Source organism: Streptococcus mitis SK1080 (assembly GCF_000220085.1).
Lineage (GTDB): Bacteria > Bacillota > Bacilli > Lactobacillales > Streptococcaceae > Streptococcus > Streptococcus mitis_K.
In genome coordinates this window covers 1-42,500 of record NZ_AFQV01000020.1, presented here as the reverse complement: position 1 = coordinate 42,500, position 42,500 = coordinate 1, and the positions used below count along the sequence as shown (strand labels likewise).

The window sequence follows — 42,500 nt, the reverse complement described above, 5'->3', positions numbered from 1 at the left end:
GACTCGAGGAACAGTTGAGTTTCGTAGTGTATGTACTCAACCTCTAGATAGAACCTTCGCTTCAGCAGCTTTTCACTTAGGATTGTTGGTTAATTTAGATAAGTTAGAAGCTTACTTAGAAACAGCACCTTTCTTTAAAGAATTTGGGCGAAATTATAAGTTTTTAAGACGGCAATTTTCTAAGAAAAAGCTTACAGATGAGGAAGAAGCTGGGATTATTGAATTTTCCAAAGACTTACTCCTGCTAGCTGAGGAAGGACTGGAGATGAGAAATAAGCAAGAAACGATTTATTTAGAGCCTTTGAAGAAAGAATTGGTCCTATAATTTCTCTTATAAAGGGAGAATTTTCTGAAAAATCATGATATAATGGAAGAGACTATAGATAAAGGATAGAGAGTAATGACATTAGTTTATCAATCAACGCGTGATGCCAACAATACAGTAACTGCCAGCCAAGCTATTTTGCAAGGTTTGGCGACGGACGGTGGTTTGTTTACACCTGTCACTTATCCAAAGGTAGATTTGGACTTTGACAAATTGAAAGATGCTTCTTACCAGGAAGTTGCTAAGCTAGTTTTGTCAGTATTTTTAGATGACTTTACAGCTGAGGAGTTGGACTACTGTATCAACAATGCCTATGATAGCAAGTTTGATACTCCAGCTATCGCACCATTAGTGAAATTAGACGGCCAATACAACTTGGAACTGTTCCATGGTTCAACGATTGCCTTTAAGGATATGGCCTTGTCTATTTTGCCGTACTTTATGACAACAGCTGCTAAGAAGCATGGTTTGGAGAACAAGATTGTCATCTTAACAGCGACATCTGGTGATACTGGGAAAGCTGCTATGGCAGGGTTTGCGGATGTTCCTGGTACTGAGATTATCGTCTTTTATCCAAAGGATGGTGTCAGCAAGGTACAAGAGTTGCAAATGACCACTCAGACTGGCGACAATACTCATGTTATCGCCATTGATGGTAACTTTGACGATGCGCAAACAAATGTGAAGCACATGTTTAACGACGTGGCTCTTCGTGAAAAATTGGCTACCAACAAGTTGCAATTTTCATCTGCTAACTCTATGAACATTGGTCGTTTGGTGCCACAGATTGTCTACTATGTGTATGCTTACGCTCAGTTGGTCAAGACTGGTGAGATTGTGGCTGGTGATAAGGTCAATTTCACAGTACCAACAGGAAACTTTGGAAATATTTTGGCTGCCTTTTATGCCAAACAAATCGGTCTCCCAGTTGGTAAATTGATCTGTGCTTCAAATGACAACAATGTTTTGACAGACTTCTTTAAAACTCGTGTCTATGATAAGAAACGTGAGTTTAAAGTAACAACTAGTCCATCTATGGATATCTTGGTATCTTCAAATTTGGAGCGTCTCATTTTCCATCTTTTGGGGAATGATGCTGAAAAGACAGCTGAACTTATGAATGCCTTGAACACGCAAGGACAATATGAGTTGACAGACTTTGATGCAGAGATTCTTGAACTATTTGCAGCTGAATATGCGACTGAGGAAGAAACAGCAGCAGAAATCAAGCGTGTTTATGAGTCAGATTCTTATATCGAGGATCCACATACGGCGGTTGCCTCAGCAGTTTATAGAAAATACCAAGCGGCTACTGGCGATGTGACTAAGACGGTGATTGCTTCAACAGCTAGTCCATACAAGTTCCCAGTAGTTGCAGTAGAAGCGGTAACAGGGAAAGTTGGCTTGACTGACTTTGAAGCCTTGGCTCAATTACATGAAATCTCAGGCGTTGCAGTGCCACCAGCAGTTGATGGCCTTGAAACAGCTCCTGTTCGTCACAAGACAACAGTGGCAGCTGCTGATATGCAAGCAGCGGTTGAGGCTTATCTAGGACTTTAAGACGGAAGGAGTAAACTCGGTTGGGAAACCAACTGAGTTTCTTTTCATCAGGAGGAAGAATTGTTTAAGAAAAATAAAGACATTCTTAATATTGCACTACCAGCTATGGGCGAAAACTTTTTGCAGATGCTCATGGGGATGGTGGACAGTTATCTGGTCGCTCACTTGGGCTTGATAGCTATTTCGGGTGTATCAGTAGCTGGCAATATTATTACGATTTATCAGGCGATTTTCATCGCTCTGGGAGCTGCTATTTCCAGTGTTATTTCAAAAAGTTTGGGGCAGAAGGATCAGTCTAAGCTAGCCTATCATGTGACTGAGGCCTTGAAGATTACCTTACTATTAAGTTTCCTTTTAGGATCTTTGTCTATCTTCTTTGGGAAAGAGATGATAGGACTTTTGGGGACGGAGAGAGATGTAGCTGAGAGTGGTGGACTCTACCTATCTTTGGTAGGAGGATCGATTGTTCTTTTGGGCTTGATGACCAGTCTGGGTGCCTTGATTCGTGCAACGCATAATCCACGTCTGCCTCTCTATGTTAGTTTTTTATCCAATGCCTTGAATATTCTTTTTTCAAGTCTAGCTATTTTTGTACTGGATATGGGGATAGCGGGTGTTGCTTGGGGGACTATTCTGTCTCGTTTGGTTGGTCTTGTGATTTTGTGGTCACAATTAAAACTGCCTTATGCGAAGCCAACTTTTTGTTTAGATAAGGAACTGTTGACCTTGGCTTTACCAGCAGCTGGAGAGCGACTGATAATGCGGGCTGGAGATGTCGTGATCATTGCCTTGGTTGTTTCTTTTGGAACGGAGGCGGTGGCTGGAAATGCAGTCGGAGAAGTCTTGACCCAGTTTAACTATATGCCTGCCTTTGGCGTAGCTACGGCAACGGTCATGATGGTGGCCCGAGCAGTTGGGGAGGATAATTGGAAAAAAGTAGCTAATTTGAGCAAGCGAACTTTTTGGCTTTCTCTGGTCCTCATGTTGCCCTTGACGCTTAGTGTCTATGCCTTGGGCATACCACTGACTCATCTCTATACGACTGATTCTCTAGCGGTGGAGGCTAGTGTTCTAGTGACATTTTTTTCACTACTTGGTACTCCTATGACGATAGGAACAGTCATCTATACAGCAGTCTGGCAGGGTTTGGGCAATGCTCGGCTTCCCTTTTATGCGACAAGTATAGGAATGTGGTGTATCCGCATTGGAACAGGATATCTGATGGGGATTGTGCTTGGTTGGGGCTTGCCCGGTATTTGGGCCGGAACCCTTTTGGATAATGGTTTTCGTTGGTTATTTCTACGTTACCGTTACCAGCATTATATGAGCTTGAAAGGATAGGAAATGCAAAAAACAGCTTTTATTTGGGATTTAGACGGGACTTTATTGGACTCTTACGAAGCGATTTTGTCAGGGATTGAGGAAACTTTTGCTCAATTTTCTATTCCTTATGATAAGGAGCAGGTGAGAGAGTTTATTCTCAAGTATTCTGTTCAGGATTTGCTTGTGCAGGTGGCAGAAGAGAAAAAACTGGATGCGGAAGTGCTGAATCAAGTGCGCGCCCAAAGTCTGGCTGAGAAGAATGCTCAGGTAGTTTTGATGCCAGGTGCGCGTGAGGTGTTGAATTGGGCAGACCAAGTAGGGATTCAGCAATTTGTTTACACTCATAAGGGAGACAATGCTTTTACCATTCTAAGAGACTTGGGGTTGGAATCCTATTTTACGGAGATTATAACCAGTCAGAGTGGCTTTGCGCGTAAACCTAGTTCAGAAGCGGCTACCTATCTGATAGACAAGTATCAGTTGGATTCTGAGAAGACCTATTATATAGGGGATCGGACCCTGGATGTGGAATTTGCCCAGAATAGTGGGATTCAAAGTATCAACTTTTTAGAGTCGTCTTATGAAGGCAATCACAGGATTCAAGAGTTAGCAGATGTTACTCGTATTTTTGAGGATTAGGAGTGAGAAGATTGTGTCAGTTTTGTGACAGAGACCTAACAAACTATTTCAAGTAACCGAGTTTGTTACAAGGAATAGACAGTTCTGTTAAATAGGGCCGAGAGGGCTTTTTTTCTACATTTTTTGTGTTATGATAGACAGGTACTCATTTGAAAGGAATTTGAAAGAATGAAGAAAAGAATATTATTAGCCTCAACAGTAGCCTTGTCATTTGCCCCAGTATTGGCAACTCAAGCAGAAGAAGTCCTTTGGACTGCACGTAGTGTTGAGCAAATCCAAAACGATTTGACTAAAACGGACAACAAAACAAGTTATACCGTTCAGTACGGTGATACCTTGAGCACCATTGCAGAAGCCCTGGGTGTAGATGTTACAGTTCTTGCGAATTTGAATAAAATCACTAATATGGACTTGATTTTCCCAGAAACTGTTTTGACAACGACTGTCAATGAAGCAGAAGAAGTAACAGAAGTTGAAATCCAAACTCCTCAAGCGGACTCTAGTGAAGAAGTGACAACTGCGACAGCAGATTTGACAACCAATCAAGTAACCGTAGATGATCAAACTGTTCAAGTTGCAGATCTTTCTCAACCAATTGCAGAAGCTCCAAAAGCGGTAGAAACTACAAGTACAAAAGAAGTAGCAACAAGTTCAGAAGTTACAGAGACAGTGACTGCTACAGAAGAAGTGGCACAATCTACGGGCACTTCTGTCCCAGAGGAGCAAACAGTCGAAACAAGTAGTGCAGTTGCAGAAGCAGCTCCTCAGGCAATGACTTTAGCTGAGAAGCAGGAAACACAAGCAAGCCCTCAGACTGAGTCAACAGTGGAAACAACTACAACTCCAGTAGAAGAAAAAGAAGTCTCATTAAATGAAGCTACACCAACAGTTTCTACTTATCAACCAGAAGAGACGAAAACAGTTTCAACAACTTACGCGGCTCCAGCTGCGCCCGATTATGCTGGACTTGCAGTAGCGAAATCTGAAAATGCAGGTCTCCAACCACAAACGGCTGCCTTTAAAGAAGAAATTGCTAACTTGTTTGGCATCACATCCTTTAGTGGTTACCGTCCAGGGGACAGTGGAGATCATGGAAAAGGTTTGGCTATCGATTTTATGGTACCAGAAAGCTCAGAACTAGGGGATAAGATTGCGGAATACGCTATTCAAAACATGGCTAGCCGCGGCATTAGTTACATCATCTGGAAACAACGTTTCTATGCACCATTCGATAGCAAATATGGGCCAGCTAATACTTGGAACCCAATGCCAGACCGTGGTAGCGTGACAGAAAATCACTATGATCATGTTCACGTTTCAATGAATGGATAAACTAGACTTTGTAATATCATTTTGACGAATGAGATTTAGCTTTCATGATAGGAAGCGAGTCTCGTTCGTTTTTTCTTTGTCATACTCTTCGAAAATCTCTTCAAACTACGTCAGTTTTATCTGCAACCTCAAAGCTGTGCTTTGAGCAACCTACGGCTAGCTTCCTAGTTTGCTCTTTGATTTTTATTGAGTATCAATATGGATGGAAAATGGAAGTTACCATTTTGTAATGATTGAAGCAACATTCTTGCAATCTATTTTACTTTGTATTATACTTGATTAATCAACTATTGATGAATCAATAGAAAAGAGAAAGAAATGATAGAGATTCAAGATTTACTGTATCAACTCCGCTTGTCTGAGCAAGCGAGTACGCAATTATTTGAAAAAAGACTTGGGATTAGTTTGACAAGGTTTCAGATGTTGCTGTTTTTGCTGGAGAATTCTCCCTGTAATCAAATGGCGGTTCAGGAGCGTTTGAAAATTGATCAGGCTGCTTTGACTCGGCATTTCAAGATTTTGGAAAAGGAAGGTTTGGTGGAGCGTCATCGTAATCCTGAAAATCAGCGAGAAGTGTTGGTGGAGGCTACGAAGTATGCCAAGGAGCAGTTAGTGATGAATCCGCCTCTGCAACATATCAAGGTTAAGCAAGAGATGGAAAGTATCTTAACAGAGTCTGAAAGAACAGAATTCAGCCGTTTATTAAATAAATTGGTTTTGGGGATTGAAAATATAGAAATTTAGGGAGAAATAGATGTCAATTATTACAATCATTTTAGCAACGATTGTTACTTTGGAGCATTTTTACATTTTTTATTTGGAAAGTATTGCAACGCAATCAGATGCGACTAGTCGTGTCTTTAACATGGAAAAGAAAGAATTGGCTCGTCCGTCAGTAAGTTCATTGTTTAAAAATCAAGGGATTTATAATGCTCTGCTAGGAGTCTTTCTCCTGTATGGGATTTATTTTTCACAGAATTTAGAAATTGTGACTATTTTTGTTTTATTTGTGATTGGTGCTGCGGCTTATGGCTCTCTCACAGCAGATAAGAAAATTATTTTGAAGCAAGGTGGACCAGCTATTTTGGCCTTGATGAGTATTTTTCTCTTTAAATAAACTCATACTCTTCGAAAATCTCTTCAAACCATGTCAGCGTCGCCTTGCCGTACTCAAGTACAGCCTGTGGCTAGCTTCCTAGTTTGCTCTTTGATTTTCATTGAGTATCAGAGACCAATCCTAGTCTCTCTAGTCCTTTTCGCTCCAGAATAAGGGAAATATGTTATACTTGTTTTTAAGAAAAAAGTCTCATTGAATTTGTTTTGAGGAGTTAGAAATGAAAGTATTAGTGACAGGTTTTGAGCCCTTTGGAGGGGAAAAGGTCAATCCAGCCTTGGAGGCCATTAAAGGTTTACCAGCTGAAATCCATGGTGCTGAGATCCGTTGCTTAGAAGTGCCAACAGTCTTTCACAAATCGGCCCAAGTATTGGAAGAAGAAATGAGTCGTTATCAACCTGACTTTATCCTTTGTATTGGCCAAGCAGGTGGAAGATCTAGTTTGACGCCTGAACGAGTGGCTATTAATCAAGACGATGCACGCATCCCGGATAACGAAGGTAATCAACCGATTGACCTTCCCATTCGCCCAGATGGTTCTTCGGCCTACTTTAGCAGTCTGCCGATTAAAGCGATGGTTCAAGCTATAAAAAAAGAGGGATTGCCGGCCTCTGTTTCCAATACAGCAGGTACTTTTGTCTGCAATCATTTGATGTATCAGGCCCTCTATTTGGCAGAAAAGAAATTTCCCCATGTTAAGGCAGGTTTTATGCATATTCCTTATATGATGGAACAGGTGGTGAATCGACCGACTACCCCAGCTATGAGTTTAGTGGATATTAGGCGAGGGCTAGAAGCGGCAATCGGCGCCATGATAGAACATGGAGATCAAGACCTCAAGTTGGTAGGCGGAGAAACTCATTGATAGAAAAAAGCTTGAGGGAAAACCTTCAAGCTTTTGGACGTTTTCGAGCCAGTACTGCTCGGTAAAAAATCATTTTATTGATTTGAATGTAGGGTAGGAGTGAGAAACTAGCAATTCCAAAGGTAATCCAATTGAGGAAGTACCAAGGAAGGAGTTGTAAGTCTAGGACAAAGCGCTGAAACTTGTAACCTTTCATTAAGAAACGGCTGGTTTTAAGGATTTGTCCTGGTTTGGCTTGTCCTAAATCTAGGGTGTCACAGAGGAGAAATTCTACCTGCGAATAGGCATAGTATTGTGGAATATAGAGACTATTTCCGACAATCATCAAGAGGATACTTGCTAGAAAGTAGAGACCAAATGTCATGAGGAAACGTTCCGTTTCAACTGACGCGAGATCCAGATTGGGAAACTCAGGGTGAAGGGCAACGAATTTCTTTGCAAGAAAGCTACTGTAAAAGAGGAAGTAAATCCCAAGCAAGCTAGGAATACTCCATAAGAAGAGATAGAAGCGTTTGAGAAGGAGAGTCAAAAAGGTTTGTGAAAAGTGTTCTTCGTTAAAGAGAGTGAGACTATTTTTGATGGATAGTTCTGTATCGGGATTCTTGATGAGTTTTAGCGTTGTATAGACGGAACTGGTCAGGAGAATCGTTCCGATAAAGGAGACTAATAGTGGAAAAAGGTAGGCTTGGAATACATGACCAAGAACGCTTAAAAAGGATTGCTCTAAAATAGACTCGTTGATACGCTCTAAGGGATTGAGGAAGCCAGATAGGATGAGCAGTATGCTAGGTAAGAGATAGACGAGAAAGAGGCGGGGATTTTCAGCTTGGAATTGTCTAGCCTGCAGACGAATGGTTTTTAAATCAATTTTTGGGTATTTCATTCTCTCATTATACACCATAGTTCGTGACAGTTCCAGCTTTTTTTGATAAAATCATACAGTATGCCCTTGGGCACAAAGTATGAACTGGGACTGTCTTTCCCAGCTTCGGAGGTAAAAAATGTCAGATTCACCAATCAAATATCGTTTGATTAAGAAAGAAAAACATACAGGAGCTCGTCTGGGGGAAATCATCACTCCCCACGGTACCTTCCCAACACCTATGTTTATGCCAGTTGGGACACAAGCCACTGTCAAAACTCAGTCGCCTGAAGAATTGAAGGAGATGGGTTCGGGAATTATCCTGTCAAACACCTATCATCTCTGGCTTCGTCCTGGAGATGAACTCATCGCACGTGCAGGTGGTCTCCACAAGTTCATGAATTGGGACCAGCCTATCTTGACAGATAGTGGTGGTTTTCAGGTTTATTCCTTAGCAGATAGCCGTAATATCACAGAAGAAGGGGTAACTTTTAAAAACCATCTCAATGGTTCTAAGATGTTTCTATCACCAGAAAAAGCTATCTCTATTCAGAATAATCTGGGCTCAGACATCATGATGTCCTTTGACGAATGTCCCCAGTTTTATCAACCTTACGACTACGTTAAGAAATCAATCGAGCGTACCAGCCGTTGGGCTGAGCGTGGTTTGAAGGCTCATCGTCGTCCACATGACCAAGGATTATTTGGGATTGTGCAGGGAGCAGGATTTGAAGACTTGCGTCGCCAATCAGCGAATGATCTTGTCAGTATGGATTTCCCAGGCTACTCTATCGGTGGTTTGGCAGTGGGAGAAACCCACGAAGAGATGAATGCCGTCTTGGACTTCACAACCCAACTGCTGCCTGAAAACAAACCTCGCTATCTGATGGGTGTGGGAGCACCAGATAGCTTGATCGATGGAGTGATTCGTGGGGTGGATATGTTTGACTGTGTCTTGCCGACTCGTATTGCTCGTAACGGAACTTGTATGACCAGTCAGGGGCGTTTGGTTGTCAAGAATGCCCAGTTTGCTGAGGACTTTACGCCACTGGATCCTGAGTGTGATTGCTACACATGTAAGAACTACACACGCGCCTACCTTCGTCACCTGCTCAAAGCTGATGAAACCTTCGGTATCCGCTTAACTAGCTACCATAATCTTTACTTCTTGCTTAACCTGATGAAGCAAGTGCGACAAGCTATTATGGATGATAATCTCTTAGAATTTCGTGAGTATTTTGTTGAAAAATATGGCTATAATAAGTCAGGCCGTAATTTCTAAAATGGAATGGATATAAGCTAAAAATCCTAAGTTTTCTCTTGGGATTTTTCTTCTTTTTTTGATAGAATAAAGTGTATAATGAAAGGGAGAATAAACTCGTATGCGCATTAAATGGTTTTCCTTGATTAGAATTACAGGTTTACTACTGGTACTCTTGTATCATTTCTTTCAGACGATCTTTCCTGGAGGATTTTTCGGGGTAGATGTCTTTTTCACATTTTCAGGTTTCTTGATTACGGCTCTACTTATCGAAGAGTTTTCTAAAAATCATGAGATTGACTTGGTTGGATTTTTTAGGAGACGCTTTTATCGGATTGTGCCACCTGTGGTTTTGATGGTCTTGGTAACCATGCCCTTTACTTTCTTGGTTCGCCAAGACTATGTTGCTGGAATTGGCGGTCAAATTGCGGGTGTTTTAGGCTTTATGACCAACTTCTATGAACTTCTAACAGGAGGGAGTTATGAATCTCAGTTCATTCCTCATTTGTTTGTTCATAATTGGAGTTTGGCTGTGGAGGTTCATTACTATATTCTTTGGGGGTTGGCAGTTTGGTTCTTATCCAAACAGGCTAAATCAAATGGTCAGTTGAGGGGAATGGTCTTTCTCTTGTCTGTTGCTGCCTTCTTGATCAGCTTCTTCTCCATGTTTATTGGTAGTTTTCTAGTAACCTCTTATTCTTCTGTTTACTTCTCCAGTTTAACTCATGTTTATCCATTCTTTTTAGGAAGTATTTTAGCAACTATCGTAGGCGTTCGTCAGACAACTTCTTTAGTTAAGCAGTTGGATAAAATCTGGGATTTACGAAAGACCCTATTGGTTTTTTCAGGAGGTTTTGGCTTCTTACTCATTTTGACCTTCTTTGTCAAATTTACCTATCTTTTTGCCTATCTTATCGGCTTTTTACTTGCCAGTCTTGCAGCTCTTGCTATGATATTGGCGGCGCGTGTCTTGCATGAAAAGACTCCTCATATACAGGAGCCAAAGATGATTAGCTTTTTAGCGGATACTAGCTATGCGGTTTATCTCTTCCATTGGCCTTTCTATATCATTTTCTCACAGTTGACCTCAAATCTTCTTGCTGTCTTACTGACTTTGCTCTTTTCTTATGGATTTGCCAGTCTTTCATTTTATGTGTTGGAACCTTGGATTGCAGGAAAGGACACACATATTATACAAACTCTTCGTCCCCTGCCTTATATTCACGCAATTCTTGCAACAAGTACAGGAATCTTGGCCTTCATTGTCCTCTTAGTGACTTTGTTGGCACCACAAGTGGGAGCGTTTGAGACAGACTTAACTGTCAATGGTTTGAAGCAAGCTGCAACAAATATTAGCCAGACAAAAGTGATGACAGAACGGGCAGATGCAAACAGTTTGGGAATTGCTGATGGTACTATGTTAATTGGTGACTCAGTGGCTCTAAGAGCTAATACAGCCCTGCAGACAGCCCTTCCTGGAGCACAGATTAACGCGCAGGTCAGCAGAACAACCAAGACCGCCAACGAAATCATGCTCAACAATAGCCAGAATAAATTTTTACCTAAGATGGTGATCATTGCAACAGGGGTAAATAATCCTGAAAATTACAAGGAAGATTGGGATAGTATCGTGAAAAATCTTCCTAAGGGGCACCATATGGTTTTGGTGACTCCTTATGAAGGAGATAAGACAAAAGAGACCTATGCAATCGTTGAGAAGGCGGCTGCCTATATGAGAGAATTGGCAGAGAAGACTCCTTATATCACCATTGCTGATTGGAATCAAGTTGCTAAGGAACATCCAGAGATCTGGACAGGAACAGACCAAGTCCATTTCGGAAGTGACACTAGCAAAATTGAAGCCGGAGCTAAATTGTATGCAGATACCATTGCTGCAGCCTTGCAAACAGCTCAAGACAAACCAGTCAAATCAAAATAACTTGTATTAAAAAGAGAAGAGTTGGAGAAATCCAGCTCTTTTAAAATATCTCTAGAAAATAGGTCTATACCATTTACAAATGAATCAGAAAGGTTTATAATGTAATTGACATAATAAATATCAAAAGTAATCTTTTAAGGAGGTCATTATTATGCCTAATTACGTTAAAGCGGATCAGTTTTTCTATCCATTTGGCATTCGTCGCGGTGGGTACTTAGAACTTGTTGATGGCAAATTTGGGAAACATGTGGATCAAATTCCTGAAGGAGCAGAGGTTCTTGACTATACTGGTTATAGCATTGCACCAGGTCTTGTGGATACTCATATTCATGGATATGCAGGTGTAGATGTGATGGACAACAACATTGAAGGTACATTGCATACTATGAGTGAAGGACTTCTTAGTACCGGTGTTACCAGTTTCTTGCCCACAACTTTAACAGCCACTTATGAGCAATTGCTTGCAGTCACTGAAAATCTTGGAAACCATTATAAAGAAGCAACGGGTGCTAAGATTCGTGGGATTTATTATGAAGGTCCATATTTCACAGAAACTTTTAAGGGGGCACAAAATCCAACTTATATGAGAGACCCGGGTGTCGAGGAGTTTCATTCTTGGCAGGATGCTGCAAAAGGGATGCTAAATAAAATCGCTATTGCACCAGAACGTGATGGGGTGGAAGATTTTGTACGTACTATTACAGGTGAAGGTGTGACAGTTGCACTTGGACACTCAGATGCGACATTTGAACAAGCTAAGAAGGCAGTTGATGCTGGAGCTAGTGTATGGGTACATGCCTATAATGGGATGCGTGGTTTAACACACCGCGAACTAGGTATGGTAGGAGCTATGTATGAGCTTCCACATACTTACGCAGAATTGATTTGTGATGGTTATCACGTAGATCCAAAAGCTTGTGAGATTTTACTTAAGCAAAAGGGGACAGAAAACATCGCTCTTATTACGGACTGTATGACAGCTGGTGGGCTTGAAGACGGTGACTATATGTTGGGAGAATTCCCTGTTGTAGTAGCAAATGGAACTGCACGTCTCAAATCTACTGGTAATTTGGCAGGTTCTATCCTCAAACTTAAAGATGGTATGAGAAATGTAGTCGAGTGGGGTATTGCAAATCCACACGAAGCGGTCATGATGGCTAGCCTTAACCCAGCAAAATCTGTTCACATTGATGATGTCTGTGGTCAAATCCGCGAAGGCTATGACGCGGACTTTATCGTATTAGATAAAGATTTGGAATTGGTAGCAACCTATCTAGATGGTGTGAAACGTTATCAAGCATAAGAGAGAAAGCAGAAGTTAGAGATTAGCTTCTGCTTTTTTATCTATATTGCTTTACCAGTAAATAAAAAAGTTAAAAAAATCACAAAAAAGCTTGAGCAAACAAATGAAAAGGTTTACAATTGTATTATAAATAATACAAATAAAAAACGGAGGAGTGCTTTATGAAAGCCTATACTTATGTTAAACCAGGACTTGCTTCTTTTGTTGACGTTGACAAACCAGTGATTCGTAAGCCAACAGACGCTATTGTGCGTATCGTAAAAACCACTATTTGTGGAACAGACCTCCATATTATCAAAGGGGATGTTCCTGCTTGCCAAAGTGGTACCATTCTTGGTCACGAAGGGATTGGGATTGTGGAAGAAGTTGGAGAAGGAGTTTCGAACTTCAAAAAAGGCGACAAGGTCTTGATTTCTTGTGTCTGTGCCTGTGGTAAATGCTACTACTGTAAAAAAGGAATTTATGCTCACTGTGAAGACGAAGGGGGCTGGATTTTTGGTCACTTGATTGATGGTATGCAGGCTGAATATCTACGTGTCCCTCATGCAGATAATACTCTTTACCACACTCCAGAAGACTTGTCAGATGAAGCCTTGGTTATGCTATCAGACATTCTGCCTACTGGATATGAAATTGGTGTCTTAAAAGGGAAAGTAGAACCTGGTTGCAGCGTAGCCATTATTGGTTCAGGTCCAGTTGGATTGGCTGCTCTTTTGACGGCTCAATTCTACTCACCAGCTAAATTGATTATGGTGGACTTAGACGATAACCGCTTGGAAACTGCTCTATCATTTGGTGCGACTCATAAGGTTAATTCTTCAGACCCTGAAAAAGCCATTAAAGAAATTTACGATTTGACAGATGGTCGTGGTGTGGATGTTGCTATCGAAGCTGTTGGTATTCCTGCAACATTTGATTTCTGTCAAAAGATTATCGGTATAGACGGAACAGTTGCCAACTGTGGTGTACATGGTAAACCAGTTGAATTCGATTTAGACAAACTTTGGATTCGCAACATCAATGTAACAACTGGTTTGGTATCTACAAATACAACTCCACAATTGTTGAAAGCTCTTGAAAGTCATAAGATTGAACCAGAAAAATTGGTAACTCACTATTTCAAACTCAGTGAAATTGAAAAAGCCTATGAAGTTTTCAGTAAGGCAGCAGACCACCATGCAATCAAAGTCATTATTGAAAACGATATCTCAGAAGCTTAAGTAGTGAAAACATTTTGGAACATAAGCAAATAGAAATTCAGTCATCATAGGATGGCTGGATTTTTTATCGAAAAATTAAGAAATGAGCATATTTCTTTCCTTGTCTAGCGGAATTAGTTATAATATACGGTACAAAGGAATGAATGAATATGTATCGTGTTATAGAAATGTACGGAGATTTTGAACCGTGGTGGTTCTTAGAAGGTTGGGAAGAAGATATTGTAGCAAGTAAGAAATTTGACCAGTATTATGATGCTCTCAAATACTACAAGACTTGCTGGTTTAGATTGGAACAAGAATCCCCTCTTTATAAAAGTAGAAGCGACTTGATGACCATTTTTTGGGATCCAGAAGACCAACGCTGGTGCGATGAATGTGATGAGTATTTACAACAATACCATTCTTTGGCTCTTTTGCAGGACGAGCAGGTTATTCCAGATGAAAAACTACGCCCAGGCTATGAAAAACAAACTGGTCAGGAAAGGCATCGTTCTTGCCGTATGAAATTAAAATAGAGAAAAAGTAACTTTTTTGGAGTTGCTTTTTTTATTTTCCCAAATCTTTGCGAATAGTATAGGTGAGGAGGTAAGTATGGTTCAAGAAATTGCACAAGAAATCATTCGTTCGGCTCGGAAAAAAGGGGCGCAAGACATTTATTTTGTCCCCAAGTTAGACGTTTATGAGCTTCATATGAGGGTGGGAGACGAGCGCTGTAAAATTGGTTGTTATGATTTTGAAAAGTTTGCGGCTGTCATCAGTCACTTTAAGTTTGTAGCGGGTATGAATGTGGGAGAAAAGCGACGTAGTCAGCTAGGTTCCTGCGATTATACCTATGACGATAAGATGGCGTCCCTGCGTTTATCTACTGTAGGCGATTATCGAGGGCATGAGAGTTTAGTGATTCGTTTGTTGCATGATGAGGAGCAGGATTTGCATTTTTGGTTTCAGGATATTGACGAATTGGGTAAGCAGTACAGACAACGGGGACTTTATCTCTTTGCTGGCCCAGTCGGCAGTGGCAAGACAACCTTAATGCATGAATTAGCTAAGTCCCTTTTTAAGGGGCAACAGGTTATGTCTATTGAAGATCCAGTCGAAATCAAGCAGGACGACATGCTCCAGTTGCAGTTGAACGAAGCAATCGGGTTGACATATGAAAATCTCATCAAACTTTCCCTACGTCATCGACCAGATCTCTTGATTATCGGAGAAATTCGAGACAGCGAAACGGCGCGTGCAGTGGTCAGAGCCAGTTTGACAGGGGCGACAGTCTTTTCAACCATTCATGCCAAGAGTATCCGAGGTGTTTATGAGCGCTTGCTGGAGTTGGGTGTGAGTGAGGAGGAATTAGCAGTCGTTCTGCAAGGAGTCTGCTACCAGAGATTAATCGGGGGAGGAGGAATCGTTGACTTTGCAAACAAAGACTATCAAGAACACCAGCCAACTAGCTGGAATGAACAGATTGACCAGCTTCTTGAAGATGGACATATCACAAGTCTTCAGGCTGAAACGGAAAAAATTAGCTACAGCTAAGCAAAAAAATATCATCACCTTGTTTAACAATCTCTTTTCCAGTGGTTTTCATCTGGTGGAGACAATCTCTTTTTTAGATAGGAGTGCCTTGTTGGACAAGCAGTGTGTGACACAAATGCGCACGGGCTTGTCTCAGGGGAAATCATTCTCAGAAATGATGGAAAGTTTGGGCTTTTCAAGTGCCATTGTCACTCAGTTATCCCTAGCGGAAGTCCATGGAAATCTCCACCTGAGTTTGGGAAAGATAGAAGAGTATCTAGACAATCTAGCCAAGGTCAAGAAAAAATTAATTGAAGTAGCGACCTATCCCTTGATTTTGCTGGGTTTTCTTCTCTTAATCATGCTGGGGCTACGGAACTACCTACTACCACAACTGGATAGTAGTAATATTGCCACCCAAATTATTGGCAATCTGCCACAAATTTTTCTAGGAATGGTAGGGTTTGTTTCAGTAGGTGTCCTTTTAGCACTCACTTTTTATAAAAGAAGTTCTAAGATGCGCGTCTTTTCTATCCTAGCACGCATTCCTTTTCTTGGAATCTTTGTGCAGACTTATCTGACAGCTTATTATGCGCGTGAATGGGGGAATATGATTTCGCAGGGAATGGAGCTGACGCAGATTTTTCACATGATGCAGGAACAAGGTTCCCAGCTCTTTAAAGAAATCGGTCAAGACCTAGCTCAATCCCTACAAAATGGTCAGGGATTTTCCCAGACTATAGGGACCTATCCTTTCTTTAGGAAGGAATTGAGTCTCATTATCGAGTATGGGGAAGTCAAGTCCAAGCTGGGTAGTGAGTTGGAAATCTATGCTGAAAAAACTTGGGAAGCCTTTTTTACCCGAGTCAACCGTACCATGAATTTGGTGCAGCCACTGGTTTTTATCTTTGTGGCTCTGATTATCGTTTTACTTTATGCGGCAATGCTCATGCCCATGTATCAAAATATGGAGGTAAATTTTTAACATGAAAAAAATGATGACATTTTTGAAAAAAGCTAAGGTTAAAGCTTTCACTCTGGTAGAGATGTTGGTGGTCTTGCTCATCATCAGCGTGCTTCTATTACTCTTTGTACCTAATCTGACCAAGCAAAAAGAAGCAGTCAATGACAAAGGAAAAGCTGCTGTTGTTAAGGTGGTGGAAAGCCAGGCAGAGCTTTATAGCTTGGATAAAAATGAAGATGCTAGTCTAAGTAAGTTACAAGCAGATGGGCGAATCACAGAAGAGCAAGCTAAAGCTTATAAAGAATATCATGCAAAACAAAATAAGACTCAAACCGTTGCAGATTAAGGCCTTTACCATGCTGGAAAGCCTCTTGGTTTTGGGTCTTGTGAGTATCCTTGCTTTGGGCTTGTCAGGCTCTGTCCAGTCTATTTTTGCGGCGGTAGAGGAGCAGATTTTCTTTATGGAGTTTGAAGAACTCTATCGGGAAACCCAAAAACGCAGTGTAGCTAGTCAGCAAAAGACTAGTCTGAACTTAGATGGGCAGACGATTAGCAATGGCAGTCAAAAGTTGACAGTCCCTAAAGGGATTCAGTCACCATCGGGACAAAGTATTACATTTGACCGAGCTGGGGGCAATTCGTCCCTGGCTAAGGTTGAATTTCAGACCAGTAAAGGAGCGATTCGTTATCAATTATATCTAGGAAATGGAAAAATTAAACGCATTAAGGAAACAAAAAATTAGGGCAGTAATTTTACTGGAAGCAGTAGTCGCTCTAGCTATCTTTGCCAGTATTGCGACCCTCCTTTTGGGACAAATTCAGAAAAATAGACAAGAAGAAGCAAAAATCTTGCAAAAGGAAGAAGTCTTGAGGGTAGCTAAGATGGCCTTGCAGACAGGTCAAAATCAGGTAAACATAAATGGAGTTGAGATTCAGGTGTTTTCTAGTGAAAAGGGATTGGAGGTTTATCATGGTTCAGAACAGTTGTTGGCTATCAAAGAGCCATAAGGTCAAGGCTTTTACCTTGTTAGAATCCTTGATTGCCCTCATTGTCATCAGTGGAAGCTTACTTCTCTTTCAAGCCATGAGTCAGCTCCTCATTTCAGAAGTTCGCTACCAGCAACAAAGCGAGCAAAAAGAGTGGCTCTTGTTTGTGGATCAGCTGGAGACAGAATTAGACCGTTCACAGTTCGAAAAAGTGGAGGGCAATCGCATCTATATGAAGCAGGATGGTAAGGACATCGCCATCGGTAAGTCAAAATCAGATGATTTTCGGAAAACCGATGCCAGTGGACGGGGTTATCAGCCGATGGTTTATGGCCTCAAATCCGCACAGATTACAGAGGACAATCAAGTGGTTCGCTTTCGTTTCCAGTTCAAAAAAGGCTTAGAAAGGGAGTTCATCTATCGTGTGGAAAAAGAAAAAAGTTAAGGCAGGTGTTCTCCTCTATGCAGTCACCATGGCAGCCATCTTTAGTCTTTTGTTACAATTTTACTTGAACCGACAAGTCGTCCACCATCGAGACTATGCTTTAAATAAAGAAAAGTTAATTGCTTTTGCCATGGCCAAGCGAACCAAAGATAAGGTTGAGCAAGAAAGTGGAGAACAGGTTTATAACCTAGGTCAGGTGAGCTATCAAAATAAGAAAACAAGCTTGGTGACGACGGTTCGTACGCCTAAGAGTCAATATGAGTTTCTGTTTCCTTCAGTCAAAATCAAAGAAGAGAAAAGAGATAAAAAGGAAAAGGTAGCGACCGATTCAAACGAAAAAGTGGAGAAGAAAAAATCAGAAAAGAAGCCTGAAAAGAAAGAGAATTCCTAGCCAACCAAGCTACTTTGTGCTAAACTAAAAATATGAAACATGATTTTAACCATAAAGCAGAAACTTTTGATTCCCCTAAAAATATCTTCCTTGCAAACTTGGTTTGTCAAGCAGTCGAGAAACAGATTGATCCTCTATCAGACAAAGAAATTTTGGATTTCGGTGGAGGGACGGGTCTGTTAGCTTTGCCCCTAGCCATTCAAGCCAAGTTCGTTACTCTTGTAGATATTTCTGAGAAAATGCTGGAGCAAGCTCGTTTGAAAGCGGAGCAGCAAGAAGTCAAGAATATCCAGTTTTTGGAGCAAGATTTACTGGAAAATCCCTTGAAGCAAGAGTTTGATCTCATTGTTGTTTGTCGTGTTCTTCATCATATGCCTGATTTGAATGGGGCTCTCTCACTGTTTCATCAACATTTGAAGGAAGATGGACAACTCCTCATTGCTGATTTTACCAAGACAGAAGCTAACCATCATGGATTTGAATTGGTTGAACTGGAAAACAAGCTAATTGAGCATGGTTTTTCATCTGTGCATAGTCAGATCCTCTATAGCGCTGAAGACCTGTTTCAAGGAAATTACTCAGAACTCTTTTTAACAGTAGCCCAAAAATCACTCGCCTAGTCAGGGAGTGATTTTTCTATAAGGATGGAAAAAAGAAGGGAAATTTGATAAGATAGGAATATGGATTTTGAAAAAATTGAACAAGCTTATACGTATTTACTAGAGAATGTCCAAGTCATCCAAAGTGATTTGGCGACCAATTTTTATGATGCCTTGGTGGAGCAAAACAGCATCTATCTGGATGGTGAGACGAAGCTAAAACAGGTCAAAGAGAACAATCAAGCCCTTAAGCGTTTAGCGCTTCGCAAAGAAGAATGGCTCAAGACCTACCAGTTTCTCTTGATGAAAGCTGGGCAAACAGAACCCTTGCAGGCCAATCACCAGTTTACACCAGATGCTATTGCCTTACTTTTGGTGTTTATTGTGGAAGAGTTGTTTAAAGAGGAGGAGATTACGATCCTCGAAATGGGTTCTGGCATGGGAATTCTAGGCGCTACTTTCTTGACCTCGCTTGCTAAAAAAGTGGATTACTTGGGAATGGAAGTGGATGATTTGCTGATTGATCTGGCAGCTAGCATGTCAGATGTGATTGGTTTGCAGGCTGGTTTTGTTCAAGGAGATGCCGTTCGTCCACAAATGCTCAAAGAAAGCGATGTGGTCATCAGCGACTTGCCTGTCGGCTATTATCCTGATGATGCCGTTGCGTCGCGTCATCAAGTTGCTTCTAGTCAAGAACATACCTACGCCCATCACTTGCTCATGGAACAAGGACTTAAGTATCTCAAATCAGATGGCTACGCTATTTTTCTAGCTCCGGGTGATTTGTTGACCAGTCCTCAAAGTGATTTGTTGAAAGGCTGGTTGAAAGAGGAGGCAAGTCTGGTTGCCATGATCAGTCTGCCTGAAAATCTCTTTGCTAATGCTAAACAATCTAAGACTATTTTTATCCTACAGAAGAAAAATGAAATAGCAGTAGAGCCTTTTATTTATCCACTTGCTAGCTTGCAAGATGCAAGTGTTTTAATGAAATTTAAAGAAAATTTTCAAAAATGGACTCAAGGTACTGAAATATAAAATAGATTTTGTTATAATAGATGAAAACGCTTAAAAAGGGGTATCATGTTATGACAAAAACAATTGCAATCAATGCAGGAAGTTCAAGTTTGAAATGGCAATTATACTTAATGCCAGAAGAAAAAGTATTGGCGAAAGGTTTGATTGAACGTATCGGTTTGAAAGATTCAATTTCAACTGTAAAATTTGATGGTCGTTCTGAACAACAAATTTTGGATATTGAAAATCACACACAAGCTGTTAAAATCTTATTGGATGACTTGATTCGTTTCGATATTATCAAGGCTTATGATGAGATTACTGGTGTTGGACACCGTGTTGTGGCTGGTGGAGAATATTTCAAAGAATCAACAGTCGTTGAGGGAGATGTTTTAGAAAAAGTTGAAGAGTTGAGCTTGTTGGCTCCTCTCCACAATCCAGCCAATGCAGCAGGTGTTCGTGCCTTCAAGGAATTGTTGCCAGACATTACCAGTGTAGTTGTTTTTGATACTTCATTCCACACAAGTATGCCAGAGAAAGCTTATCGCTATCCTCTACCAACAAAATATTACACAGAAAACAAGGTTCGTAAATATGGTGCCCACGGTACAAGCCATCAGTTTGTAGCAGGAGAAGCTGCAAAACTCTTGGGACGTCCATTAGAAGACTTGAAATTGATTACTTGCCACATCGGTAATGGTGCTTCTATTACAGCCGTTAAAGGTGGTCAATCTGTCGATACTTCAATGGGCTTCACTCCACTTGGTGGTGTGATGATGGGTACTCGTACAGGAGATATTGACCCAGCTATCATTCCTTATTTAATGCAATATACAGAGGACTTTAACACGCCTGAAGACATTAGTCGCGTCCTTAATCGTGAATCAGGGCTTATGGGTGTTTCAGGTAAATCTAGTGATATGCGTGATGTGATTGCTGCTATGGAAGAAGGGGACCACGATGCCACTTTGGCTTATGAAATGTATGTTGACCGTATTCAAAAACATATCGGTCAATACCTTGCAGTCTTAAATGGAGCAGATGCTATTATCTTTACTGCAGGTATCGGTGAAAATGCTGCAAACGTACGTGAAGATGTTATCTCAGGTATCTCTTGGTTTGGCTGTGATGTTGATCCAGAAAAGAACGTCTTCGGTGTGACAGGAGATATCTCAACAGAGGCAGCGAAGATCCGTGTATTGGTTATTCCAACAGATGAAGAATTAGTCATTGCCCGTGATGTTGAACGCTTGAAAAAATAAGTAAAACTAGTAAAAATATTCCGTACAAGGAGTTGGGAAAGAGATTTTCCGGCTCCTTTTTCTGATGAAATTGTGCAAAACCTTGCTATGATTGGCTTTTTTGAAAAATATGGTATAATAGTAGTAATTTAATAGATGGAGTTGAGTTTTGAAGAAAAACTTTCGTGTAAAAAGAGAGAAAGATTTTAAGGCGATTTTCAAGGAAGGGACAAGTTTTGCTAATCGCAAATTTGTTGTCTACCAATTAGAAAATCAGAAAAACCATTTTCGAGTAGGTCTATCAGTTAGCAAAAAGCTGGGGAATGCCGTCACTAGAAATCAAATCAAGCGACGGATTCGGCATATTATCCAGAATGCAAAAGGGAGTCTGGCAGAAGATGTCGATTTTGTTGTCATTGCTCGAAAAGGGGTCGAAACCTTGGGATACGCAGAGATGGAGAAAAATCTACTCCACGTATTAAAATTATCAAAGATTTACCAGGAAGGAAATGGGAGTGAAAAAGAAACTACAGTTGACTAGTTTGCTAGGGCTGTCTCTATTGATCATGACAGCCTGTGCAACTAATGGGACGACTAGCGATATTACAGCCAATTCGGCTGATTTTTGGAGTAAATTTGTTTACTTCTTTGCGGAAGTTATTCGCTTCTTATCGTTTGATATCAGTATCGGAGTGGGGATTATTCTCTTTACGGTCTTGATTCGTACAGTCCTCTTGCCAGTCTTTCAGGTGCAAATGGTGGCTTCTAGAAAAATGCAGGAAGCTCAACCACGCATTAAGGCGCTTCGAGAACAATATCCAGGTCGTGATATGGAAAGCAGAACCAAGCTAGAGCAAGAAATGCGTAAAGTCTTTAAAGAAATGGGTGTCAGACAGTCAGATTCTCTTTGGCCGATTTTGATTCAGATGCCGGTTATCTTGGCCTTGTTCCAAGCTCTATCAAGAGTTGACTTTTTAAAGACAGGTCATTTCTTATGGATTAACCTTGGTGGTGTGGATACAACCCTTGTTCTTCCGATTTTAGCAGCTGTATTTACCTTTTTAAGTACTTGGCTGTCTAATAAAGCCTTGTCTGAGCGTAATGGTGCTACGACTGCGATGATGTATGGGATCCCGGTCTTGATTTTTATCTTTGCAGTTTATGCGCCAGGTGGAGTCGCCCTATACTGGACAGTGTCTAATGCTTATCAAGTCTTGCAAACCTATTTCTTGAACAATCCATTCAAGATTATCGCAGAGCGCAAGGCTCTAGTACAGGCACAGAAAGATTTGGAAAATAGAAAAAGAAAAGCCAAGAAAAAGGCTCAGAAAACGAAATAATAAGGAGGAATCTGGTAATGGTAGTATTTACAGGTTCAACTGTTGAAGAAGCAATCCAGAAAGGATTGAAAGAATTAGATATTCCAAGAATGAAGGCTCATATCAAAGTCATTTCTCGTGAGAAAAAAGGGTTTCTTGGCTTATTTGGTAAAAAACCAGCCCAAGTGGATATCGATGCTATTAGTGAAACGACAGTTGTAAAAGCAAACCAACAAGCTGTAAAGGGAGTTCCAAAACAAATCAATGATTTGAATGAGCCTGTTAAAACAGTCAGTGAAGCAACGGTTGATTTGGGTCATGTTGTAGAGGCGATTAAAAAGATTGAAGAGGAAGGTCAAGGTATTTCTGATGAAGTCAAGGCTGAAATCTTAAAACATGAAAGACATGCCAGCACTATCTTAGAAGAAACTGGTCACATTGAGATTTTAAATGAACTTCAAATCGAGGAAGCGATGAGGGAAGAAGCAGGCGCTGATGACCTTGAAACTGAGCAAGACCAAACTGAAAATCAAGACTTGACAGAGATGGGCTTGAAAGTTGAACCGAGCTTTGATATTGCCCAGGTGGCTACGGATGTGACTGCCTATGTTCAAGCGATTGTGGATGATATGGATGTTGAAGCCACACTTTCAAATGATTATAACCGTCGTAGTATCAATTTGCAAATTGATACTAACGAACCAGGTCGTATTATCGGCTACCACGGTAAAGTCTTGAAAGCCTTGCAACTGTTGGCTCAAAATTATCTTTACAACCGCTATTCAAGAACCTTCTACATTACTATCAATGTCAATGATTATGTTGAACACCGTGCAGAAGTCTTGCAGACCTATGCGCAAAAATTGGCGACTCGTGTTTTAGAAGAAGGTCGCAGTCATCAAACGGATCCAATGTCAAATAGCGAACGCAAGATTATCCACCGTATTATTTCACGTATGGATGGCGTGACCAGTTACTCTGAAGGTGACGAGCCCAATCGCTATGTCGTTGTAGATACAGAATAAGTAAAATCAGGGTTGACCTGATTTTTTGCTAGTTAGAAGAGGTTAAGCGTATGTTGAATAAGATAAGAGATTATTTAGACTTTGCTGGTTTGCAGTATCGTAATCCGGATAAGTCTGGAGATGAGCGAGAGAAGATGCTGGAATTGCGCCACAAAGGTCAAGAGGCCAGAAAGGCTTTTACAGAACTGGCCAATGCCTTTCAAGTAAGTCATCCAGAATGGCAACTCCAACAGACTAGCCAGTGGATGAATCAGGCGCAACGTTTACGACCACATTTTTGGGTTTATCTACAGAGAGACGGACAAGTGACAGAACCTATGATGGCTCTTCGTTTGTATGGAAGCTCTTCTAATTTTGGAGTTTCACTTGAAGTTAGTTTTATCGAACGTAAGAAGGATGAGCAAACCTTGGAGCAACAAGCCAAGGTATTAGAAGTTCCAGTGGTAGAAGGGATTTATTATCTAGCCTACTCTGATGGCCAAAGTCAACGGTGGGATGCGAACGAAGAAAATCGTCGTACTTTAGTCGAGAAGATAGGCAGCCAAGAAATCCGAAAAGTGCTAGTTAAGGCAGATGTTTCTTTTATTGAAAATCAATCACTAGAAGTGATTTTAGAAAAATTAGATGAAGCTTATGAACGTTTACTTCCCTACTATCAAGCGACTAGAGGGTAGAAAATAGATGACTTATCTAGTGTCGAATTGTTTAATTGCTATTCTATGTATTTTTTCATATAATAGTAAAATAGAATGTGTGATTCAATAATCACCTCAAATAGAAAGGAAATTCTATGTCAAATCTATCTGTTAATGCAATTCGTTTCCTAGGTATTGACGCTATCAACAAAGCCAACTCAGGTCACCCAGGTGTGGTTATGGGAGCAGCTCCGATGGCTTACAGCCTCTTTACAAAACAACTTCGTATCAATCCAGCTCAACCAAACTGGATTAACCGCGACCGTTTTATTCTTTCAGCAGGTCATGGTTCAATGCTTCTTTATGCCCTTCTTCACCTTTCTGGTTTTGAAGATGTCAGCATGGATGAGATCAAGAGCTTCCGTCAATGGGGTTCAAAAACACCAGGTCACCCAGAATTTGGCCATACAGCAGGGATTGATGCTACGACAGGTCCTTTAGGTCAAGGGATTTCAACTGCTACTGGTTTTGCCCAGGCAGAACGTTTCTTGGCAGCTAAATATAACCGCGAAGGCTACAATATCTTTGACCACTACACTTACGTTATTTGTGGAGACGGAGATTTGATGGAAGGTGTTTCAAGTGAGGCGGCTTCATACGCAGGCTTGCAAAAACTAGACAAGTTGGTTGTTCTTTATGATTCAAATGACATCAACTTGGATGGTGAGACAAAAGATTCCTTTACAGAAAGTGTTCGTGACCGTTACAATGCCTACGGTTGGCATACTGCCTTGGTTGAAGATGGAACAGACTTGGAAGCAATCCATGCAGCTATCGAAACAGCAAAAGCTTCAGGCAAACCATCTTTGATTGAAGTGAAGACTGTTATTGGATACGGTTCTCCAAACAAACAAGGGACTAATGCTGTACACGGTGCTCCTCTTGGAGCAGATGAAACTGCAGCAACTCGTCAAGCTCTTGGTTGGGACTACGAACCATTTGAAATCCCAGAACAAGTATATGCTGATTTCAAAGAACATGTTGCAGACCGTGGCGCATCAGCTTATCAAACTTGGACTAAATTAGTTGCTGATTATAAAGAAGCTCACCCAGAATTGGCTGCAGAAGTAGAAGCCATCATCGACGGACGTGATCCAGTTGAAGTGACTCCAGCAGACTTCCCAGCCTTAGAAAATGGCTTCTCTCAAGCAACTCGTAACTCGAGCCAAGATGCTTTAAACGTTGTAGCTGCTAAATTGCCAACTTTCTTGGGTGGATCAGCTGACCTAGCTCACTCAAACATGACTTACATTAAAACAGATGGACTTCAAGACGATGTTCATCGCTTGAACCGTAACATTCAGTTTGGTGTTCGTGAATTTGCAATGGGAACGATCTTGAACGGGATGGCCCTTCATGGTGGACTTCGTGTATACGGTGGAACTTTCTTCGTCTTCTCTGACTATGTGAAGGCAGCTGTCCGCTTGTCAGCCTTGCAAGGACTTCCTGTGACTTATGTCTTTACCCACGATTCAATCGCGGTTGGGGAAGACGGTCCAACGCACGAACCAGTTGAGCATTTAGCAGGTCTTCGTGCCATGCCAAATCTGAATGTTTTTCGTCCAGCAGATGCGCGTGAAACGCAAGCAGCTTGGTACCTTGCAGTGACAAGCGAAAAAACACCAACTGCCCTTGTCTTGACACGTCAAAACTTGACTGTTGAAGAGGGAACAGACTTCGACAAGGTTGCTAAAGGTGCCTATGTTGTCTATGAAAATGCAGCAGACTTTGATACAATCTTGATTGCGACAGGTTCAGAGGTCAATCTTGCTGTCTCAGCTGCCAAAGAATTGGCTAGTCAAGGTGAAAAAGTCCGCGTAGTCAGCATGCCATCTACAGATGTCTTTGACGCACAAGATGCAGCATACAAGGAAGAAATTCTTCCAAATGCAGTCCGCCGTCGTGTTGCAGTTGAAATGGGTGCAACTCAAAACTGGTACAAATATGTTGGTCTCGATGGTGCTGTTCTTGGTATTGATACCTTCGGAGCCTCTGCTCCAGCACCAAAAGTATTGGCAGAATATGGCTTTACTGTAGAAAATCTTGTAAAAGTCGTTCAAAACTTGAAATAATTCTAAAAATCAGGGCGCAAGCTCTGGTTTTTTCTTACTAGAAAAGTAAGGTACAATCTTGTAAAAGTAGCTGAAATTTGATATAGTAGTCCTATGTAAAAGACAAAGGAGAAGACAATGAATCCAAATTATACATTTTTAATCATGCTAGCCCTTATGGTGGGCTTGATGTTCTTTACGCAACGCTCTCAAAAGAAACAAGCACAAAAACGTATGGAAAGTTTGAATAAACTACAAAAAGGATATGAAGTGATTACAATCGGTGGACTTTACGGAACAGTCGATGAAGTAGATACGGAGAAGGGAACAATTGTTCTTGACGTAGATGGAGTTTACTTGACCTTTGAACTAGCTGCTATCAAGACAGTATTACCGCTGAAAGAAACAGCTTCATTAGAAGGCGCAATTGAAAAATAAGACGGGATTACGAACTCCCGTTTTTCTATAAAAGAAAGGAAATGGGATGAAAAAATTAGTCTTTGTCTGTCTGGGAAATATTTGTCGCAGCCCTATGGCCGAGTTTGTTATGAAATCGATGACAGATAACTACGAAATCCAAAGTCGAGCGACTTCCTCTTGGGAACATGGCAATCCGATTCATAAGGGAACTCAGGGGGTTTTTCAACAGTATGAGATTCCTTATGACAAGAGCAAGACATCGCTTCAGATTAGTAAGGAAGATTTTGAAGCCTTTGATTATATTATCGGCATGGATGCTTCAAATGTTTCTGACTTACGTCAGATGTGCCCAGTAAACTGTCAAGATAAGATTTACTCATTTGCATCTGAAAGTGTTCCAGATCCTTGGTATACAGGAGATTTTGAGGAAACCTATCGACGTGTTCAAGAGGGCTGTCAAGTTTGGCTAGAACGTTTAGAAAAGGAGAGTGAAGATGGGAAATCTTAAGAATTTTTACGACAAGTATCGTGTTTATCTGACTCGTCCACGTTTAGAGATTTTAGCAGTAGTTACCATTGTTTTTTGTGCTGTACTCGTCTTTTTTCTAAATATTCCCGGGAAAGGTGTTCTAAAGCTTGATAATGGAACGATTGTTTACGACGGTAGTCTTGTACGTGGTAAAATGAATGGGCAAGGTACCATTACCTTCCAAAATGGAGACCAATATACAGGTGGCTTCAACAATGGAGCCTTCAACGGAAAAGGTACCTTTCAATCTAAAGAAGGCTGGATCTACGAAGGGGATTTTGTAAATGGTCAAGCTGAAGGAAAAGGGAAACTAACAACAGAACAAGAAGTCGTTTATGAAGGGACTTTTAAACAAGGCGTTTTTCAACAAAAATAAAGCCTCCTTATCAAAGGAGGTATTGTTAAAACCAAATAAGTAAGCGCTTACCTGTAAATCCCTTTCTTTCCAAGCTCCTCTTCCAAGCAAGTTTGTGAAATAAAAAAATATTTGAAATAAATTTCACAAACTCTAAAGAAAAAGCTTGCTAAGAAAAGAAACTAGCAAACATTTCACAAGGTGCTAAAAATTCTTTGTGAAATGTTTATGAAACTGTTTACAAAGTTGAAATAATGCGTTATAATAAACTTGTGAAAAAATTAACAAAGGATTTAATCCTTGAAAGCTATGGAGGAAAATATGGCTGATAAAAAAACTGTGACACCAGAGGAAAAGAAACTCGCTGCTGAAAAGCATGTTGATGGCTTGGTGCAAAAAGCTTTAGTTGCTCTTGAAGAAATGCGTAAGTTGGATCAAGAGCAAGTTGACTACATCGTAGCTAAAGCGTCAGTGGCAGCTTTGGATGCCCACGGAGAATTGGCTTTACATGCCTTTGAAGAAACAGGACGTGGTGTATTTGAAGATAAAGCAACTAAGAACTTGTTTGCTTGTGAACACGTAGTAAACAACATGCGCCACACTAAGACAGTTGGTGTTATCGAAGAAGACGATGTAACAGGATTGACTCTTATTGCTGAACCAGTTGGTGTTGTTTGTGGTATCACTCCAACAACAAACCCAACATCAACAGCAATCTTCAAATCATTGATTTCATTGAAGACACGTAACCCAATCGTCTTTGCCTTCCATCCATCAGCACAAGAATCATCTGCTCATGCAGCTCGTATCGTTCGCGATGCAGCTATCGCAGCTGGTGCTCCTGAAAACTGTGTACAGTGGATCACTGAACCATCTATGGAAGCAACTAGTGCCCTTATGAACCACGAAGGTATTGCAACAATTCTCGCAACAGGTGGTAATGCTATGGTTAAAGCCGCATACTCATGTGGTAAACCAGCTCTTGGGGTAGGTGCTGGTAACGTTCCAGCTTATGTTGAAAAATCAGCAAATATCCGTCAAGCAGCACACGATATCGTTATGTCTAAATCATTTGATAACGGTATGGTCTGTGCATCTGAACAAGCAGTTATCATTGATAAAGAAATTTACGATGAATTTGTAGCAGAGTTCAAATCTTACCACACTTACTTTGTAAACAAAAAAGAAAAAGCACTTCTTGAAGAGTTCTGCTTCGGCGTGAAAGCAAACAGCAAAAACTGTGCGGGTGCAAAATTGAACGCTGACATCGTTGGTAAACCAGCAACTTGGATTGCAGAACAAGCAGGATTTACAGTTCCAGAAGGAACAAACATTCTTGCTGCTGAATGTAAAGAAGTTGGTGAAAATGAGCCATTGACTCGTGAAAAATTGTCACCAGTTATCGCAGTTTTGAAATCTGAAAGCCGTGAAGATGGTATTACTAAGGCTCGTCAAATGGTTGAATTTAACGGTCTTGGACACTCAGCAGCTATCCACACAGCTGACGAAGAATTGACTAAAGAATTTGGTAAAGCTGTTAAAGCTATTCGTGTTATCTGTAACTCACCTTCTACTTTCGGTGGTATCGGGGACGTTTACAATGCCTTCTTGCCATCATTGACACTTGGATGTGGTTCTTACGGACGCAACTCAGTTGGGGATAACGTTAGTGCCATTAACCTCTTGAATATCAAAAAAGTCGGAAGACGGAGAAATAACATGCAATGGATGAAACTTCCTTCAAAAACATACTTTGAACGTGATTCAATTCAATACCTTCAAAAATGTCGTGACGTTGAACGTGTCATGATCGTTACTGACCATGCCATGGTAGAGCTTGGTTTCCTTGATCGTATCATCGAACAACTTGACCTTCGTCGCAATAAGGTTGTTTACCAAATCTTTGCTGATGTGGAACCAGATCCAGATATCACAACAGTAAACCGTGGTACTGAGATTATGCGTGCCTTCAAACCAGATACAATTATCGCTCTCGGTGGTGGATCTCCAATGGATGCCGCTAAAGTAATGTGGCTCTTCTATGAACAACCAGAAGTGGACTTCCGTGACCTTGTCCAAAAATTCATGGATATCCGTAAACGTGCCTTCAAATTCCCATTGCTTGGTAAGAAGACTAAATTTATCGCAATCCCAACAACATCTGGTACAGGATCTGAAGTAACACCATTTGCCGTTATCTCTGATAAAGCGAATAACCGTAAATACCCAATCGCTGACTACTCATTGACACCAACTGTGGCAATCGTAGACCCTGCTTTGGTATTGACAGTTCCTGGATTTGTTGCTGCGGACACTGGTATGGACGTATTGACCCACGCGACTGAAGCTTACGTATCACAAATGGCTAGCGACTACACTGACGGTCTTGCACTTCAAGCCATCAAGCTTGTATTCGAAAACCTTGAAAGCTCAGTTAAGAACGCAGACTTCCACTCACGTGAGAAAATGCATAACGCTTCAACAATCGCTGGTATGGCCTTTGCCAATGCCTTCCTAGGTATTTCTCACTCAATGGCTCATAAGATTGGTGCGCAATTCCACACAATCCACGGTCGTACAAATGCTATCTTGCTTCCATACGTCATCCGCTACAACGGTACACGTCCAGCTAAGACAGCAACATGGCCTAAGTACAACTACTACCGTGCAGATGAAAAATACCAAGATATCGCACGTATGCTTGGCCTTCCAGCTTCTACTCCAGAAGAAGGTGTGGAATCTTACGCAAAAGCTGTCTACGAACTTGGTGAGCGCGTAGGTATCCAAATGAACTTCAAAGCACAAGGAATCGATGAAAAAGAATGGAAAGAACATTCTCGTGAATTGGCCTTCCTTGCTTACGAAGATCAATGTTCACCAGCTAACCCACGTCTTCCAATGGTTGACCACATGCAAGAAATCATCGAAGATTCTTACTATGGCTACAAAGAAAGACCAGGACGCCGTAAATAATTGTTATCAGCCTAGAGGCAGGAATTTCCTGTCTCTTTTTTGTAAAGTTGGAAGATTGAAAATAATTTTTAGCTTTTCTATTTTCACTTTTCATTTTAAAAGGAAATCGGTAAATGACTAGGTAGACAAAGAAAGACAGCAGTATAGGCTTTCAAAGGAGAAAGAAAAATAAGTGGGGTATAGACAAAAAACAATGCCCGTACTTGCAATTAAACTTAAATAGTTATATAATAGGTTTGTTGAAAGGTGATTTGTAGTGATTCAAGTTACTCTTTTCACAATAAAAATTTCATGATTTTCATAAGGAGGAAATCACTAATGGTAGTTAAAGTTGGTATTAACGGTTTCGGACGTATCGGTCGTCTTGCTTTCCGTCGTATCCAAAACGTAGAAGGTGTTGAAGTTACTCGTATCAACGACCTTACAGATCCAGTTATGCTTGCACACTTGTTGAAATACGACACAACTCAAGGTCGTTTCGACGGTACTGTTGAAGTTAGAGAAGGTGGATTTGAAGTTAACGGTAAATTCATCAAAGTTTCTGCTGAACGTGATCCAGAACAAATCGACTGGGCTAACGACGGTGTAGAAATCGTTCTGGAAGCTACTGGTTTCTTTGCTAAGAAAGCAGCTGCTGAAAAACACTTGCACGCTGGTGGAGCTAAAAAAGTTGTTATCACTGCTCCTGGTGGAAACGACGTTAAAACAGTTGTATTCAACACTAACCACGACGTTCTTGACGGTACTGAAACAGTTATCTCAGGTGCTTCATGTACTACAAACTGCTTGGCTCCTATGGCTAAAGCTCTTCAAGATAACTTTGGTGTTGTAGAAGGATTGATGACTACTATCCACGCTTACACTGGTGACCAAATGATCCTTGACGGACCACACCGTGGTGGTGACCTTCGCCGTGCTCGCGCTGGTGCTGCAAACATCGTTCCTAACTCAACTGGTGCTGCAAAAGCTATCGGTCTTGTAATCCCAGAATTGAACGGTAAACTTGATGGATCTGCACAACGCGTTCCAACTCCAACTGGATCAGTTACTGAATTGGTAGCAGTTCTTGAAAAGAACGTTACTGTTGATGAAGTGAACGCAGCTATGAAAGCAGCTTCAAACGAATCATACGGTTACACAGAAGATCCAATCGTATCTTCAGATATCGTAGGTATGTCTTACGGTTCATTGTTTGACGCAACTCAAACTAAAGTTCTTGACGTTGACGGTAAACAATTGGTTAAAGTTGTATCATGGTACGACAACGAAATGTCATACACTGCACAACTTGTTCGTACTCTTGAATACTTCGCAAAAATCGCTAAATAATTCTTGAGTCGATAAAAAGCAAGGCCTCGTGGTCTTGCTTTTCTTATATGGAAAAATGGATGACGGAATCATCCATTCTTTTTTAATTCTCTTTCGAAAGTATCTGAAAGTGCATTGAAGCTTAATTTCTCTAGAGTAAGCGGATGGGTAAAGGACAGTCGAAAGGCGTGGAGCATAAGCCGACTTGTTTTTGATTTACTATTATAGAGAGGGTCACCCAGGATAGGAAGATTATGATGCGAAAGGTGCACACGAATCTGATGGGTTCGCCCTGTCTTTAGCTTGCAACGAACCAAGGAAGTTTTGTTTGGGAATTGCTTTAATCTGCTTACATGTGTTTCAGCATATTGCCCATTTTTTGTATCAACTATTCGCTTTCTGCGATCATGACGATCACGTCCGATTTTATCCCTGAAAACAAGCTCTTTGCTGCTGATATTTCCGTCAACTAGTGCCCAATATTCCCTAGAAATCTCTTTTTTCTCCAGTAAGCGATTGAGAATAGGTAGGATAAAAGGATTTTTGGCAAAGAGAACCAAACCACTGGTTTCCATGTCCAGACGATGAACGACATAGCAGGTTTGACCAACATAGGCACTGACATGGTTAAGAAGGGCGATTTCGTTTGGCTGATTACCATGCGTTTTCATCCCCTCTGGTTTGTTTACAATAATCAAGTGTTGATCTTGATAAACTTCTTGAACGAGGTTTGGGTTGCCCCAAGGAATTTCTTTTTCGGGATAATCTTCCTCGTCAAAAGTCAATTGGCAAACATCTCCAGGATTTACCGTCTCGTTCCAATGAACTTCTCGCTGATTAATCAAAATGTGTTTCTTGATTCTCAAAAAATGACGGATTTTTCTAGGTATGAGGAGTTGTTCCTCAAGTAATTGCTTTACCGTCATTTGAGGTAGAGAGTCTGGTAATGTAAATGTGAATTTCATACAGATATTGTAACAAAAAAAGACCTATTTTGATAGGAAATAGCTAAATTCTTGTCTTCCTATGACGAAGATGATAAAATAAACGCATGAAATTAGATAAATTATTTGAGAAATTTCTTTCTCTTTTTAAAAAAGAAACAAGTGAATCAGAGGCTTCTGGGGCTACTAGCTTACGTCGCTCTCGCAGTGATCGAAAAAAATTAGCCCAAGTGGGTCCGATTCGAAAATTCTGGCGTCGCTATCATCTAACAAAGATTGTCCTTATACTAGGTTTGAGTGCAGGCTTGCTAGTTGGAACCTATTTGTTTGCTGTAGCTAAGTCAACCAATGTTAACGATTTGCAAAACGCCTTGAAAACTCGGACTATCATTTTTGACCGTGAAGAAAAAGAGGCTGGTGCCTTGTCTGGTCAAAAGGGAACCTACGTTGAATTGACTGATATCAGTAAAAATTTGCAGAATGCCGTTATTGCGACAGAAGACCGTTCCTTCTATAAAAATGACGGGATTAACTATGGTCGTTTCTTCTTGGCTATTGTCACTGCTGGTCGTTCAGGTGGTGGTTCTACTATTACCCAACAGCTGGCTAAAAACGCCTATCTATCACAGGATCAGACTGTTGAGAGAAAAGCGAAAGAATTTTTCCTGGCCTTAGAATTAACAAAAAAATATAGTAAGGATCAAATTCTAACCATGTACCTTAACAATGCCTATTTTGGAAATGGTGTGTGGGGTGTAGAAGATGCGAGTAAGAAATACTTTGGAGTTTCTGCATCAGAAGTGAGTTTGGATCAAGCTGCGACTCTGGCAGGGATGCTCAAGGGGCCGGAACTGTATAATCCTTTGAATTCCGTAGAAGATTCAACTAATCGTCGCGACACTGTCTTGCAAAATATGGTTGCAGCAGGATATATTGATAAAAACCAAGAAACCGAAGCTGCAGAAGTTGATATGACTTCGCAATTGCACGATAAGTATGAAGGAAAAATTTCAGATTACCGTTACCCCTCTTATTTTGATGCTGTGGTCAATGAAGCTGTTTCCAAGTATAATTTAACAGAGGAAGAGATTGTCAATAATGGCTACCGCATTCACACAGAGCTGGACCAAAACTACCAAGCAAATATGCAGGTTGTCTATGAAAATACATCGCTATTTCCGAGAGCAGAGGATGGAACATTTGTACAATCAGGAAGTGTAGCTCTTGAACCGAAAACAGGAGGAGTTCGTGGAGTTGTCGGTCAAGTTGCTGACAATGATAAAACTGGATTCCGGAATTTCAACTATGCAACTCAATCAAAACGTAGCCCTGGTTCTACAATTAAGCCTTTAGTTGTTTATACGCCAGCAGTTGAGGCAGGTTGGGCTTTGAATAAGCTCTTGGATAACCATACCATGCAGTATAACAGCTATAAGGTTGATAACTATGCAGGAATCAAAACGAGTCGAGAAGTTCCTATGTATCAAGCCTTGGCAGAATCGCTTAATCTACCTGCTGTTGCCACTGTTAATGATTTGGGCCTTGATAAGGCTTTTGAGGCAGGAGAAAAATTCGGACTCAACATGGAAAAAGTCGACCGTGTTCTTGGTGTCGCCTTGGGAAGCGGTGTTGAAACCAACCCACTTCAAATGGCTCAAGCATATGCTGTTTTTGCCAATGAAGGTTTAATGCCGGAAGCACATTTTATTAGTAGAATTGAAAATGCTAGTGGTCAGGTCATTGCGAGCCATAAAAATTCACAAAAACGGGTGATTGATAAGTCTGTAGCTGACAAGATGACTAGTATGATGTTGGGTACATTCACTAATGGAACCGGTATTAGTTCATCGCCTGCAGACTATGTCATGGCAGGGAAAACTGGAACAACTGAAGCAGTTTTCAATCCGGAGTATACAAGTGACCAGTGGGTGATCGGTTATACTCCAGATGTAGTGATTAGTCATTGGCTTGGTTTTCCGACCACTGATGAAAATCACTATCTAGCAGGTTCTACATCAAATGGTGCAGCCCATGTCTTTAGAAATATTGCAAATACCATTTTACCTTATACACCAGGAAGTACCTTTACAGTTGAAAATGCTTATAAGCAAAATGGAATTGCACCAGCCAATACAAAAAGACAAGTACAAACCAATGATAATAGCCAGACAGATGATAATTTGTCTGATATTCGAGGACGTGCGCAAAGTCTAGTAGATGAGGCTAGCCGGGCTATCTCAGATGCGAAGATTAAGGAAAAGGCTCAAACAATATGGGATTCGGTAGTCAATCTATTTCGCTAAGATGCTTGTCAAAGCCTAGCTTTCTTGTTATAATAGATAAGATGGAGGCGTTATGGCACTAAAAAAAGCAAGCCTAGCTTGTGCGGTTTGTGGTTCGAGAAACTATTCAATCAAGATTAGTGGAAACCCCAAGCCTACACGACTAGAAGTAAATAAATTTTGTAAGCATTGTGGCAAGTACACTACACACAGAGAAACGAGATAGGAGAGAGCGATGCGTTTTATTGGAGATATTTTTAGACTTCTTAAAGACACAACATGGCCAACTCGCAAGGAAAGCTGGAGAGATTTTCGTTCTATCATGGAATACACAGCTTTCTTTGTAGTAATTATTTACATTTTTGACCAGTTGATTGTTTCAGGTTTGATTCGATTTATTAACATTTTTTAGAAGGTTAGTGGAGTTAATTACACTAGAAATCTTCTATTTATGAAAGGAAATATCATGGATAGTTTTGATAAAGGGTGGTTTGTTTTACAAACTTATTCTGGTTATGAAAATAAGGTAAAAGAAAATCTATTACAACGTGCACAAACCTACAATATGTTGGATAATATTCTACGCGTTGAAATTCCAACACAAACAGTGCAAGTTGAAAAAAATGGAAAGAGAAAAGAAGTAGAAGAAAATCGCTTTCCAGGTTATGTTCTTGTAGAAATGGTCATGACAGATGAAGCTTGGTTTGTTGTGCGAAACACACCAAATGTTACAGGATTCGTCGGATCTCACGGAAATAGATCAAAACCAACTCCATTATTGGAACAAGAAATCCGTGACATTTTGGTATCTATGGGACAAACTGTTCAAGAATTTGATTTCGATGTTGAGGTTGGTCAAACTGTACGTATTATTGATGGAGCTTTTGCAGATTATACCGGTAAGATTACGGAGATTGATAACAATAAAGTGAAGATGATTATCTCTATGTTTGGTAATGACACAGTTGCAGAAGTAAACCTAAACCAAATCGCAGAATTATAACCCTGAGAGAGGCCTGTCCTCTCTTTTTTGTGCAGTTTAGACGGTGTAGGAAACAGAATGGATGAAATGTTCCAAAAGTGTTTTTGAATCTGTTAGACTGTATCTAGAAAGGGGAAGATTATGCTTAAAAAAATGTATGAAGAAGTCCAAGGAATTGTATACAAGTGTAGAAATGAATATTACCTTCATTTGTGGGAGTTATCGGACTGGGACCAAGAGGGCATGATATGTCTACATGAATTGATCAGTAGAGAAGAAGGGCTTGTAGAAGATATTCCTCGTTTACGTAAATACTTCAAAACAAAATTCCGGAATCGAATTTTAGACTATATCCGTAAACAAGAGAGCCACAAACGAAGATATAATAAAGAACCTTATGAAGAAGTGGGTGAGATAAGTCATCGTATAAGTGAGGGCGGTCTGTGGCTAGATGATTATTATCTCTTTCATGAAACACTAAGAGATTATAGAAACAAACAAAGTAAAGAGAAACAAGAAGAACTAGAACGCGTCTTAAGAGATGAACGCTTCCGAGGGCGTCAAAGAGTGTTAAGAGACTTACGTATTGTGTTTAAAGAGTTTGACATCCGTACTCATTAGGAATTCATGCAAAAAAGTAAAAAAGTTTAAAAAAGGTGTTGACAAAGTTTGAAAAGTCGGTATAATAGTAAGAGTTGAAAATAACAACTCTGGTCCGTTGGTCAAGGGGTTAAGACACCGCCTTTTCACGGCGGTAACACGGGTTCGAATCCCGTACGGACTATGGTATGTTGCGGAAGGAACACTTGATGAAAAAAGATTAAAAAAGTTTCAAAAAAGTGTTGACAAGCGAAAGCGGCTGTGATATACTAATATAGTTGTCGCTTGAGAGAAGCGAGTGACAAAGACCTTTGAAAACTGAACAAGACGAACCAATGTGCAGGGCACTACAACTGAAGTTGTAGTACTGAACAATGAAAAAACAATAAATCTGTCAGTGACAGAAATGAGTGAGAACTCAAACTTTTAATGAGAGTTTGATCCTGGCTCAGGACGAACGCTGGCGGCGTGCCTAATACATGCAAGTAGAACGCTGAAGGAGGAGCTTGCTTCTCTGGATGAGTTGCGAACGGGTGAGTAACGCGTAGGTAACCTGCCTGGTAGCGGGGGATAACTATTGGAAACGATAGCTAATACCGCATAAGAGTAGATGTTGCATGACATTTACTTAAAAGGTGCAAATGCATCACTACCAGATGGACCTGCGTTGTATTAGCTAGTTGGTGGGGTAACGGCTCACCAAGGCGACGATACATAGCCGACCTGAGAGGGTGATCGGCCACACTGGGACTGAGACACGGCCCAGACTCCTACGGGAGGCAGCAGTAGGGAATCTTCGGCAATGGACGGAAGTCTGACCGAGCAACGCCGCGTGAGTGAAGAAGGTTTTCGGATCGTAAAGCTCTGTTGTAAGAGAAGAACGAGTGTGAGAGTGGAAAGTTCACACTGTGACGGTATCTTACCAGAAAGGGACGGCTAACTACGTGCCAGCAGCCGCGGTAATACGTAGGTCCCGAGCGTTGTCCGGATTTATTGGGCGTAAAGCGAGCGCAGGCGGTTAGATAAGTCTGAAGTTAAAGGCTGTGGCTTAACCATAGTACGCTTTGGAAACTGTTTAACTTGAGTGCAAGAGGGGAGAGTGGAATTCCATGTGTAGCGGTGAAATGCGTAGATATATGGAGGAACACCGGTGGCGAAAGCGGCTCTCTGGCTTGTAACTGACGCTGAGGCTCGAAAGCGTGGGGAGCAAACAGGATTAGATACCCTGGTAGTCCACGCCGTAAACGATGAGTGCTAGGTGTTAGACCCTTTCCGGGGTTTAGTGCCGTAGCTAACGCATTAAGCACTCCGCCTGGGGAGTACGACCGCAAGGTTGAAACTCAAAGGAATTGACGGGGGCCCGCACAAGCGGTGGAGCATGTGGTTTAATTCGAAGCAACGCGAAGAACCTTACCAGGTCTTGACATCCCTCTGACCGCTCTAGAGATAGAGTTTTCCTTCGGGACAGAGGTGACAGGTGGTGCATGGTTGTCGTCAGCTCGTGTCGTGAGATGTTGGGTTAAGTCCCGCAACGAGCGCAACCCCTATTGTTAGTTGCCATCATTCAGTTGGGCACTCTAGCGAGACTGCCGGTAATAAACCGGAGGAAGGTGGGGATGACGTCAAATCATCATGCCCCTTATGACCTGGGCTACACACGTGCTACAATGGCTGGTACAACGAGTCGCAAGCCGGTGACGGCAAGCTAATCTCTTAAAGCCAGTCTCAGTTCGGATTGTAGGCTGCAACTCGCCTACATGAAGTCGGAATCGCTAGTAATCGCGGATCAGCACGCCGCGGTGAATACGTTCCCGGGCCTTGTACACACCGCCCGTCACACCACGAGAGTTTGTAACACCCGAAGTCGGTGAGGTAACCGTAAGGAGCCAGCCGCCTAAGGTGGGATAGATGATTGGGGTGAAGTCGTAACAAGGTAGCCGTATCGGAAGGTGCGGCTGGATCACCTCCTTTCTAAGGATAAGGAACTGCGCATTGGTCTTGTTTAGTCTTGAGAGGTCTTGTGGGGCCTTAGCTCAGCTGGGAGAGCGCCTGCTTTGCACGCAGGAGGTCAGCGGTTCGATCCCGCTAGGCTCCATTGGTGAGAGATCACCAAGTAATGCACATTGAAAATTGAATATCTATATCAAATAGTAACAAGAAAATAAACCGAAAACGCTGTAGTATTAATAAGAGTTTATGACTGAAAGGTCAGAAAAATAAGGTTAAGTTAATAAGGGCGCACGGTGGATGCCTTGGCACTAGGAGCCGAAGAAGGACGTGACAAACGACGATATGCCTTGGGTAGCTGTAAGTAAGCGATGATCCAGGGATTTCCGAATGGGGGAACCCAACAGGTACTACCTGTTACCCGCATCTGTTAAGGATGTGAGGAGGAAGACGCAGTGAACTGAAACATCTAAGTAGCTGCAGGAAGAGAAAGCAAAAGCGATTGCCTTAGTAGCGGCGAGCGAAACGGCAGGAGGGCAAACCGAAGAGTTTACTCTTCGGGGTTGTAGGACTGCAATGTGGACTCAAAGATTATAGAAGAATGATTTGGGAAGATCAGCCAAAGAGAGTAACAGCCTCGTATTTAAAATAGTCTTTGTACCTAGCAGTATCCTGAGTACGGCGGGACACGTGAAATCCCGTCGGAATCTGGGAGGACCATCTCCCAACCCTAAATACTCCCTAGTGACCGATAGTGAACCAGTACCGTGAGGGAAAGGTGAAAAGCACCCCGGGAGGGAAGTGAAATAGAACCTGAAACCGTGTGCCTACAACAAGTTCGAGCCCGTTAATGGGTGAGAGCGTGCCTTTTGTAGAATGAACCGGCGAGTTACGTTATGATGCGAGGTTAAGTTGAAGAGACGGAGCCGTAGGGAAACCGAGTCTGAATAGGGCGAATTAGTATCATGACGTAGACCCGAAACCATGTGACCTACCCATGAGCAGGTTGAAGGTGCGGTAAGACGCACTGGAGGACCGAACCAGGGCACGTTGAAAAGTGCTTGGATGACTTGTGGGTAGCGGAGAAATTCCAAACGAACTTGGAGATAGCTGGTTCTCTCCGAAATAGCTTTAGGGCTAGCGTCGACATAAAGATTCTTGGAGGTAGAGCACTGTTTGGGTGAGGGGTCCATCCCGGATTACCAATCTCAGATAAACTCCGAATGCCAATGAATTATGGTCGGCAGTCAGACTGCGAGTGCTAAGATCCGTAGTCGAAAGGGAAACAGCCCAGACCACCAGCTAAGGTCCCAAAATAATTGTTAAGTGGAAAAGGATGTGGGGTTGCACAGACAACTAGGATGTTAGCTTAGAAGCAGCTATTCATTCAAAGAGTGCGTAATAGCTCACTAGTCGAGTGACCCTGCGCCGAAAATGTACCGGGGCTAAAACAATTTACCGAAGCTGTGGATACCTTTATAGGTATGGTAGGAGAGCGTTCTATGTGTGATGAAGGTGTACCGTGAGGAGTGCTGGAACGCATAGAAGTGAGAATGCCGGTATGAGTAGCGAAAGACAGGTGAGAATCCTGTCCACCGTAAGACTAAGGTTTCCAGGGGAAGGCTCGTCCGCCCTGGGTTAGTCGGGACCTAAGGAGAGACCGAAAGGTGTATCCGATGGACAACAGGTTGATATTCCTGTACTAGAGTATGTAGTGATGGAGGGACGCAGTAGGCTAACTAAAGCAGACGATTGGAAGTGTCTGTCTAAGCAGTGAGGTGTGAATTGAGTTAAATGCTTAGTTCTATAACATTGAGCTGTGATGGGGAGCGAAGTTTAGTAGCGAAGTTAGTGACGTCACACTGCCAAGAAAAGCTTCTAGCGTTTAAACATACTCTACCCGTACCGCAAACCGACACAGGTAGTCGAGGCGAGTAGCCTCAGGTGAGCGAGAGAACTCTCGTTAAGGAACTCGGCAAAATGACCCCGTAACTTCGGGAGAAGGGGTGCTGACTTTAAGTCAGCCGCAGTGAATAGGCCCAAGCAACTGTTTATCAAAAACACAGCTCTCTGCTAAATCGTAAGATGATGTATAGGGGGTGACGCCTGCCCGGTGCTGGAAGGTTAAGAGGAGTGCTTAGCGCAAGCGAAGGTATGAATTGAAGCCCCAGTAAACGGCGGCCGTAACTATAACGGTCCTAAGGTAGCGAAATTCCTTGCCGGGTAAGTTCCGACCCGCACGAAAGGCGTAATGATTTGGGCACTGTCTCAACGAGAGACTCGGTGAAATTTTAGTACCTGTGAAGATGCAGGTTACCCGCGACAGGACGGAAAGACCCCATGGAGCTTTACTGCAGTTTGATATTGAGTGTCTGTACCACATGTACAGGATAGGTAGGAGTCTACGAGATCGGGACGCCAGTTTCGAAGGAGACGTTGTTGGGATACTACCCTTGTGTTATGGCCACTCTAACCCAGATAGGTGATCCCTATCGGAGACAGTGTCTGACGGGCAGTTTGACTGGGGCGGTCGCCTCCTAAAAGGTAACGGAGGCGCCCAAAGGTTCCCTCAGAATGGTTGGAAATCATTCGCAGAGTGTAAAGGTATAAGGGAGCTTGACTGCGAGAGCTACAACTCGAGCAGGGACGAAAGTCGGGCTTAGTGATCCGGTGGTTCCGTATGGAAGGGCCATCGCTCAACGGATAAAAGCTACCCTGGGGATAACAGGCTTATCTCCCCCAAGAGTTCACATCGACGGGGAGGTTTGGCACCTCGATGTCGGCTCGTCGCATCCTGGGGCTGTAGTCGGTCCCAAGGGTTGGGCTGTTCGCCCATTAAAGCGGCACGCGAGCTGGGTTCAGAACGTCGTGAGACAGTTCGGTCCCTATCCGTCGCGGGCGTAGGAAATTTGAGAGGATCTGCTCCTAGTACGAGAGGACCAGAGTGGACTTACCGCTGGTGTACCAGTTGTCTTGCCAAAGGCATCGCTGGGTAGCTATGTAGGGAAGGGATAAACGCTGAAAGCATCTAAGTGTGAAACCCACCTCAAGATGAGATTTCCCATGATTATATATCAGTAAGAGCCCTGAGAGATGATCAGGTAGATAGGTTAGAAGTGGAAGTGTGGCGACACATGTAGCGGACTAATACTAATAGCTCGAGGACTTATCCAAAGTAACTGAGAATATGAAAGCGAGAGGTTTTCTTGGTTTGAATAGATATTCAATTTTGAGTAGGTATTACTCAGAGTTAAGTGACGATAGCCTAGGAGATACACCTGTACCCATGCCGAACACAGAAGTTAAGCCCTAGAACGCCGGAAGTAGTTGGGGGTTGCCCCCTGTGAGATATGGAAGTCGCTTAGCTCTAGGGAGTTTAGCTCAGCTGGGAGAGCATCTGCCTTACAAGCAGAGGGTCAGCGGTTCGATCCCGTTAACTCCCAAAGGTCCCGTAGTGTAGCGGTTATCACGTCGCCCTGTCACGGCGAAGATCGCGGGTTCGATTCCCGTCGGGACCGTTAGGATAACGTAAGTTATTTTAGACTCGTTAGCTCAGTTGGTAGAGCAATTGACTTTTAATCAATGGGTCACTGGTTCGAGCCCAGTACGGGTCATATATGCGGGTTTGGCGGAATTGGCAGACGCACCAGATTTAGGATCTGGCGCTTAACGGCGTGGGGGTTCAAGTCCCTTAACCCGCATTAAGATATAATAAATGAGCCGGCTTAGCTCAGTTGGTAGAGCATCTGATTTGTAATCAGAGGGTCGCGTGTTCAAGTCATGTAGCCGGCATTTTTAGATAGAAGAAAATAGTGCGAACGTAGTTCAGTGGTAGAACACCACCTTGCCAAGGTGGGGGTCGCGGGTTCGAATCCCGTCGTTCGCTTGGAGAGGCCGGGGTGGCGGAACTGGCAGACGCACAGGACTTAAAATCCTGCGATTGGTAACGATCGTACCGGTTCGATTCCGGTCCTCGGCATAATATAGAGCACCCTTAGCTCAACTGGATAGAGTACCTGACTACGAATCAGGCGGTTAGAGGTTCGACTCCTCTAGGGTGCATTTTTCTATTTAACTCGGGAAGTAGCTCAGCTTGGTAGAGTACTTGGTTTGGGACCAAGGTGTCGCAGGTTCGAATCCTGTCTTCCCGATATATGGCGGTGTAGCTCAGCTG

General features: G+C 41.9%; 40 protein-coding genes, 11 tRNA genes and 3 rRNA genes (1 of these 54 running past the window's edge). 52 read left to right on the top strand and 2 right to left on the bottom strand.

Annotation, left to right across the window (positions count from 1 at the left end):
- From HMPREF9957_RS08295 to pcp, 8 genes are all read left to right on the top strand, one after another.
- Positions 1 to 325, top strand: partial view of a glutamate-cysteine ligase family protein gene (locus HMPREF9957_RS08295; RefSeq protein ID WP_000091370.1) — the final stretch only. It extends 953 nt beyond the left edge of the window; only the last 325 of its 1,278 coding nucleotides appear in the window; its start codon lies beyond the left edge, outside the window; its stop codon occupies positions 323 to 325.
- Positions 326 to 400: 75 nt separating this feature from the next.
- Complete coding sequence (gene thrC, locus HMPREF9957_RS08290) at positions 401 to 1,885, top strand: threonine synthase (RefSeq protein ID WP_000177164.1); 1,485 nt, start codon at positions 401 to 403, stop codon at positions 1,883 to 1,885.
- A 60-nt stretch (positions 1,886 to 1,945) separates the two neighbouring features.
- Positions 1,946 to 3,226: an MATE family efflux transporter gene (locus tag HMPREF9957_RS08285; protein WP_000473988.1), complete on the top strand. Its 1,281-nt coding sequence runs from the start codon at positions 1,946 to 1,948 to the stop codon at positions 3,224 to 3,226.
- A 3-nt stretch (positions 3,227 to 3,229) separates the two neighbouring features.
- On the top strand, positions 3,230 to 3,847 hold the full coding sequence (locus tag HMPREF9957_RS08280) for an HAD family hydrolase (RefSeq protein WP_001172839.1): 618 nt from the start codon (positions 3,230 to 3,232) through the stop codon (positions 3,845 to 3,847).
- A 168-nt stretch (positions 3,848 to 4,015) separates the two neighbouring features.
- The gene (locus HMPREF9957_RS08275) at positions 4,016 to 5,179 is read left to right on the top strand and encodes a LysM peptidoglycan-binding domain-containing protein (protein ID WP_000746060.1); all 1,164 of its coding nucleotides are present in this window, start codon (positions 4,016 to 4,018) and stop codon (positions 5,177 to 5,179) included.
- A gap of 318 nt (positions 5,180 to 5,497) precedes the next feature.
- Positions 5,498 to 5,923 (top strand): MarR family winged helix-turn-helix transcriptional regulator, encoded by a 426-nt coding sequence (locus HMPREF9957_RS08270; protein WP_000570114.1) that lies wholly within the window; start codon positions 5,498 to 5,500, stop codon positions 5,921 to 5,923.
- 10 nt (positions 5,924 to 5,933) lie between these two features.
- A complete protein-coding gene (locus HMPREF9957_RS08265) occupies positions 5,934 to 6,296 on the top strand; it encodes a DUF1304 domain-containing protein (RefSeq protein ID WP_000022856.1) in 363 nt (120 codons plus the stop codon).
- A 217-nt stretch (positions 6,297 to 6,513) separates the two neighbouring features.
- Complete coding sequence (gene pcp, locus HMPREF9957_RS08260) at positions 6,514 to 7,158, top strand: pyroglutamyl-peptidase I (protein WP_000866919.1); 645 nt, start codon at positions 6,514 to 6,516, stop codon at positions 7,156 to 7,158.
- A 25-nt stretch (positions 7,159 to 7,183) separates the two neighbouring features.
- On the opposite strand, the gene HMPREF9957_RS08255 is transcribed toward pcp, so the two are convergent.
- Positions 7,184 to 8,041, bottom strand: a complete 858-nt coding sequence (locus tag HMPREF9957_RS08255; RefSeq protein WP_000876902.1) for a DUF975 family protein — start codon at positions 8,039 to 8,041, stop codon at positions 7,184 to 7,186.
- A gap of 118 nt (positions 8,042 to 8,159) precedes the next feature.
- Here HMPREF9957_RS08255 and tgt point away from each other — a divergent pair, with 118 nt between their 5' ends.
- The 25 genes from tgt to gap all read left to right on the top strand — a co-directional run bounded on the left by tgt (position 8,160) and on the right by gap (position 31,592).
- Positions 8,160 to 9,302 (top strand): tRNA guanosine(34) transglycosylase Tgt, encoded by a 1,143-nt coding sequence (gene tgt / locus HMPREF9957_RS08250; protein ID WP_001285245.1) that lies wholly within the window; start codon positions 8,160 to 8,162, stop codon positions 9,300 to 9,302.
- Between the two features lie 100 nt (positions 9,303 to 9,402).
- Complete coding sequence (locus HMPREF9957_RS08245; protein WP_001220875.1) at positions 9,403 to 11,220, top strand: acyltransferase family protein; 1,818 nt, start codon at positions 9,403 to 9,405, stop codon at positions 11,218 to 11,220.
- A 151-nt stretch (positions 11,221 to 11,371) separates the two neighbouring features.
- Entirely contained in the window at positions 11,372 to 12,523 is a 1,152-nt protein-coding gene (nagA, locus tag HMPREF9957_RS08240) for an N-acetylglucosamine-6-phosphate deacetylase (protein ID WP_001134549.1), read from the top strand.
- A gap of 161 nt (positions 12,524 to 12,684) precedes the next feature.
- Positions 12,685 to 13,743 (top strand): zinc-dependent alcohol dehydrogenase family protein, encoded by a 1,059-nt coding sequence (locus HMPREF9957_RS08235; protein ID WP_000649457.1) that lies wholly within the window; start codon positions 12,685 to 12,687, stop codon positions 13,741 to 13,743.
- Positions 13,744 to 13,892: 149 nt separating this feature from the next.
- Positions 13,893 to 14,258, top strand: a complete 366-nt coding sequence (locus tag HMPREF9957_RS08230; RefSeq protein ID WP_000286409.1) for a DUF1033 family protein — start codon at positions 13,893 to 13,895, stop codon at positions 14,256 to 14,258.
- 76 nt (positions 14,259 to 14,334) lie between these two features.
- A complete protein-coding gene (gene comGA, locus HMPREF9957_RS08225) occupies positions 14,335 to 15,276 on the top strand; it encodes a competence type IV pilus ATPase ComGA (RefSeq protein WP_000249562.1) in 942 nt (313 codons plus the stop codon).
- The gene (gene comGB, locus HMPREF9957_RS08220; protein ID WP_080563534.1) at positions 15,224 to 16,240 is read left to right on the top strand and encodes a competence type IV pilus assembly protein ComGB; all 1,017 of its coding nucleotides are present in this window, start codon (positions 15,224 to 15,226) and stop codon (positions 16,238 to 16,240) included. The genes comGA and comGB overlap by 53 nt, the downstream gene beginning before the upstream one ends.
- 1 nt (position 16,241) lies before the next feature.
- Positions 16,242 to 16,565: a comG operon protein ComGC gene (gene comGC / locus HMPREF9957_RS08215; protein WP_000738640.1), complete on the top strand. Its 324-nt coding sequence runs from the start codon at positions 16,242 to 16,244 to the stop codon at positions 16,563 to 16,565.
- Positions 16,528 to 16,962, top strand: coding sequence for a competence type IV pilus minor pilin ComGD (gene comGD, locus HMPREF9957_RS08210; protein WP_029689920.1), 435 nt, complete (start codon positions 16,528 to 16,530; stop codon positions 16,960 to 16,962). Before comGC ends, comGD begins: the two co-directional genes overlap by 38 nt.
- On the top strand, positions 16,925 to 17,227 hold the full coding sequence (gene comGE / locus HMPREF9957_RS08205) for a competence type IV pilus minor pilin ComGE (protein WP_000413380.1): 303 nt from the start codon (positions 16,925 to 16,927) through the stop codon (positions 17,225 to 17,227). Before comGD ends, comGE begins: the two co-directional genes overlap by 38 nt.
- On the top strand, positions 17,190 to 17,651 hold the full coding sequence (gene comGF / locus HMPREF9957_RS08200; protein ID WP_000250515.1) for a competence type IV pilus minor pilin ComGF: 462 nt from the start codon (positions 17,190 to 17,192) through the stop codon (positions 17,649 to 17,651). Before comGE ends, comGF begins: the two co-directional genes overlap by 38 nt.
- Positions 17,629 to 18,042: a competence type IV pilus minor pilin ComGG gene (gene comGG / locus HMPREF9957_RS08195; RefSeq protein WP_000265636.1), complete on the top strand. Its 414-nt coding sequence runs from the start codon at positions 17,629 to 17,631 to the stop codon at positions 18,040 to 18,042. The genes comGF and comGG overlap by 23 nt, the downstream gene beginning before the upstream one ends.
- Before the next feature lie 32 nt (positions 18,043 to 18,074).
- Positions 18,075 to 18,662 (top strand): class I SAM-dependent methyltransferase, encoded by a 588-nt coding sequence (locus HMPREF9957_RS08190; protein WP_000679784.1) that lies wholly within the window; start codon positions 18,075 to 18,077, stop codon positions 18,660 to 18,662.
- Positions 18,663 to 18,722: 60 nt separating this feature from the next.
- A complete protein-coding gene (locus tag HMPREF9957_RS08185; protein WP_000345141.1) occupies positions 18,723 to 19,676 on the top strand; it encodes a class I SAM-dependent methyltransferase in 954 nt (317 codons plus the stop codon).
- A 50-nt stretch (positions 19,677 to 19,726) separates the two neighbouring features.
- Positions 19,727 to 20,917, top strand: coding sequence for an acetate kinase (locus HMPREF9957_RS08180; RefSeq protein ID WP_000167763.1), 1,191 nt, complete (start codon positions 19,727 to 19,729; stop codon positions 20,915 to 20,917).
- A gap of 148 nt (positions 20,918 to 21,065) precedes the next feature.
- The gene (gene rnpA, locus HMPREF9957_RS08175) at positions 21,066 to 21,437 is read left to right on the top strand and encodes a ribonuclease P protein component (protein WP_000739242.1); all 372 of its coding nucleotides are present in this window, start codon (positions 21,066 to 21,068) and stop codon (positions 21,435 to 21,437) included.
- On the top strand, positions 21,412 to 22,236 hold the full coding sequence (locus HMPREF9957_RS08170; protein ID WP_004242452.1) for a membrane protein insertase YidC: 825 nt from the start codon (positions 21,412 to 21,414) through the stop codon (positions 22,234 to 22,236). Before rnpA ends, HMPREF9957_RS08170 begins: the two co-directional genes overlap by 26 nt.
- A 17-nt stretch (positions 22,237 to 22,253) precedes the next feature.
- Complete coding sequence (gene jag / locus HMPREF9957_RS08165) at positions 22,254 to 23,240, top strand: RNA-binding cell elongation regulator Jag/EloR (RefSeq protein ID WP_000260004.1); 987 nt, start codon at positions 22,254 to 22,256, stop codon at positions 23,238 to 23,240.
- Between the two features lie 50 nt (positions 23,241 to 23,290).
- Positions 23,291 to 23,914, top strand: coding sequence for a hypothetical protein (locus HMPREF9957_RS08160; protein WP_000932651.1), 624 nt, complete (start codon positions 23,291 to 23,293; stop codon positions 23,912 to 23,914).
- Between the two features lie 116 nt (positions 23,915 to 24,030).
- Positions 24,031 to 26,007: a transketolase gene (gene tkt, locus HMPREF9957_RS08155; protein ID WP_000067888.1), complete on the top strand. Its 1,977-nt coding sequence runs from the start codon at positions 24,031 to 24,033 to the stop codon at positions 26,005 to 26,007.
- 117 nt (positions 26,008 to 26,124) lie between these two features.
- Positions 26,125 to 26,424, top strand: a complete 300-nt coding sequence (gene yajC, locus HMPREF9957_RS08150; RefSeq protein WP_001069287.1) for a preprotein translocase subunit YajC — start codon at positions 26,125 to 26,127, stop codon at positions 26,422 to 26,424.
- A gap of 46 nt (positions 26,425 to 26,470) precedes the next feature.
- Complete coding sequence (locus HMPREF9957_RS08145; protein ID WP_000737454.1) at positions 26,471 to 26,914, top strand: low molecular weight protein-tyrosine-phosphatase; 444 nt, start codon at positions 26,471 to 26,473, stop codon at positions 26,912 to 26,914.
- Entirely contained in the window at positions 26,901 to 27,311 is a 411-nt protein-coding gene (locus HMPREF9957_RS08140; RefSeq protein WP_000527383.1) for an MORN repeat-containing protein, read from the top strand. The genes HMPREF9957_RS08145 and HMPREF9957_RS08140 overlap by 14 nt, the downstream gene beginning before the upstream one ends.
- 300 nt (positions 27,312 to 27,611) lie before the next feature.
- A complete protein-coding gene (adhE, locus tag HMPREF9957_RS08135) occupies positions 27,612 to 30,263 on the top strand; it encodes a bifunctional acetaldehyde-CoA/alcohol dehydrogenase (protein WP_000763955.1) in 2,652 nt (883 codons plus the stop codon).
- Between the two features lie 318 nt (positions 30,264 to 30,581).
- Positions 30,582 to 31,592: a type I glyceraldehyde-3-phosphate dehydrogenase gene (gap, locus tag HMPREF9957_RS08130; protein WP_000260687.1), complete on the top strand. Its 1,011-nt coding sequence runs from the start codon at positions 30,582 to 30,584 to the stop codon at positions 31,590 to 31,592.
- 68 nt (positions 31,593 to 31,660) lie between these two features.
- Here the strand turns inward: gap and HMPREF9957_RS08125 are convergent, their stop codons facing one another.
- Positions 31,661 to 32,536 (bottom strand): RluA family pseudouridine synthase, encoded by an 876-nt coding sequence (locus tag HMPREF9957_RS08125; RefSeq protein WP_004242456.1) that lies wholly within the window; start codon positions 32,534 to 32,536, stop codon positions 31,661 to 31,663.
- A gap of 86 nt (positions 32,537 to 32,622) precedes the next feature.
- Between HMPREF9957_RS08125 and pbp2a the strand changes: the two genes are divergently transcribed.
- The 19 genes from pbp2a to HMPREF9957_RS08030 all read left to right on the top strand — a co-directional run bounded on the left by pbp2a (position 32,623) and on the right by HMPREF9957_RS08030 (position 42,477).
- Complete coding sequence (gene pbp2a, locus HMPREF9957_RS08120; RefSeq protein ID WP_000762644.1) at positions 32,623 to 34,818, top strand: penicillin-binding protein PBP2A; 2,196 nt, start codon at positions 32,623 to 32,625, stop codon at positions 34,816 to 34,818.
- Between the two features lie 52 nt (positions 34,819 to 34,870).
- Positions 34,871 to 35,023 (top strand): 50S ribosomal protein L33, encoded by a 153-nt coding sequence (gene rpmG, locus HMPREF9957_RS08115; RefSeq protein ID WP_001809375.1) that lies wholly within the window; start codon positions 34,871 to 34,873, stop codon positions 35,021 to 35,023.
- 9 nt (positions 35,024 to 35,032) lie between these two features.
- A complete protein-coding gene (gene secE / locus HMPREF9957_RS08110; protein ID WP_001210991.1) occupies positions 35,033 to 35,209 on the top strand; it encodes a preprotein translocase subunit SecE in 177 nt (58 codons plus the stop codon).
- Between the two features lie 54 nt (positions 35,210 to 35,263).
- Positions 35,264 to 35,800, top strand: a complete 537-nt coding sequence (gene nusG, locus HMPREF9957_RS08105; protein ID WP_000376739.1) for a transcription termination/antitermination protein NusG — start codon at positions 35,264 to 35,266, stop codon at positions 35,798 to 35,800.
- A gap of 120 nt (positions 35,801 to 35,920) precedes the next feature.
- Complete coding sequence (locus HMPREF9957_RS08100; protein ID WP_000914534.1) at positions 35,921 to 36,400, top strand: hypothetical protein; 480 nt, start codon at positions 35,921 to 35,923, stop codon at positions 36,398 to 36,400.
- Positions 36,401 to 36,491: 91 nt separating this feature from the next.
- Positions 36,492 to 36,563, top strand: a tRNA-Glu gene (locus tag HMPREF9957_RS08095).
- Between the two features lie 241 nt (positions 36,564 to 36,804).
- Positions 36,805 to 38,350: ribosomal RNA gene (locus HMPREF9957_RS08090) — 16S ribosomal RNA — on the top strand.
- Positions 38,351 to 38,401: 51 nt separating this feature from the next.
- A tRNA-Ala gene (locus HMPREF9957_RS08085) sits at positions 38,402 to 38,474 on the top strand.
- Between the two features lie 125 nt (positions 38,475 to 38,599).
- Positions 38,600 to 41,500: ribosomal RNA gene (locus HMPREF9957_RS08080) — 23S ribosomal RNA — on the top strand.
- Between the two features lie 76 nt (positions 41,501 to 41,576).
- Positions 41,577 to 41,692 (top strand): 5S ribosomal RNA (rrf, locus tag HMPREF9957_RS08075).
- The 16S, 23S and 5S rRNA genes sit together here with 11 tRNA genes alongside, the layout of an rRNA operon.
- 4 nt (positions 41,693 to 41,696) lie before the next feature.
- Positions 41,697 to 41,769: transfer RNA gene (locus tag HMPREF9957_RS08070), tRNA-Val, on the top strand.
- Between the two features lie 2 nt (positions 41,770 to 41,771).
- Positions 41,772 to 41,844: transfer RNA gene (locus tag HMPREF9957_RS08065), tRNA-Asp, on the top strand.
- 23 nt (positions 41,845 to 41,867) lie between these two features.
- Positions 41,868 to 41,940, top strand: a tRNA-Lys gene (locus tag HMPREF9957_RS08060).
- Between the two features lie 5 nt (positions 41,941 to 41,945).
- A tRNA-Leu gene (locus tag HMPREF9957_RS08055) sits at positions 41,946 to 42,027 on the top strand.
- A gap of 18 nt (positions 42,028 to 42,045) precedes the next feature.
- A tRNA-Thr gene (locus HMPREF9957_RS08050) sits at positions 42,046 to 42,118 on the top strand.
- 22 nt (positions 42,119 to 42,140) lie between these two features.
- Positions 42,141 to 42,212: transfer RNA gene (locus HMPREF9957_RS08045), tRNA-Gly, on the top strand.
- Positions 42,213 to 42,219: 7 nt separating this feature from the next.
- Positions 42,220 to 42,305: transfer RNA gene (locus HMPREF9957_RS08040), tRNA-Leu, on the top strand.
- Positions 42,306 to 42,314: 9 nt separating this feature from the next.
- Positions 42,315 to 42,388 (top strand) — tRNA-Arg (locus HMPREF9957_RS08035).
- Between the two features lie 15 nt (positions 42,389 to 42,403).
- Positions 42,404 to 42,477 (top strand) — tRNA-Pro (locus HMPREF9957_RS08030).
- Positions 42,478 to 42,500: the final 23 nt, after the last annotated feature.

Bases quoted from the DNA above. Each gene is read 5' to 3' on its own strand.
- HMPREF9957_RS08145 (WP_000737454.1), top strand. From the start codon at position 26,471: ATGAAAAAATTAGTCTTTGTCTGTCTGGGAAATATTTGTCGCAGCCCT.
- HMPREF9957_RS08180 (WP_000167763.1), top strand. From the start codon at position 19,727: ATGACAAAAACAATTGCAATCAATGCAGGAAGTTCAAGTTTGAAATGG.
- HMPREF9957_RS08265 (WP_000022856.1), top strand. From the start codon at position 5,934: ATGTCAATTATTACAATCATTTTAGCAACGATTGTTACTTTGGAGCAT.
- HMPREF9957_RS08245 (WP_001220875.1), top strand. From the start codon at position 9,403: ATGCGCATTAAATGGTTTTCCTTGATTAGAATTACAGGTTTACTACTG.
- rpmG (WP_001809375.1), top strand. From the start codon at position 34,871: ATGGCACTAAAAAAAGCAAGCCTAGCTTGTGCGGTTTGTGGTTCGAGA.
- HMPREF9957_RS08280 (WP_001172839.1), top strand. From the start codon at position 3,230: ATGCAAAAAACAGCTTTTATTTGGGATTTAGACGGGACTTTATTGGAC.
- HMPREF9957_RS08160 (WP_000932651.1), top strand. From the start codon at position 23,291: ATGTTGAATAAGATAAGAGATTATTTAGACTTTGCTGGTTTGCAGTAT.
- HMPREF9957_RS08270 (WP_000570114.1), top strand. From the start codon at position 5,498: ATGATAGAGATTCAAGATTTACTGTATCAACTCCGCTTGTCTGAGCAA.
- comGB (WP_080563534.1), top strand. From the start codon at position 15,224: ATGGACATATCACAAGTCTTCAGGCTGAAACGGAAAAAATTAGCTACA.
- comGE (WP_000413380.1), top strand. From the start codon at position 16,925: ATGGAAAAATTAAACGCATTAAGGAAACAAAAAATTAGGGCAGTAATT.
- HMPREF9957_RS08140 (WP_000527383.1), top strand. From the start codon at position 26,901: ATGGGAAATCTTAAGAATTTTTACGACAAGTATCGTGTTTATCTGACT.
- jag (WP_000260004.1), top strand. From the start codon at position 22,254: ATGGTAGTATTTACAGGTTCAACTGTTGAAGAAGCAATCCAGAAAGGA.
- HMPREF9957_RS08100 (WP_000914534.1), top strand. From the start codon at position 35,921: ATGCTTAAAAAAATGTATGAAGAAGTCCAAGGAATTGTATACAAGTGT.
- adhE (WP_000763955.1), top strand. From the start codon at position 27,612: ATGGCTGATAAAAAAACTGTGACACCAGAGGAAAAGAAACTCGCTGCT.
- pcp (WP_000866919.1), top strand. From the start codon at position 6,514: ATGAAAGTATTAGTGACAGGTTTTGAGCCCTTTGGAGGGGAAAAGGTC.
- HMPREF9957_RS08190 (WP_000679784.1), top strand. From the start codon at position 18,075: ATGAAACATGATTTTAACCATAAAGCAGAAACTTTTGATTCCCCTAAA.
- nagA (WP_001134549.1), top strand. From the start codon at position 11,372: ATGCCTAATTACGTTAAAGCGGATCAGTTTTTCTATCCATTTGGCATT.
- thrC (WP_000177164.1), top strand. From the start codon at position 401: ATGACATTAGTTTATCAATCAACGCGTGATGCCAACAATACAGTAACT.
- HMPREF9957_RS08275 (WP_000746060.1), top strand. From the start codon at position 4,016: ATGAAGAAAAGAATATTATTAGCCTCAACAGTAGCCTTGTCATTTGCC.
- comGD (WP_029689920.1), top strand. From the start codon at position 16,528: ATGCAAAACAAAATAAGACTCAAACCGTTGCAGATTAAGGCCTTTACC.
- secE (WP_001210991.1), top strand. From the start codon at position 35,033: ATGCGTTTTATTGGAGATATTTTTAGACTTCTTAAAGACACAACATGG.
- tkt (WP_000067888.1), top strand. From the start codon at position 24,031: ATGTCAAATCTATCTGTTAATGCAATTCGTTTCCTAGGTATTGACGCT.
- HMPREF9957_RS08235 (WP_000649457.1), top strand. From the start codon at position 12,685: ATGAAAGCCTATACTTATGTTAAACCAGGACTTGCTTCTTTTGTTGAC.
- comGF (WP_000250515.1), top strand. From the start codon at position 17,190: ATGGTTCAGAACAGTTGTTGGCTATCAAAGAGCCATAAGGTCAAGGCT.
- gap (WP_000260687.1), top strand. From the start codon at position 30,582: ATGGTAGTTAAAGTTGGTATTAACGGTTTCGGACGTATCGGTCGTCTT.
- HMPREF9957_RS08185 (WP_000345141.1), top strand. From the start codon at position 18,723: ATGGATTTTGAAAAAATTGAACAAGCTTATACGTATTTACTAGAGAAT.
- HMPREF9957_RS08125 (WP_004242456.1), bottom strand. From the start codon at position 32,536: ATGAAATTCACATTTACATTACCAGACTCTCTACCTCAAATGACGGTA.
- comGC (WP_000738640.1), top strand. From the start codon at position 16,242: ATGAAAAAAATGATGACATTTTTGAAAAAAGCTAAGGTTAAAGCTTTC.
- HMPREF9957_RS08230 (WP_000286409.1), top strand. From the start codon at position 13,893: ATGTATCGTGTTATAGAAATGTACGGAGATTTTGAACCGTGGTGGTTC.
- pbp2a (WP_000762644.1), top strand. From the start codon at position 32,623: ATGAAATTAGATAAATTATTTGAGAAATTTCTTTCTCTTTTTAAAAAA.
- nusG (WP_000376739.1), top strand. From the start codon at position 35,264: ATGGATAGTTTTGATAAAGGGTGGTTTGTTTTACAAACTTATTCTGGT.
- tgt (WP_001285245.1), top strand. From the start codon at position 8,160: ATGTCAGATTCACCAATCAAATATCGTTTGATTAAGAAAGAAAAACAT.
- comGA (WP_000249562.1), top strand. From the start codon at position 14,335: ATGGTTCAAGAAATTGCACAAGAAATCATTCGTTCGGCTCGGAAAAAA.
- HMPREF9957_RS08255 (WP_000876902.1), bottom strand. From the start codon at position 8,041: ATGAAATACCCAAAAATTGATTTAAAAACCATTCGTCTGCAGGCTAGA.
- yajC (WP_001069287.1), top strand. From the start codon at position 26,125: ATGAATCCAAATTATACATTTTTAATCATGCTAGCCCTTATGGTGGGC.